Below are 44,662 nucleotides of genomic sequence, written 5' to 3'. Positions count from 1 at the left end.
TTTTGTATAGTCATAGTAATACAATTTTTGATCTAAAATCTCCAATTTTACAGCTTCTTTTTTTTGGGCAAAACAACCAATAGAGGTTAAAACTAAAAAAGCAAACACAATTTTTTTCATAATTATTTAAATATATTCATTACACGCTGCCAATGATCCTTATTCCCGTTTCCGTAAGAATTTGCATTCATATAGTCATTATAATCTAAAAAATCCCCACCAATATAACTTTCATATAGTTCATACATCATTCTATTAGCATTATATTCATTTATGACCTTTGCTACATCACGCCCATAATCACTTTTCCACTGTGCAGAGAGTCCTATCAAATTAAAATAGGCGTGGGCACCTTCATGAAACATTGTATAAGCTAACATCAAATTGTTTTCAAAAGAAGCCCCATAAAAAGTTATTGTATTGTCAGTATAAGTAGTTGCGAGTTGTCCTCTGCTGCCATATTCCTGAGGATCTACTGTAATAGTATTGACTTTGCTTACTGTATATAATTTCAAAAGCTGCTTAATACTATTTTTCAGGTAATCTATTGAATTTATACTTTTTTCAGGTTTAGAGTAAGGATCTATTTGAGCCTCTTTGAGATACTGTAGTAATGTTAACCTTTCCTCTATTTTATGTACATAATGATTCAATCCAGAAACCACAAGCCCCGTAACGGCTCCCTGCCAAAAATTACCACCTGTTAAAGCGGCACCGGCACCCCCGGAAACCGTACCAAAAGCAATCGTACCAACCTCGTTTGCCATTCCTGTAGCTCCACTTAAACCCTGATGCACTGTTCTTGTTGTAACACCTTCAATTGTTTTCGCTAGTGACTCCTCCGCACCAGGCACTCGCAGCAATACTGCTTAAAGCCCCGGCTGCAAAACCGCACCAGAATTTCCCTCCGGAAATATTAAAAAATTATTAATAGTTTTAGTTATGAAATAGCTTCTCGAAAGGTTATCCTATTCTTTTATAACATATTTATTTAGTTTAAGAATTTTATCTGATTTTATGATTTCAGTAATCATCTCTCGAAAAACTTTGTCTTCAGTAATTAGTATACAATTTTTTAATATCATATTATTTCCAGATATATTTTTTTTTACATATATGTTAATACTATCTTCAAGATTTTCTACATTATTAGAAGAGATCGGCATATTTTGATTCCAAAAAAACATACTTTTATCTTCAATTTTAATGTTTTTTAGCCAATACGCTTGTGTTATACATTTACAAATTCCATAATTATTGAACCATTTTTCGATATTCTCTTTTTGTTTCAAAGTTTGTGAATTTGTAACATTTACAAATAAGACAAAGCAGAGTAATAATTTTTTTTTCATTTTACATTTTATTTAAATAAAGTTGCTTGATAAAATTGACTGTGATTTGCATATGAATGTCCTCCGAGAACAGTCATTCCATTCCAAATTGAAATATGCCCTGTTGCTCCAAAGACTGAAGGCAATTTTGGTTGCATAAAATAAATGCCCTTTTGTCCATTAAAACTACTTAAAGAACTATTTTTAGTTGTAGTTGCTGTTAATTTAAATTGTTTCGGCAAATTTTTTGCCATTTGTTCTGAACTTAAATAATAATTTTTCCCATTTGCACCTTTGTATGTCTGATCTTTTACATAATTCAATTCATGCCCCGAATCATTAAATGCTATTGACTCTCGTACTGCACAAGCATTTGGAACCGTTCCTGGATATTTTGCAACAAACTTATCATAAAAATCCTTCACTTCTCCTCCAACCTGTATAAACGCATCAGTTGATGATATTTGGGAATTTTCATCACCAGGATAAGATGCAATTAATTTATCCATATCTATATCTTGTTTTCCTAGTAGATTCATCTGATGTGCCAGATGATTCAACCCAGAAACCACTAACCCCGTGACGGCTCCCTGCCAAAAATTACCTCCTGTTAAAGCGGCACCGGCACCACCTGAAACTGTACCAAAAGCAATCGTACCAACCTCGTTTGCCATACCTGCAGCTCCACTTAAACCCTGATGCACTGTTCTTGTTGTAACACCTTCAACTGTTTCACTAGTGACTCCTCCGCCCCAGGCACTCGCAGCAATACTGCTTAAAGCCCCGGCTGCAAAACCCCTCCAGAATTTTCCCCCAGAAATAACAGATTACTTATAGACTTCTGGAATATTCTGTTTTGAGTGTATAGGAACCGCATTTGATTTTAACTCGCCATTATAAATTTTGACACCATTCTTTAACAATTCTTCGTAATTTTCATTTGGCATGTAACTAGATATGTAATCAACATTATTTTTAAATACTAATTGAAAAAAATACTGATTTTCAAAACTTACATTTGGATAAAAATAGTCCCAATACTCAAAATTATCTATATCCCTTGATGAAAATGGCAAATACACAACAGTTTTAAATGTTTTAGACTCTTTTGGATATAATACAAATCCATATTTTTTAATATTTTTATAATATCTATTGTAATTTTTATTTTCATAATTGGCATTTTCCAGACTATCTTTAAAATGCAGACAATAACCATGATCCGGATTTCTTAAATAAATATATTCTCCTTTTAAGGATGGACTAATATTTTTTTTGCTTGAATTTATTATTGCCATCTGCACTTTAGTTTGATAATCCCTATTATACATAGATATATAGTCTACATTGTTGATGTCAGAAAAGTTATCATCATTCATTACAAAAAAATATTTATTATTTGAATTATTAGTGATCTTATAAGTTATGACGTTTTTGCAAAAACTAAATATACTGTCTTTTAATTTCCAATTCCCTAGCTCTGATCTTTTTGGATTTGAATCTATTTTTGTATAGTCATAGTAATACAATTTTTGATCTAAAATCTCCAATTTTACAGCTCCTTTTTTTTGGGCAAAACAACCAATAGAGGTTAAAACTAAAAAAGCAAACACAATTTTTTTCATAATTATTTAAATATATTCATTACACTTTGCCAATGATCCTTATTCCCGTTTCCATAAGAATTTGCATTCATACTATCATTATAATTTAAAAAATCCTCAGTAATATAATTTTCATATAATTCATACATCATTCTATGAGCATTATATTCATTTATGACCTTTGCTACATCACGTACATAATCACTTTTCCATTGTGCAGAGAGTCCTATCAAATTAAAATAGGCATGAGCACCTTCATGAAACATTGTATAAGCTAACATCAAATTGTTTTCAAAAGAAGCCCCATAAAAAGTCATCGTGTTGTCACTATAAGTAGTTGCGATTTGTCCTCTGTCACCACGTTCCTGAGGATCTACTGTAATAGTATTCACCTGGCTTTCTGTATATAATTTTAAAAGCTGCTTAATGTTATTTTTCAGATAATTTATTGAATTAATACTTTTTTCAGGCATAGCTTTAGGATCTATTTGAGCCTCTTTGAAATACTGTAGTAATGTTAATCTTTCCTCTATTTTATGTACATAATGATTCAATCCAGAGACTAATTATCACCATACATATCATTCAACAAACTTAATGGGAACTTTATTTTTAGATTTAATTACACCATGATAAACTTCATATCCATTTTTTTTTATAGTTTTTAATATTGTTCTAGATAAAGACTTTTTGTAATTAACAGAGTCACTAAACATAATTATCTCCGCATAATATTTTTTTCTTTTATCCAATTCTAAATGTGCATTTTGAATCTCATTCCCGTAGGGAAGATTAACAAACCACTCAAAAAATAAAGTTTCATTGGGATGAATTGTAAAGTTTAATTGTTCTTATATGTATGGAGAATTAAAATCCTTAGAATACCCTAGAAAATTTGAAATTTTTAATTTTTTGTTATAACAATCATTTTCATTAAAATTAGGATCCATTCTATGAGTGTTTATTTTTACCACTTTATTATTATCATTTTCGTAGACACATAAATTTCCACTTTTCAATTCAATCCCTTCAAGTTTATATTGAAACTTAGAATTAGGATTCAAATTAAAATAATAAGATGAGTTACTATGGTTGGTAAGCTTATACGTTACAATAGTTTTTGACTTATTTACAATATTTGAATCTTTCATATTTTCATAGATATCATGCACATTATCCTTATTTTTAAAAGAAACGATACTCTCATTTAGAATTTCAAGTTCTAATTGGTTATCATTTTTGTGATTACATGATACAATAAAGACTAAAAAAATAATTACGAAATTTTTCATTATTTGTGTTTATATAAATTTAACCCATCTCTAACATAGGAAGACGTATTTCCTAAAAAACTATATTCAAAATTGTAAGCATTCCATTCTAAAACCCTTTCACCAATATAAGGTATTTCTATACCTGACACATACATGTAACCTGTTTTATATCCATTATTACCAAGTACATTATACATCATACCATTCATATAATTATATTGAAAAGCATGATAAAATTCATGAAACATTGTTGAAGCTAACCTATAATAACTACTGTATGCATTATCATAAAAAATATGTGTTTTTGTTTCATCAACAGTATATCCTCTATATTTATCACTTCTTCCTCCATATTTTAACTCGTACTTTCCACTTGCTTCATGAAATGCACCTAAACCATCTACATCATCAAGTAAAGCTTTTAAAGAGTTTACATTTTTAGGCGCCTCTTCATGCGGATTGATTTTATTGAATCTCGAAAGCAAGTCTTTTTTCTCATCTATCATGTGCACTACATGATTCAACCCAGAAACAACAAGCCCCGTAACGGCTCCCTGCCAAATATTTTCTCTGTAAAAAAAATCTCTTAGTTTACGGTGTAATTTGACTGATCTCTTTTAATAAGAACCACTCATTGTTTTTTTTGAAATACACTTCAACATAACCATAATCTAAAGAGTAATAAAGTAACGCTTTATTTTTTTCTTCATTGAAAACTAAAAAATTAACTGTAATCAGCTCTCTTTTATTAAAGTTCCTGGAAAAATATTCATTAAAGTTCACATTAGGATTTTTTCTTTTATACTTATAGAAGTCTTCAAAATCAAATACTTTATACCTATCGAACACAATAGGTCTTTCAAAAACAATATGATTTTTCTGATAAACGCTTGTCAGTTTAAAATATTTCTTTAAATAAATTGTATCAACTCGACTTTCTTCAATCCAATATTTAAGAGCGAGAGAATCGCCATAACTTATATATTTAATTTTTTCAAAGTCTAAATAATCCTTTTTAATTCTAATAAAATTTTCAAAAAACAAGTCTATTTCTTCCTGCTCTGTTTTTTTTAAATTATGACTGTTTGTACAAGCGCAAATTATAAAAACAGTTAAATAAAAAGTATACTTAATCATAGGCTAGACATTAGTAAATTACATAATAATCCGATAAGCCCCATTTATTATTTATCTTTTTTGCTTGTATAAAATATGAATATGGTTTCTTAAGATTTGTTTTTATAATATAAATAAAATATGCTTCATCTTTACTTTTAAAATAAATTGGGCTTAAATAAATTTGATTATATCGGTCACTCTCGATAAGTTTATATGTTTTATTAATACTATATTTTAAAGCCACAGCAAACATTTTTCTTTGGTTAAAAGATTTTAAATGTGTCTTTTCTATCTCTCTATAAATAGAATCATTAACTTCAAATTTCAAATTAATCGGTATTCCAAAATTTATAGGATAAAATTGGTACCCCTGCTCTCCAATTAATGTACCGTAAATTTCATATTCATCATCATTAACCAAATCTTGGGAGTGACTTAACCAAGAAAAAGAAATCGATAAAACTAAAAAAAGTAGATTTCTCATAATTACCATTTTAAGAATGAATCCGGGTCATAACCTCTATTTGATATTCTCATATAAAATTCATTTCTATAATTTAACCCTGACCTATTGTACTCAGGAAGAACATATTGCAATTCACGCTCATACATTCTATACTCCATAACATCCGTTCTAAAATCTTTATCTAACAAAGAATTAAATTTAGCATAATTACCTGTGAAAAGGTCCAAAGCGTGACCTGTCTCGTGTATAATAGATCTGCCTAAATTCAACATACTCTTAAATGCATCTGTTCCAAAAGTCATAGTACCAAATCTTGTTTTAGTACTTCCACTTGTTAAATCATAATCAACATTCTTATTTACTGCAATATTAAAGCTTCCACTTTCACTATAAAATTGCGCTAATTCAGGTACTTTATTTATAAGTTCACGTACTTGTTGAGGAGTCATTTTTGGAATGTCTTTATAATTGACACCTGCAGATTTAAGCCATTGTTTCAAATGTCCTGTTTCCTGCATCTTATGTGCAAAATGATTCAACCCGGAAACCACAAGTCCGGTAACCGCTCCCTGCCAGAAATTACCTCCCGTTAAAGCGGCACCAGCACAACCGGAAACCGTACCAAAAGCAATCATACCTTCGTTACTGCTGCGAGAAACTTAACTATCAACTATCATTCTTATTCCAGAACCTTAACAAGCACCTTATTTTTACTCTCTATGACACCGTGATAAACTTTTGCATTATTTGCATTTATTGTTTCTAAAACATCTCTTGGTAAGTCATTTTTATAATTCGAGCTATCACTGACTATTTTTAATTTAGCATAATAATCGACTTTTGAATCTAAATTGGCGTAAAATAGCCGATTCCCATTATGTTTTATCGGTTTGTTTATATTTATTGAGCATTCAAAAAATAAAATTTCTTTAGGGTGAATAAAAAAAAGCTCCTCCCTTTGTGTATTTTTAAAATATTCAACTGAATGCTCATAACCAAGTCTTTTCTCTTCAGTTTTAATGCCTTCTAAATAAACTAGTTTATTGTCAATTGATCTACTATCAAATTCACTTTTAATAGGCTGAAAATATTCTACCTCAATATTATTTTTATCATAGATTGATATATTAATTCCGTTTTTCTTTAACATAATCATTCTTAGTTCGGGTAATTTTATAATGTTATTAATAAAATATAGTTGATTAGAATTATTTTTTAATGAGTATCTAATAATATTAATCGTATCCCCAGTACTGCTTTTAGAATAAGAAAGAATCTTTTTGTTATAACAAATAAGTTCCAAATCGTTTGTTGAAGAATCCTTTGATTTTGCACAACTTTGTACAACTAAACAAATCAATATTGTGAGTAATTGTTTCATATGAAAAGTTCTATTATTTAATATCATTTATATGGATTGATTTGACCTGACTTATAATTCATCATTTTAACAACATATGGAGCATTATCCCCCATTCTATACTGAAAAGCATACGCATCATATTCCATTGCTGCTAAGTAACCTCCAAAAGTCTCTCCAATTGCAGCTATATATGTTCCTGTTCCATAAATACTTAGATACGCCATTTCCATAGTTTTAAACCCCATATAAGGAGTTATAAATTGATAAGCGTGTCTGTATTCATGAAATAAAACACCCGCATACTCTAAATTGGTTTTGTATTGCATGTTTATTTTATTGATAGACACATGCCCTTTACTGGTAATTGCATCGGTTGACATATCTTCATTATCATATGTAACTGTTGGACTACCTCCTGTTTCGTATGCATCTTGCAACCCTACAACTCCTTCATTCATCCTTGCTAGACCAGCATCTGAAAAATCAGGATTCTTTTTAGCAAAATTCTTGTCTTTAAACCTAGATAAAAGTGAATGTCTCTCTTCTATTTTATGCACATAATGATTCAGCCAAGAAACCACCAGTCCTGTAATGGCTCCCTGCCAGAAATTAGCTCCTGTTAAAGCGGCACCGGCACCTCCTGAAACCGTACTAAAAGCAATCGTACCAAACTCATTTGCCATACCTGCAGCTCCACTTAAACCCTGATGTACTGTTCTTGTTGTAACACCATCAGCTGTTTCACTAGTCACTCCTCCACTCCACGCACTGGCAGCAATGAGATGGTTTTATAACAAATAGAATTTAGCCAGAACAAAAAATGAATATAAAAGAAGAAAAGAAAAAAGAATTAAATTCACTTTTAAAGCTTTTGAAAATATTTTTGCCTTTATTTTTTTATAAAGAAATAACGACAAGCAAAAAAACAAAAACGTAGAAAAGAAAAATATGAATGGTATCTCAGCAATCCAAGGGAACATCTCTTTTTTCTTATTTTTTAATATATTATTTAAAAATTCTGCAATCCCTCCAAATATTTCTGAACTCAAAAAAACATAGAACAATACGAATAAAATTATTGATAACAGAGGTATTAGAAATATGATACTTATTTTAAGATATTTTTCGTTTATAAATCCCATGATAAAAAATTTCCGTTAACTATTATTTGTCCCTGATTTTGATTAATTATATACCCATTATATGATCTATTTTCAACAATCTGTAATGGAAGCCCTTTAGTTGTTACTTTTATTCCAGTAGCAAAACCATGTACAATTTTTCCTTGTTTATTTTTATAATTCCCCTCTATTGTTGTTTTTTTTAAACTGATTGATGCATCTTTATCTATTTTTGACATACCAAGGAATGTCCTATTTACTTTAAAATCTGTATTAGAAATTCTCTGAATATTATCAATCCCTAGAGCCGCTTTACTATCTAAAAAAGATAATTCGGCCCCATCCATAATATCTCCAATTTTCATACCTTTTAACATTTTTTCAATCATCGTTTCTTTATCATCTGTAACTTTAATTCCTAAAGATTCTCTAGTAACTTTTCTTCCTTTTTGATCATATTCGTCATCAAACATATTGTTATCCATTTGATGCGCAAAATGATTCAACCCAGAAACCACAAGCCCCGTAACGGCTCCCTGCCAAAAATTACCTCCTGTTAAAGCCGCCCCAGCACCTCCGGAAACTGTACCAAAAGCAATCATACCTTCATTACTGCTGCGAACACTGCCAGCCCAGCCCAGTCCTTCATTTTTTGATCCATTTAGATCTGCACCCCAGGCACTCGCAGCAATACTGCTTAAAGCCCCGGCTGCAAAACCGCTCCAGAATTTCCCTCCGGAAATAGCCGTCATACCGCCCTGGAAAGTACCATGGGCCACGGCACTGACACTGGCACTAACATAAAAGTTACTAATGGTGCCGGCAGCACTCCCTATCCCATAGGTAACAGCAGAACTGGCAGCCCCTATAAAAGCCGCTTTGAGCAGGCCTCCTACACTAAAAGGAACATCCGCCAGTAAAGCGGTCAGGGTATAAGTCATAGCCGCAATAGTAACTCCAATGAGCACAGTACCCGCAAATCCTATTACGACTTCTCCGCTCGGGTCGGTATATTTAAGCGGGTTGTTTAAGACATAACCGTAACGGTTGTAATTCTGCGTATTGGCCGGATCCTGTATGAAATTATCGGGCTGCAGGAAACGGTGCAGTTTAGGATCGTACAAACGGCCGTTCATATGCACAAGTCCCACACTCTGCAGATGTTCATGTCCTGTATACCCCCGGTCTAAAACCGTTAAACCGGTCAAGGCCGTACCGGCACCGTTCTGCACTTTTAAAAGAGCTCCCCAGGCATCAAAAAGCCTTTTTTCGACTATAGCGCCTGCAGGGTCCGTTACGGCCAGAATCGTACCCTGATAATCCCTGTGTAAATATAAGTAATTTTGTACAGTGCCATCGCTTTTTACCAGCAGCGGTGCGCTGTAACCGTCTCCGCTTATATAGGTTACAAACTCAATGGCTCCGGTGGTACGGTTTTCTTTAATTTCCATGCTGCCATCGGCAGCATAATGTTTACGAAGCGGCCGCAGCAATTTATCCTCCTGCGATCCTCCATAAAACAGGGTACTGCGATCATTACCATCATTGTAGGTAAAACTCAGGTAATCAATATAATTTCCATCCCGGCCTTTTTCTTTAATATATACGGGGTTTTTAAAGGTATTATATCCTATATCCAGATCCATTTTAGGTGCCTGAGCAGTACCTGTTCCTCTATTTTTATAATAATTTTGTGCATCAGTACTAAGCGTTATCGAATTGTTCTGATAGGTTTTTCCAGTTACGGTATAGTTATAGGTTCCCAGATTATTTTGGGTAATCTTCCCTTTTAAATCGTAACTCTGAGTTTCCTTTTGTCCCTGTTCGTTGTTATAGGTCAGCAGTCGGTCCAGTTCATCGTATGTAAAACTCTCGTTCCAGTTAAAAAGGCTGTTGGTCCTGCTTTTCAGATTTCCTCTTTTGGGTTCAAAATCAGTAGTAAGTGTCATAACATTTCCGGGGCTGGTTCCCGTCCTGTCCCACTTAAACTGCCTGGTATAACCGTAGGAATCATACATATTGTTCAGGGCAATTCCGTTTCCTAAAACGGCTTCGGTAAGCTGTCCCCTTTCGTTAAGGCCATTGGTCTGCCAGAGCACTTTTTGTGTGGCATCGTCTACTATCTGCCAGGCAAAACCATTCTGATAGGTATGTTTTATTTTCTTTGCACTCGACTTACCTGAGATAGATGCCGTCGAGGTTTCGGTCAGTGCACGTCCGTAGGCATCGTATGTAAGTTCTTTGGTAAATGCGGCATAAGGAGTCGTTTCGGTTGTTTTACTAATTCGTTTATAAGTATCGTATTCAAAAGTATTGGTAATACTGTTCCCTTCCAGATTGTTAACCAGCAGGCTTCCGGTTATTAAATTTGTCGTATTGTTATACGTATAAGTGGTTTTGGTATCTGTATTGGTTCCTTTTATCGTTTTTTCTGTAGTTCTTCCGGCATCATCGTAGTAAAAGGTTGTCGTTCCGTTTGGTGTTGTCTCGGTTTTTAACTGTCCAAAAGCGTTATGCGAATACGTATAGGTTCCCGCACTGGGGTCTTTCATTTCTGTTTTATTGCCCCAGCCGTCTATCACGATGCTAACTTTATTTCCATCGTAATTGGATTCTTTTAACTGTCCGCCGGCATAATAGGTAAAAGTCACTGTTCCGCCCGGATCTGTAGTTTGTACTTTATTGCCCAAAGCATCTACAGTAGCGGTAGTAATTTTACCATCGTCGTTACTGGTGGTTTTGAGTCCGGAATAGGAAATTGTTTGTATTCTACCTGTAGGAGATGTTATGGTTACCGGGCGCATGATATAGTCGTACTCGTATACGGTCCATAAACCCGGAGAAGTATAATAAGGTTCACTCTCTTTTATTTTACGTCCCAGCCCGTCGTAAACGGTTTGTCTGGACACCATAGAACCCGCAGTAAAACCTTTGACAGAGGTTTTTACCACCCTGCCCAGCACATCGTACTGTGTAATGGTTTTGGCATCGGTATTAGTGGTCGAAGTGGTCGTATACCCTCCGTCAGCCAGTTTAGCATAGGCAATAGAAGTCGTTAAAGGGGTTGAAGAAGCATTTTGGGTGCTGCTGCCTGTTAGTCTGCCCCAATTATCGTAGGTATAACTGCTTACCACGCCCAGATAATCTTTAGATTCTTTTACCTGTCCCAGTGTATTGTAAGTAAAGGTCGTCACAAAGCCCTGATGGTCTTTTTTCTTAATTACAAAACGTCTGGTGCTGTCATACTCATCGGTAATCGTTCTTGGAGCTGCAGGAACCGGGGCATCGGGCGCACTTACTTTTTTAGTAAGTATGTTGCCTGCCGTATCGTAAGTTAAGTCTTCGATAACGGCATACGTATTATGTCCTTTTTTCGCGGTTTTGGTTAAATTAAAGCCTGTATAAGTATAATCTTCTTCGGCTGTACGGGTATCTCCTGTATAAACAGAAACGGTTGTATGTATTTTTTTGGGTCTTCCTATATAATAAGCTGCCCCGGCACCATTAGGGTTATGATCATACTGACTTTCAACCGTGGTAGTTCCCTGTACAGCCGAGCCGCTATACTGTTTGGTAATACTTTTGGTTTCTATACCATAATAACTGGCACTCTGCACGGTGCCGTCATAGGTATACGCTGTTTCTGTTTTGGTATTCGTTACGTTATCAATAACAGTTTGAGAACGCAATAAAATGTTATATATCTTTGATGCTGGGTTTGTATAGTTATCAAAAATATTTGTTTTGGTACTTAGTAAATTACTTGGTGTTGCATTAAATACTGTACTTGCATTAGTACTGCTCCAAACAATAGTGTTTGCTCCGCGATAATTAACATCATTATATAGCGTGGTCCAAATTTTAGGATCTGAAGCCGATAAATACCAGCTGCTTCTTGTTGTACGTGCAAAACCAACTGTACCATAAAAAAAATTAGAAATAAACCCTCTATATCTAAAATCCTGATATTTAGAAATACCATTAATAGTTGCGGTAAGTTTTGAAACTAAATAACTGTTAGGATTTCTAATAATCTCGATATTAGGATAAACAGCACTATTTGCCGATGAATAAAAATCTGTTGTCGCATTTCCTAATCCTCCATCAGGAGATTCCATTGGTTTATACTCAATCTTTTGCTTGATATTATTATTAGATTCTATAACAGAAATTAATCTATTTTCAGTGTCAACATTTTTATTAAACTGGTAGTATTCAATTTTGTTGTAATGCCCTCTAACTACTATAAGATCTGTATTCGCTCCGTTGTATTTATAGTTTGAAGTGATTGGGATTGGAATATCAGGAGAGTCAGAATAATAATTACCCGGCTGACCTGTAATAGGGGAAATATTACTATTATCAGAATTATATACAAGAGGAAATGCTGCTGCACTTGCTGTGTTGCCAATATTATTAGCAAAAGCCGTAATTTGCCAGGCAGTATTATGATCATTAATGGTCCAAGCTGGTTTGTAATACTTGCGCCATACCCTGACAATATCTGTTTTGCCATCACCATTAATATCCATAGCAAAATAAGTACTGAAATGTACCTGTGTATTAAAAGGATTAGGGCTTTCTTTTGAGGTATTTGGTCTATATTCTACAATATTACAGGATTCTTTTGAAAAATATTCTCCGCCAGAAATATTACCATTACTGTAATAAATATGCCATAAAACTTTATCTTCTCCGCCCTCTGAGTCCGGAATCATAAGATCTGTTTTCCCATCTCCATTGTAATCTCCTAAAAGTATTTGTTTTGTACCTGAATATTTATCCAAAGTTCCTGTTCCTATAACTTCTATAGAAGCCCATGGAGCACTCAACAACTGCTTTACAGATAATATTCTATAAGCCTTGGAATTATTATTTACAATTAATATATCTGTTTTTCCATCTCCATTAAAATCTCCCGTGAATCTTCTTTCTGATTCGTCACAAAACATAAAATCTGACAAAAAAACAAAATCTTTTGTATTAAGTGTAGTTGATGCATTTGGGTTTAAGTCTAAAAAATAAACTCCATGAGCACAAGTATTAATACTTGTGCTTTTTAAGATACAATCACAAGCTAAAGCTTCTCCATGCGGCCCCACACAAGGCCCGCTCATTCCATAATGATCGATTTGTTGAAATTGCAATATTAAAACATCCGAAATTCCATCACCATTGAAATCACCTTCTATATACTGATTGTTTAAATTAACTGCTATAGGGAAGTCAGTTGAGGAAGATTGAGTTGACTGAGTTGCTATTCCCGATGTCATTGAAACTTCCTGAGGAGGCTTAACACTACTAGTTTCCTCTCCTCCGCCTCCGCCAGTACTGCATTGCACATTATTAATTACCATATTTTCTATGGCAACTGTCTTAGAATGTACTTTACTTACTGTGCCTCCTGATAGATTGTAGTAACTAAAAGTCAAGGAGTTCAGATCTGCCCTCGTATCTATTAATGTATTAAACTGATTCAGCTTATTATTAGTCAAAGTGGTAGCCGAAAAAGATCTTCCCGGCATTGTATAAACCGGCATTGTAATAGGTGCACTGCCTGCAGACCCATTAAACAAATTAGTAAACATTTTATTCTCTACAATAAAATCTAATCTGCCATCGCCATCAAAGTCTCCAGCAACATTAATTTTATCAAAAGCAAGATTATTTGTATAGGTCTTTTCTGTTCGCTCCTGATTACTAGGACTAGAGGCATACTCAAAAAAAACGGGATTTGATTCCTCATTTTGCGCATTAATCTCTTTTATATTTGCTACACGTTCATAACCTAAAGCAGTATCTTCAACATGGGTTAATTTATATGTTCTAAAAAGACTATTACTGGCATACACCTGTATATTGTCTAATATTTGAGTAGCATATACCGGAAGACCTTTTAAATAATCCCTTTCAATACGTTTTGCACTTCTATAGTTAAATGCTATTTTGTTCTGAGCGGCTATTCCTGCCACAGTATTTCCACTAAAAGTAATGGTATCAATATATAATTGATTTAAACCTTTATAAGTAACGGTTTTATAATTATATTCAATAAAATTGGTATGTACATCTTCAAATCTTACGATATACCAGGCATTTAACGAAACTGAATTTTGTAAACTTCCAGAACCTTTAGAGCCGTACCAGCTTCTGGAGCCATCCGGGGCCGTTACGATGAAGTGCGTAATTCCGTTTTCTATTTTTAGTTCAATCCGGGTATTGCTTTTATATTCTGTTTCATACGTTGATCCATTGGCCCAATAAATTCCTGTTTTTAGTAATAAACGCTGTCCGTCAAGAGCCAGTTTATCATTGTCATCAAAATCAACCCCGTCAACAAATCCGTCTATATCACGTCGCGCAGCTATACGACTAACAGCAGAGATACTGTTAATAGTCCATCCCTGTCCGGCAATCCCTCCTATTACACCACTGCTGTACACCAGATTGATTACAGGAGCCGTGTTTTTTATACTTGGAGGTGTGGCTATGGGCAATGTATAAACAGCTGTTCCGGAAGCCGTAATCTGCAGTTCTCCTTTGGTATCCGTAAACGTTTGGGAAAAATTAGTACAGGTTGTCAAAACCAGTATGATTAAATAAAACTTTCTCATGTTTCCTTACTGTTTAATTATTTTAATCGATTTGTCGTCTCCGTCTTTATAAGAAAGTACCACCAGATACACTCCGACAGCATACTGTCCAAAAGGAATATTGAGGTGATTACCGCCTGCATTGATCTGAAAAGTTCTCAGGAGCTGTCCGGTGACAGCATAAACCTGAACAGAATAAACCTGTTTTTCTGCAGACAGCTGCCATTGCAGATATAGTTCTTCTTTTACCGGATTGGGATAATACGAAATGACATCTTCTGGTGAAAACTGAAGTAGATCATCCTCTGTTAAAGCCTCTGTATCTTTAATTTCCTTGGCAGGTTTGGCAGACGAAGTACAACCGGACAAGCATAATTCTCTAAGAATCTGATTTCCGGCATTGTCATAATTAAAAGTAAGTTTGGTTTGGGCATTTAGAGCAAAACAAAACGGCAGATACATAAAAAGTAAATACTTCCTCATAAAATCATAATAAAAATTTCAGATCACAATTTCATGTTAACCCTCCGAAGCGAAGACCTCTAAAAATTTTATTTTGACCAAAAAAAGCCATAATCTCATGATTCCTGTCAGCAATGAACCCTCTTAGACATATTGCATAAAAAAAGCAGGAATAAAATCCTGCTTCTTAAATAATCTACAACAAAAATCCTTTGTTAGGCATTCTTGCTTTTTAGTTTATACTTCATCACATCCTTAACCATAGATTTATTTTTAGGGTTAAAAGCAATCAGTTCTGAAACAATCTGAGGGTTTTTACTCATTTTATCAGCTGCGATTTCGTAAGCGATATTTTTAGTTAATTCCTCCAGGCTTTCATGTTTTTTAAATTCATGTTTCATCACCTGCAGAAACACCTCTGAATTGTCCGGTGAAACCTCCGATTCGTAAACAGAGCTTATGCTGTCAGACAGTTTCTTTGTTGATTTGATATTAGCGAAATAGTTGTTCATACAGTTCGCTGCATCTTTATTTTTTTTCCAGCCTGTTAAAAGTACTTCCTGTGCTTTATCGGTATCCCCAATTTTATTACTGTAGATCAGCGATGCTTTTACATATTGATAGTTATTCTCATAATCGGCGATTACGATATGATAAAATTTATCGGCTTCGGGTTTGTTTTTCAAAATGGTATACAAGTCCCCCACTTTTTCGTGCTGGTTCATTTCGGTATACAGTTCAATTGCCTGTTTGTACACACGTCCTTTTTCATAACATTCGGCTGCTTTATGCTTGTTCTTTAAATATTTCAGATGAACCGCAGCAGCTTCTGAATACAACTCGCCTTTTTCAAGAACTTCAGCCGCTTTACTATAATTTTTAAGCAGTTTCATATAAATATGGGCTGCCCTGCTGTATTCTTTTTTATCGGTAAATTCCTCAGCCATTTTCTCGTACCGTCTTTGTATTTCGGCAAACTGCTGCGAGTTTATTAAAGCCGAACCGCCGCCGCCCGAATAAGTCCTCGGTTCCTGATAACGGACAGCCGGGGACGGAGAACTGCTGTCACTCAATGCCAGTGCTACCAGAAAGGCAACGACAGCGACAATAATAAATACAATCAAAACAGGGTTTACGGCTCCGCCTGCACCTGTAAAATTACAGCTTCTGAGATTGAGTATAAAAATTACGAATACCATAAGCTTAAGCCCTATAGCCAGATACCCTCCTCCAAAGGTGCCGGAATCCTTCAAAGTGCTGTTACTATTTCCTCCTGCAAAAGAACCGCTGTTTGTACCACTGTTTCTGTCAAAAGAAAAACTTGCATTGTTTCCTCCCCTGGCCGTTCCCAATGTATCAAGCGGAATAGCCATTTTGATAGCCATTTCCGGATTTTTATCGAAAAACTCTAAAAATTTTTCCATTTCTTTCTGATTACCGTTCATGAGTTCCTGCATATCAAAAGGCAGTTCTTCCTGTTTTTCTTCTTCTGAAAGCGGATCATCAATAGATTCCAAAATCTTTTCGGTATCAATTTCATAACGCATTGACGAGATAAACTGCGGTATATGAACCGTTTTCGACGGTTCCAGCAGCATGGTGTCTTTCTCTGCGGGAGCTTCAAGTAAATCAATCCAGGAAACCGTTTCTTTTAATTCTGTCAAACCAATTTCGGGATGCAGAAAGTGATAGTTTTCCGAAAACAACTGCTCCCATTCTGCTTTGGTTAACTGAGGCGTAACAATAGTATTCTCCGGAATAAAAAGTTTATTTTCAATGAGCTGGCAGAAATTGTTTTTTCCGATGGAATCACTTTTAAGCGAAACCTGTTCCGGTACCAGCAGACAGCCGAATACTTCATTTGCTGCAGCTCCCGGAACCGGAAAAACTTTAACTGACTGGAGTTTCAGCCCCATTGTCTGAATTTCCTGAAGCCATACCTGCGGTGAGGCACTTTTTATAAAAATTCCTCCTTTGGGAAATGTATTTTTAGTATGTATGCTAAGTTTAAGTTCCATGATGTTTTACATGCTGTATAAATGGTCCCAGATATTTATTTATAAATTCTCTTTCTTTAATGCTTTCCATAAGAGGATCCGAAATGAAATAATCATTACCGGAATATTCACTTTCTGAAGCCATTACGGTTCTTCCGTCAATAATAAAAGGAATATAAAATTTAGGAATCTCCTTTTGACTGCTTTCCAATTCCAGAATCCCGGCTTTATTGGTTACTTTACTGCCGTCCTTAGACTCAAAATGCAGCGTTTCGATATAACATACTGCTCCGCTGCTTTCCAGTGTTTTCTTTAATTTCTCAGCCTGATCTCTTTCAACATTGTCTACAACAACAGCAAACTCCCTGTCTACTACATTTTTGCTTTCTACAAGTGATTTTCCCGTATTCTGTTTTATTATTTGTACAATTTCAAGCGGTGATGCCCCTTTGTTTTTGAGAATAAGATTTACCTTTTCTTCAAATTGTATCAGTGAATCGTTTGTTCCTCTGTAATAAGAGTAGTGTTTTTTCTCAAATTCCAAATGGGCCAGACCAAATCCGTTAACTTCTATACCATCGTCGCTGATAGAAAAACTTCTTAATCGCTTTATAAGACTGTATTTAAATTTACTTTTTGAAAAATCACTAACAAACGCATTCTTCTTTCGGATATAATTTTCAAAAGCTTCACTCACTAAATAAGTCGGTGCATGTTCTTTAAAATCAATAACAACAGGTTTGCATGACTTGTAATTTCCGAGATAAAACTGCCTGTTATATTCAAAAACCGTAATTCTTTCTTCTTTCAGATCCTCAGAAGACATTATCCCTGTTTTTAATTCTTTTGTTACCAGATTTAATATCGCCGTATTCTGTTCTAAATCGTTATTGAAACACAAGAAAAGCTTTTGTCCCTGACTATTGGTTCTTATACCAAATTCTCCTTTTTCAAAAGGCAGGCCTGCAGCGATTTTTTTAAACCCTTTGTCGAATGTATTACTCACAAACAAAAACAGATTTCCGTTTATGTACATATAAAAGTCTTTACCTTCATGAAAAATGTTCTGGTAATTTCGTTCTACCGGATACAAAATAGGAATCGTATCCAGTACTGTGTCCCTCTTTCTTGCAGGCAGCTCCTTCTTTTCCTGCTGCCATAGTTCATCCAGCGGCATGATCATGTGCTGGAGCATTTTTCTGCCTTTGTTCTGGTTTTTATAGACTTTAATACTTTCTGTTTCCATTTCAAAAACATATCGGATGTCCGAAAAATAACTGCTTACTGCATTTTGCATTCGCTGCAGTTTCAGACTGTCTGCTGAAGAAAACAGAAATACTTCCTGACTTTTACCCTCAATTTTATGCTGTTGAAAAAACAAATCCAGTCCTGCAGCGCAATCCAGTTTACCGCTAAGTTCACCCAGCGCAGAAATCACCTCATGTACATTTTCCATAGGAACCTCTTTAAATTCCTGCCCTACAACAAAAAAACGGCATTTAATATCGGTTTTAGGATGTCTCGCAATCGCAATGGCTGCAGCAAAAGACAAAATCTTTGGATTTCCCCAATTCTTTAAGGAAGTGTCCAATAGTAAAATACGCTCAAACTTATCGGCTTCCGGTGGTACTTCTCTTTGTATATAAAGAGCTTCATTGTTGGCAATCCTCGACATAAAAACATCATCATCATATGCAAATTCCGAAATGACGAGTTTATCAAAATCCCCTTTATTTGTCAAATCGGAGATCCCGCCTAAGGGCTGTTCGCTTGGATGGCTGTGGTGCAGCGGAATATGAAGTCCGGACCACAAACGTTTAATAAGGCTTCCTACCTCAAAAGTACGTTCGTCCTGAATAAGCTCTTCTATGAAATCAGCAGTATCCGTTTCGTTTTTTTCCTCTAAAATTTCCTCCTGAAGTTTCTCTTTTACCTCTTCATGCGGAAGGTTTTCCATAGCATTCAGAATTGACTGTACGGTTGGAAATCTGACTTTAAGCATCGCCAGCGTCCTGAAATCTTTTATAAAATTAGCTTCATTAAAAGCATCCTTTACTGCGGCTCTCACCAAATGATGCCTGTGATCTTTATATTCGTCGAGAATTCTCCTTGCTTTTTCGGCCGAAATCCTGTTATGACAATCGGCAAAAATAGTCTGAAACAGTTTCATTCTTTTTTCTCCCGTTTTATATTCTTCCGGAAGTGATGAAAGCAGTCTCATAAAACCAATACTGGCTCCCAGTCTGAAAGAATGTTCTACCGGAAAAGATTTTGTTGTTTCCCTGCTTTTGGCCCAGTCGTGAATTGTCGTTATCACATTCTCACTGTCATGATTGGTTGCCGTAATGGCCAGCAGAAGACTTCCAAAGGGCGGGATACTGTCTTCTGAGATAAATTCCAAAATTTCAAAGACAAATTTCTCATAACCGATAGTCTGTCCATTTGGAATACTCAGGGTTTCAAATACACTGTCCGAAGAAAAGATCTGATTGTCCCACTCCCAAAAATAGTCTGCGAATGATTGAAAATATCTTTGAAATTCCATTTTTAATTCATAAAAAAGTTAAGCGAAACGAGCTGATTGACAATGGTTTAATTATTTGTTTCGAAATACACGAATAGCCGTTATCCTCATTCCATATTAATAGGTTTTCTCCCGACGGGTTTAATTTCTGCTGAAAGGTATCGGTAAGCACAGGCCATTCAAAATCGTAACCTGAAGGGATTAAAAAATCGTTCTTAAGCCAGTAAGTACTGCCTTTTATGGGTAATAAGGGTGTTCCCATAATCAGCGCTTTAGCATCAATTACTACCCAGCGCAGAGGTTCCAGTCGAAATTTAGGTGCCGATTCGATATAGACTTTCAGTTCTTCATAATCTGCCAGTAAAGCATAAGCCTCTCTAATCTCCTCAGAAGGTTTCAGCCCTATCTGAATCGTGTGATCAATACCAAAAAAGTTATGGTTAAATCCGGGCAATGTAACTGGTAAAGCACGTAGTACCGGAGTCCACAACAGACCCGAAGGCAGTTTTTTAGCCGGAAGCTGTTTTCCTTTTTCGAAAAGCAGATTTCCTTTCAATTCGTATATTCTGGCATACGGAATCTGCAGAATCACAGCAGAACCGATTTGTCCTTCTGTGAAATCTTTTACCCAGACGGTCTGGGCTTCAACGGCTATTTTGAGATTCTCCCAATGCCTTACCGCTCCCAGAAAGTCTTTATGTTCCTTATTAATTTCGAGCAAATACATTTTAAATAGTTTGCAGAATCTTCTGCCACAAAGATTCTATATGTTCCTGTATATATCTTTTCTGTTCGGCATCTTTAATCCAGTCACAACGTGTCTGAATATAGCGCAGTTTATCTTTAATTACATTCTGCTCTTCAAAAGAAAGGTTCTCATCCTGCCATTTTTCGGTCAGATAACTCACCTCTTTCATCACACTTTCGGCATCCGGTGTTTTATTGTACAGCGCCTGAGGGTGTGCATCTGCCGAAGTATCTTTTTCGATAATTTTATTAATAATGCCTTCGAGGATTTCGATCTGCTCCTCATTGTCCCAGATGTATTTCAAAACCCAGAAATCAGATAGTATGGCTTCGGTACGTCCGCACATCAAAGCACTGGCTGCAATAAGGTTCTGCAGTTTTACCGCACGACGGTCTGATACTTTAATCCCCGTATTTCGAAGACTGTGAATAATGTCGACATATTCGTTTCGGGTCGTAGTCAAATCTACCTGACGACAGCTTTTTTGCAGTTCACGAACCTCATCTGCCGAAATTGTCGGCACTTCATTTTCTGCAGTACCTTCCAGTTTCCATCCTGCCACCAGTACCTGGCTCAGTAAGTCCGGTTCTACATAATCACATTTAATACGAATCAGGAAACGGTCCAGAAGTGCATTAAGGGATTCATCTTCGGGCATCAGGTTACTTGCTCCTACGAACATCAGGGCCGGCAGTTTTTTAGTTTCCTTACCTCTTCGAAAGATTTTCTCGTTAAGCGCCATCAGCAAACTGTTCAAAATAGCCGAATTGGCATTAAATATCTCATCCAGAAATACCATCGAAGCTTCCGGCATCATACCGTCTGTATTGGTAACCAGTTCCCCTTCTTTCAGTTTACGAATATCAAAAGGGCCAAAAATCTCATTAGGCTCCGTAAAACGGGTCAACAGGTATTCAAAGTTTTTATCGCCTTCAATTCCTTTAGAAAGCGATCTGACAATGGCACTTTTGGCGGTTCCCGGAGGTCCCAGCAAAAAGGCATTTTCTCTTGCCAGCAAACCGATTCCCAACAAATCGATAATTTCATTTTTTCCAACAAAAGTCTCTTTGATATGTTTTAAAACGGCATTTAATTTAGTTGCAGCATTCATTGGTTTATTCTTGTTTATATTATTTTTTGTTTTAAAATTCTGCCCAGAACAGCTTTTGATAATCCCCAAACCCTATTTCCAATTGTTTTTTTATAAAATCAGACTGGGCCCATTTTGTGGCTTTTCGATGTACAATACGATCAAGATATAACTGCAGCAGACAGTCATCTGTCATCAGTACTTCCAAATTTATACCCTCTGGATCTGTATCCGATCCAATAGCAGAGTAATGGAATTTTTGCAGGTGTTTTTCTAAAATGACAATAATCACATCTTCGGGATCTATTCGCCTTAGTTCCTGCACAATCTGCGGCAGAAAACGAAGACAGAGATCTGCCGAAATCATGGCCGAAGCATCTGGTGTACCTTCATAATCGGCCAAAAGTATATTCAGGTCACTTATTTTATGTTGTCTGTGCAATAGTAACTGAACAGCTAAATATACGGTCCGGGCTGCCCATAAAGCGGCTTCTGAATGAAAGGCGGGAGCTGTTCCCGGATATTCTAAAATTTCTTTTTCATATTCGGTTTCCAGAAACAAAACTGCTTCTGATTCTTCTGTTTTAGAAATCGTCATCAGTTTATCATATAGTATCACCTGCTCAATTGTCCTGAGATGATAAAGTGTATCCAGAAAAGGAGTTTTTACTTTGTCCATATTCTTAATTGTTCCTTATTTGGATTCAACTTGTTTTTTTCAGCATATTTACTGTAAAATTGCCTGTTAACAAATATATTATTAAATCCTGACCATTGTTAAAATATTATTTACAATATAGTATTCTTTCAAATGTTATTTGTTTTTAACAGAAAAGAGAAACCACAGCTGCCAGACAACTGCAGTTTCCTTCTGCAGCTATCAACTATCCTTTTTGACAACTGCGGTTAACAAATTAAATTCTAATTTTTCAGGCACCAATGTAGAATCTTAGCGATATTTTTTGCATCGTCGATACCTCTGTGATGAGTTCCTTCCAGCGGAATATTAAGCATGCCCAAAGCACCGTTCATTCCCGTTGATCTCTTCAGACCAAATTTTTCGGCAAAATATTCTTTGACATTAATATGCTCTTCTGCCATTGGGTACACAACTCCAAATGACTGGCATTGTTTTTTGAGCATATTCAGATCATACTGGCCGTAACTGGCCCAGGTATACAAATCAGGGTTGTATTCATCAATGAGTTCGTTGACTGCCTCTTCAAAACTTACACCGTTTTTATCCAGTAAATCCTGGGTAATAGTAGTAAGTTCTGTACAAAACGGACTCACACTGGAGCGCTGCGGTTTAACCAATATTCCTTTATTCTTACTAATCGTACCTGTCTCTGTATCCAGAACAGCCAGTCCGATTTCGATGATTTCATTTTGCTGGCCTTTCGGGACCGTGCCCTGCCAACAGGTGGCTTCTAAATCGATTATGATAATTTTATCTGTAGTTTTCATTTGAATTTCTTTTAAATAATTTATAATTCTCTGTCTCCAAAAGGAGCTTTCCAGTCTTTCTTTAAAATGATGGCTTTTACCTCATCATAAGAAAGCGGTGCATAATTGTGGCAGTCGACGCCAACATCAAACGAACGTGAGGTTTCGTCATCGAACAAATGACCGTGCGAGTGGCCGTATAAGTTCCAGGTACCTCTAAAAGAACTTCTCCATACTTTCATGGCATAGTGAAAAAGAATAATCTTCTGCCTGCCGTTGGGCGCTTCTTCATCAGGAACACTTAACTCGTAGTAATCCTTAATCCACTCAAATCGTTTGGCATAACTCAATGCCGACTTATCGTGATTGCCTTTTACCAGAAATATGGAACCGTTTAACTGGTCTAAAATTTCTTTGGTTCTCTCCGGTCTTGCCAGCGAAATATCGCCTAAGTGATACACAATATCCCCTGGACTTACCTTTTCGTTCCATCGTTTAATGAGCTCTGCATCCATTTCTTCTACTGTGGCAAAAGGACGCTCACTAAACCTGATTATGTTCGTATGACCAAAGTGATGATCAGACGTAAAAAATATTTTTTGATTCATTTTTTCTATTCATTTTTAAATTGAAACCAGTCTTAATCTTCTGGTTCCTTCATTCATTTCTTGCCGGAAAATGATATCGCAAATATTTAGATTACACTGCGCAATTATTTTGCGCAGTGTAAAAACTTTTAGTTAATCCACTCTGTTACAGCAGATAAATAAGCCTGTCTAACCTCTTCAAATCGGGTAATATTAGGAATATGATTCACTTCCAGTAAATATTTGGAACCATCTTTGGCTACGATATAATCGTTTCCAATCATATCCATCTGTAAAACATTCTTAATGTACAGCGTGTCTTCCAGTAATTCCTGATCAACAGGCATAAATCCGGCATCATCAGGATGGATCGATTTCAGCCAGCTGTCACCTTCCAGTTTAATCTGCCAATAGGTATCCCCTATCATCATGATCCGAACGGCTTCGCCTTCAAAATAAGGTTCAATAGTGGCGGTAAATTCGCTTTCCCATTCTCCGGTAAAACGATGCTTGTTTTCTCCGCAATGCCAGTTCCCCCATTTGGCAATCGTATCTCCTGTAGTAGTAACAGAAGCTCCGGCACTTATAAACCCTCTTGGAGCGCTAAACCTTGAAAGGGACAGGGCTTTTACCAGGCACGGAATCTTAAAACGGCAGTCCAGCATTGCTGAAGCTTTTGGATAACAATCGCCGTTCCAGATTGCGAGACCGGCAATGAAATCAAAATCATTATCGTAAATTCCGTAGTACACGACTTTATCAACAGGTAACATTCCAATTCCATTCGATTTTTCCATATACAATACCTCGTCTTTTACCACAATTTTTGGTATAGACTGATGCCAGATAATATGTCCTGAATAATAAGATCTTATGACCTCATATTCTTCTTGTTCTATGCCAACAAGGGCAATTCGGTTGTATTTTTGTTTCATCTTTTTTAATTTTAAATGTTTTTTTGCAGCTAAGACTCAAAGACACAAATATTTAATTTGATTCTTTCACTTTGTGACTTTGTGTCTTTGGGTGAAAATTACTCATCGGCTTTCTTAAATTACTTTGTCAATATCCCGCAAAGACGCAAATTTTATTTACCTAGTGTCAGCCTTTTTAGCAAACTCCTTTAAACTACTTCCATTTTTAATCGTTTGATACCAAAATCTGATTTTCTTAATTTGCACATTCTATCGTCTGAAATATGGTGGAAAACAATTCCTTCAATATCATTTTCTAATAAGAACATTTTCAATTCATCAAAATCAAAACTTAGAGAATCAAATACTTCAGAACCGTGTTTAACTAAAGTGTGTTTTTCTAAGTTTTCAGGGTTACCCTGTACTTTTGGCCCGCATAATTCGTAGGTTCCATCTACTTTCAATTCTAAATGATCAAAACCTTCAAAAAAATGTTTATCCTCAGATTTTACCCGATCACATTTTATCCAGTGTGGATGGTGTCCCGTAATCAAATCTGCTTCCTGACACGGAATAGCATTTTCAGGAATTACACGTCCTTTTCTGGCGTCGAATCTCTTATACAATTCTCCATTGATAATGGCAGTAGATGTACCGTCAAATTTTCTGGTTGCGATTGCTTCGCCTTCTATTACCCATGCATTTTCCGCATTAATTTTATTTACTACTCGTGCTAAGTTCTTCGGATCTTTAGCAAATAAGGTGCTTATCTTTTTCATATTTATTTTTTTAGGTTCTGAGATTCTGAGATACTAAGTTTTTTAACCTATACATCTTTATAGCTCTGCATCTCTCTTAGTACCTTAGTTCCTAAGAACCTCAGCATCTTCAAAATTTGTACAGGAAGAGAGACTCGAACTCTCAAAAAACTGATTCTAAGTCAGCTGCGTCTGCCAATTTCGCCATTCCCGCTTGTATTCTGAGAAGCAGGACTCGAACCTGCAGCCTCCCGCATATAAGGCGGACGAACGACCATCGTTCTCTTCTCAGTTATTCCATTTAGGTTCTAAGATGCTAAGGCAAAAAAAAACTTAGTATCTCAGATTCTTAGAACCTTAGCATCTTTAAAAAAAGCGGCTCATACGGGAATCGAACCCGTTTCTCCCGAGAGACAGTCGGGAAGGTTAGCCAGTAACCCCAATGAGCCTATTCCTTCTAGAGAATATGTGATTTTGGAAGGATTCGAACCTTCGACCATCTGCTTAGAAGGCAGACGCTCTATCCAACTGAGCTACAAAATCAGGTATTTTTTGTTTTGCCACGAAGGCGCTAAGGAACTAAGGTTTCTTTTACGCTTATTAAATCTTTGCGACTTTGTGCCTTAGTGGCAAACTATAGGCATAAAAAAAGCACCTGTTCAAAGGTGCTTTACAAAATTCAACTTGATATAACTATCCTATTGCCTGTAGTGATGCACCTGCATTGATAAACGTCCAAGATCGAAGCTTGGGTTTAGCAGTTGTTCGTTATGTCTGTTATATTGTAAAGCCATTTTTATATTATATTCTAATTTTGAAATCTTTTTTTGTCTGAAATTCTGTGTTCTAAATTTCTTCGGCAAAGATAAAGTCGAAAAAATCATATTTCCAAATCATTTTTAAAATTATTTTACTGACTATCAATTGATTACGTTTTAATTTAGAGAATAAAAATTCTTGTCCGCTTATAAAGCAGATTCCTTTTTTGTATCAAATGACTGTCTCTCACCAGATTACTTTCCAAAGTTATATTTCACTATTTAGTCTGTGCATTAAACATTTTTCAGGTTATTTTTTTAATTATTTTTTGGGTTACGGGTTATTTTCACTCATTTTGAACTTCTTTTTACCAAAATTCGACAGGTTCAACACTCTTTTTCTTCTCTTAAAACAATCGAAAACAAAAAAAGCGCCCTTGTTGAAGGACGCTTTTGTATCTTTTATACTGATTTTGTAACTACAAATTACATTTCAATTCTATATCATACATACTGCATCCAGAGCCGCCAGACGGAAGAAATCCCTCTAAACGGTCATAATTTTGTTTTACTGTAAGCATAATAGGTATGTGTTTGTTTGTCATTTTGGGTGCAAATGTAGTCTTTTCTATCTTAATTTAACAAATCTTTATGAAAATTTAAAAAATTATAACATCAAAGCACCCACAGTTGAAACCATAGGTACTTTCTAAATAGTATAGTAAACAATACAGCTGCCACTTAAACGTAAGTCTTATCAATCTGGCTCAAAATAGTCGGATCCTGAATTTCATTGTCTTTGGCAAACAATAAAACTTTAGACATAACCTCAGTCGATTTTGGATCGTCATCTGCGAATGGCAGGAATAAACGTCCTCTGTGCTGTGAATGAATTGGCAGTACCGATAAATATTTACCCGGAAGCTGATGCACAACCGCACTTCCTAAATGCACGCTGTATTCTGCCATTTGTCCTTTTATAATCGCGTGGTTTCCGGTTATTTCTACATTCTTCACTTTGAACAAACGCAATGTCTCTCTCAATAAAACGGTTCTCATTTCGATAGAAGAATGACTCGCTTCTGGGTCAACTCCTCCAACGTGAGCTACACTTACCACCAAATCAATATCACGCATTACTTCTGAGAAGATTCTCGGATTGATATCTTTAAAAGCAATGTTTTTATAGTCTTTTAAGGAATGGAATTCGATAGTTTCCAAAGTCGGACTTTCGACATCAGCCGGCGAGAACCAGTCTGCCAAAGCGTACATTTTTACCTGATAGCCTTCTTTATGGAAAACTTTCTGCAAGCCTTCTTCGTAATCTACTTTCCAGCCTCTTCCTTTTAATAAGGCTAAAGTCTGGTTTGGCTGAACCTGATGTCCTGCATAACGTCTTGAGACTGATTTTTCTTTTAATTCATCTGGCGTTGGAACATATAATTCTCTGAAAATCTGTTTAAACGGCTGTTGCAATTTATTATCAAAACAATATTTCTGATAATCTGTCCAAACATTATTGTTATGTAAATCAAAACAATGCGCAATTCTAAAAGTCTGTCTTTCATTTAACGAAATCATTTCTCCTAAAGCCGTTACCAGATTTCCATTTATATAAAAACCTATTTGATCTTCGTTAGAAATAAAAACTAGTTTCTCCAAATGTTTAGAAATAATAGGATGTTCGAAAAGGTTTTGCATTTCTGCGAATAAAAACTCATCGCCACGAATCATACTTTCTTCCAGACCTTTTCTCGAACGTGTCCATTGCTCGCGCATCGTTTTGCGGTAATTCGTCAGTTCCAGAATTCCTTTGTCTTTTTTGTATTTCGGCGGAATCGATTTTAATTCTTTATCGCCTTTCAAAGTAACCAAATCGGCTTTTCCTTCTTTATTGATCACTAGACTTATCGTAACATCATCTAATTTAACTTCAGTTTCTTTAGATAAAATATTCTGAATCTGTTTGGTTTCCATTGCCCAGGTCAAACGAACAGGATCTGGATAACCAGCATTTCTCGCTAAGTTTTCCAGAGCGACACGAATCGCCAAAGCTTCACTCGCCTGTTTCATCGAACCAAACTCTTTACTTTCTTTTTTAAACTGCTGCAAATATTCGTAACGCGCCAGAATATCTTTCTCCGGACTTGCTTTGCTCAAAGGCACCAAACCGTAAACACGCAAATAATCCTGATCGCGTTTGTCTTTTACTTTGGCTGTAACTTCTCTAATTTTCAAATCGCCCGTAATCGTGTCTGCATACAAACGTGCGCGACGATGTCCGTTTCCGTCTGTTACATATTTAGCCGATTCGTACAGCATTTCCCATTTGGCTTTGCCTAACTTTTTATAGGCCGAAACAAACCAGTCTTTATCTACCGCACCATCTTTAAAATCCTGTAAATCGATAGAAGAGAATTTTGCCATTTCGCTTTCCAGTTCAGCATTTACGGCACTGTAGCTTGCTGTTTTAGTATGGGCGTGAAACCACCAAATTCCTTCATCCAGACCTTTCCAGTCTAAATAATTACTGATTAACTTCTGCCATTGCGGAGCATAAATAGCGGTTTGAATTAATCTTTCTTCTGAAATTTTAGCTTTTTTAACGGCTTCGTTAAACACTTTCTGAGTATCTGATTCTAATGGATAACATCTTTTCAGCAAATAGCTGAACAGCTTTTGTTTCGTCAATTCGGTGTAACTCCACGAATAAATATAGCCTTTGTACAAACTTGCTTTTCCGAGTGCCGTAAGCATTTCGACCAAACGATTGATACCGTAAATTTTCTGAAAACTCTGAACCAAAGGCGTAACCGCAGTATTCGAATCGCCTCTTTTAACCTCAACATCCAAAAATGCTTCACGGATTTTATCAATCATCGCAACCAGAAATGGAAATCTTACCAATAATTCTTCACTTCCAAAATGTCTGTAATGTTTGGTTTCGCTAGTTAAAACTGAAATTCTTTCCGGTTCCAAAATACCTTCGTACAATTCGCCCTCTGTAATTAAGTTCTGTTCAAAAGCGGTAGCGTATAAATGAATCGGCGGTTTGGTGTACGAAATATTTCTTTCCAATCCGTTTAATTGTCTCCATCTGTACAAGTTCCAAAGCTTGTTTTCCTGATCTTTGGTTAAATCTCCCAAATTGATTTTGTTCAGATAAATATCAAAAAAACCTTGATTCTGCCAGCCGTTTCCGTTATCAGAATTGTAATAATACTGGTCTTTTCCCGGTTTGTATTCAAATTCCAAAACAGACTGTGGAAGATCGGCATACAAAGTCGTACACGCATTAATCAGAAAATCTGTTTCTTCTTTAAAGATATACTTTAGTTTTAAAGCATTCAGAATATTCAGAATTGCATTATCCCAATCGTAACCTCTTTTGTTGGGGTGCGGTAATAATTCTTTATAATAAAAAACATGTTTTTCAAGGAAATCGCGCCAAACTTTTCGGTCGCAATTGCTTACCAACGTTATTAAAAACAAATCTCTTTCATTCAGTCCTGAATTTTCAAACCAGCCAGACCAAACTTCATACAGAGGATAATTTTTAGCTAAAACTTCCTTGTCTTTTTCGTCTTTCAGATTTTTTAATTGTCTGAAAGTATTTCCAAGCAATACCGTTTGTTTGCTGTTATCGTAATTTTCAATTTCGTATTCATAATTTCGGTTGTCCTCAAATAATTGATACAGCTTTGAAATTTCCTTTTTAATGTGCGACATCGATTTTGAAAAACCGTATTGCTCTGCCTTAACCGATTTGGCATACAAAGAATCGGTTTCTACTTTTGGCAAAGCATACGCTGAAATCTGATTTGGCGTAAAGAATCCGTATCCATTTTCGGCGCTTAACAGGTTTTTCTTTTGCGACGGTTCTAACTGCTCGATAAATTTGGTTTCTTTTTCGGTAATTTTTGGTCTTGCCGAATACGCTTTTACCCAGCCGTTTACTTTATCGGTCAGTTTGTTGTTTTTCTGCAATTGCAACATAATATCCAAAGCCGACATGCGCTGTTCCATATCGCCTTTTTCTACAATAGTCTCTACAAAAGAAGTTATATTTTGGTCTTCCTGTTTCAGTAAAATCGACGTTAGGTTTTTCTTTAAATTCGAATTTTTACGTTTGTACAATTCCTGAAAAATAGCCAATTCGTCAGCCGTAAGCGTAAGATTATTTAAAGTAGAAATTGCCGAAGCCACAAGAGATTCTCCTCTGTCTTTTAGGATTCTTAAAGCAAAACTTCTTTGGAACTCTGTTGGTGCTTTTTTCTCTTTTCCGACGTTGCTTTGGAAACTGTAAAACGAATAACAGTAATAATCGCCCAGAATCTGACGCGTCAGTTTTTCTCTTAAATTGATGGAAAAACTTTCAAACTGATTTAAAATAAGTTCCAATCTGTCGTTATAATCGCCAATTAAATTGATGGCCGACGAATACAAAGTATCTTTTTCGAACTTCGCATTCAACCATGAAAATACTTTTCCTTCAAAAACTTTTTCTTTTACCGTTATCGTTTCGGCAAGAGTATACACTTTGTTGAAGAAATCCGGATAATCGGCATTGTTGATATAGAATTTTGATTTGGTGTTGGCATCCAAAAGCATGTTCATTCTTGGAACGGCAAAGGCCAAAACCTGAAGATTTTCGTCGTCTAAAGCCTTAAAATAAAGAGGCATTTCGATATACGGATCGTTTGTTTCTCCTGCAAATTTCAATGCCAGACATTTCTTTTCCAGCGTTCCTTTTTCTAACAATTCATGCAGAAACGGAGTCGTTTTTTCAACATCAAAAACGCCCTGAACCCAAAGTGCCATATAGGCTTCGTTATTATTTTTACTGCGAATGCCAGCCGGAATCGTTTCCGGATTCGAGAAATAACCGTAAGCCAAATCGATAATATTGCGAACCGTAGTTTCTTTTTCAGAATCCCAGCCCAAACCTGTCCACGTATCGATGGCTCTTACCACAGATGAAAAACGGCTCAGTTTATTGTCGATAATCACTTTGATCATGTACTGCAAAGCGCCGATGCTCGTTTCGTCTAAAGCTTCTAAAACAACCTGACGAAGTCCTTCCTGACGCTGTGCCGACAAAAGCAGTTTTTCTACCAGTTCCCAGTTTTCTTTGTTCTCGCTGTTTAAAAGCGCTTTGATGATATTTCTGGAAACTTTTCCCTGTGGCTCTTTATTGAAAATAATATCTTCAAAAAGCTGATACAGGTTGTCTTTTTTCAAATCAAGTGCCGAAGACCAAAGCATAAACTGATTTCCTGAATTCGAAATCTCGGTATCAAACCGGATCTGATCTTCGATACTCAAATCATAATAAACCATTTTGCTGTCCTGATAATGGTATTTATTGGGCCCGCTGAGCAGAGAACGCAGAAAATTAACCTGATTGATCAACAGGTATTTTTTATTGTTTGGCGCTCTGAAAGAACGTCTCGTATAACCGCTCTGATACATTTTTTGAGGCAGTCTGTTCCAGGCTTCTTTTACATAAACCGCATTTTGTTCTCCAAAAAAGAAAACCAAAAGCTCGTAATAGTTTTTGTCTTCCCAAATATTCTCTTTTACAAGTGCTGTAAACTTGTCGGCCTGTTTAGAACCCAGCGAAATATAATTGCTATAATAATTATCTTCCAGTTTAAGCAGTTCCAAACCAAATTCAGCCACTTCTTTTTTGAGTTTTGCTCCGGAAAATAATTTCGTAACCAGATTACTGTTTACAATTTCCTCCAGCTCTTTCTTGAATCTCTTAATCGGATTCTCGATTACTTTACTTTTTAATAAATCTTCAATTGTCATGTTTTTATATTTTAGATTTTAGTCCCGAAACCTCGGGATAGATTTTAGATTACTTCACATTGTCCTCCTGAGCGAAGTCGAAGGATTTCACCCAAAGATTTGGAATTTGGATTTTATTTTTTGGAATTTAATTACCAGTAGCTTCCCGCCAAAAAGGTCAGTCTGATAAAAGTTAAGGCTTTGTTTTTGGATAAATCGATCTCTTCTGAAAGGCTTTCAAGCTGGTCTTCGCCGTAAAAAACAGCGTACATTCCGTCTTCGAAGGCTATTATGGCATTTTCCTGCGCTTTGGCTAAATCTACTTTATTGTGGTTATAAAGCGCGCCAAAACCTACTTTTCCGGTATCGGTTAAAATGGGAAGATAATTTTCTTTTGGAAGATGAATTTTGTCTTCGTCCTCAAACTCAAAAGAAGAAGCATGAAATAATTGTACCTGATACTCTACAATGGATTCGATTAGTTTTTGGGTCGTAATGACAGGATTTTCGATATGCAGAGCGATACTTTTATCCTGAAGTATTGGATGTTTTTTTCCTAATTGTTTAACTGAGATGCTTATATTCATCTTTATTCGGCTTTTATTTTGAGGTTGTAATGTAAGAATTTTAAATCAGTTTATTCTTAAAATAATGTCTTTTAAATGTTAAAAAAAATATTAGAAATAAACTCTTTAGCATAATTGTTTTTCAACACATAGAAACATAGTTTTTCTCTACGTTTAAAGGCGTTTCACTAATTTAAATGCACATGCTTTAGCTATTTTCAAAGTTTTTTCGTCGAGTTTGTCATTTCTTACGTAAGGAGACCCGAGCGATAGCGAACAGGCGAAGCAAATCTCCACAAGCAGCTCTACAAAGATTGGCGCTATACGCTGCGGAGTTACCCGCGAAGATTTCTTGTTCCTCGAAATGACAAGATTGTGGAAAATATTGTCTATAATCTCTTTTATAAAACTACAAACTTATCTCAAAAAAACACCCTGCCAATTGGTATTGGCAGGGTTTGGATTTTTATTGGGAAAACAACAGAGGATTTTCTTTAGAGATAAAATTGTTCTGTGACATAAAAAACGGTGTCAATAAAAAATAAACTATCCTGAAAAGTCAAAACATTTTCATCATGTAAATCTTCAAGAATAATTCCTAATTCAGGATTAAAATAATCATTATTTCTAGTGTTAACAAATCCGTTTGAAGTCAAAAAAAGTTTCACATTTTCTAGTTCTGTATCACAATCAGATTCAACAAATTTCTGCTCTACCATGGCATAAAGTCCATCTGCATTTTCATAAAACCCGATTAATTGATAGGCAGTATCAGGGAAAAAGTAATTATTGAGCAATAAATTATCAAAATAATCCTCCCAAGTTTCGTAATAAATACTATCGTTTAGTTTTACTACTTTGTGTTTGTTTTGAAGATAAACTTTCTGCTCGGCTCCAGAAGAAATAAAAGCGTTGATATTAATATTAGTAATCCAAAAACCATTCTTATCACAGAATTGTTTTATCAGCGCTGTTTCTTCACTTTTGACTTGCTTGCCTGACTCAAACGTTCCGCTTGCGCTCTTGCTTTTTCTAAGGTAACGGGAGATTGTTTGGATAGAATCTCCATTCCTAACCTGGCTCTTTCCTGAAATGATATTTTGCAGTTCATTTTTCATGAAATTTAAAGTACAAAGATAAAAATTTTTATTGATACTCATTTTTTGAGCTCATAACGAACTCAACGGTTTATTATTTTTTGTTTTTTGCCACGAAGGCACTAAGACACTAAGTTTTTTATTCTTTGATCTGGTTATTATTTTCTTTTGCCACTTAGGCGCCAGGACACAAAGATTTTTCTTTGGTTTTTCTTTAATCTCGCGAAGTCGCAGAGTCGCCAAGTTTTTTGTTTCACGCAGATTTAAAAAGATGTAAGCAGATGTTCGCAGATTATTTATAAAAAAATATTTAATCACAAAATTTGTCATTTCTGACGTAAGGGGACTCGATCGACAGCGAAAAAGTGAAGCAAATCTCCACAGGCAGCTTTACAAAGATTGGCGCTATACGCTGCGGAGTTACTCGCGAAGATTTCTCGTTCATCGATGACAAGATTACGGAAACTATTGTCTATAATCTCTTTTATAAAACTACAACCTTATCTCAAAAAAATACCCTGCTAATTGGTATTGGCAGGGTTTGGATTTTTATTGGGAAAAAAATCATTTTTTAATTCACCTGAGCGACACTGATTTTTTCAAGGGTCACTTTGGCATCTCCTGTTCCGGTCTTTTTAATAATAATTTCGAAGTCCGGATTGGATCTTGGTAAATCATCTGAAATATAGTAGGAGAAATTCAGTTTTACACCAGTTTCTGCCAGTTCATGATTGGCGCCTGTACCGTGTTCATGGCTTACACCAAAGAAAGTCATGGTTCCTACATACTCCTCTTTGCCTGCATAACGAAGATAAACAGTATAATAATCCTGCGGTTCTTTGTATACTACTACATCTAAATTAAGAACCATGATTGAGTTTTTTTGACTTCTGAACGCTTTATTAGTGTTTTGCGCCGGTTTAGCGGTTACTTTATGAGCAAAAGGAGTTTCATTAAGTGTTGCACCAACTGTTTTTTCCCAGATTATTTTTTCTTTATCCTGAAAAGGAACTGCTTTCTTTAATTTATTACTTTTTGCTTCATTGGAAGCCAGAACAGGCTCTGTAGAACCATAAAGCAGCGTATCGTATTTATAATCCGGATTAAAAACAATTTCGTAAACCTGATCCATCGTATAGGTAATTCTTTCACCATTTGGCTGAATAAACTCATACGGCCAGCGATTGTCTTCAAGCTCTTTTTTAGTTGGGCGCTCTCCGTAAATGGAAGCATCCCACGATGTCCAGATACGATCGACCATAGCATGGTGCAGCCAAAAAATAGGATCAAATCCTGCTGAATCTACATTGGCCATCAAACCGGACCTATTGTCCTGATAAATCTGGTTGTAATAGGTTTCTTTTGGGCTGGCATACAAACCACCTATAAGATTGTGCATAAAACCATGAGGAGAACCTTCCAGTTTTTTACTAAATCCGAATGAGCCTGCAAATTTGGGATTTGTTTGTAATTCACCAAGTGCATTTTGAATGGCCTCTACCTGATTTGGTAAAATAGGCTGTCCGGCATTTAGAATACTGTATCTTGCCGCTTCATACAACGAACTGGATTTGTCCCTTGTTTCTGCTGCCATGATATTGTCTGCAATTTCTGTGCTTCCGTAATTCCAGTATGGCAGGGCAAAATCTTTTTTTCCTGATAATTCACGAATAATTTTCTCCAAATGCCAGGTATACAATCTGTGCCATAATAAAAAGTTTAAAGAAGAACTTGCCGTTCCGTTATGCGTACAGTCTGCCCAGGCCCATAATTTGTCTTTACTCGTCTGGTATTTTGCACAAAGCTTATTAGGTCCGTTAATCGCATCCGGGATATTATGTATCGCTCCCTGATAATACCAGCTGCGCCCGTCTTCGCAGCCCAGTGTCCGCATTATTTTAAAAGCTGCGTTCATGGCATCAAGATCGGCTTTGGCTTCGGGTGTGCAGGCATTTCTTCGAATGTATTGTGCATGGCTCTGAAAAAAGGACAAACCTGTAGTCAGAATAATGAGCAGTAAGGTAATTTTTTTCATTTTGTTTTGGTGTTAGGTTAATATTTAGATTGATTTGTTACTGGTATTAAATCGCTTCGACTTCAAAAGTCAGAATCTGCGCATAATGAGGATTCGCTTTATCGTAGATTTTAAATTTGACGATTCCGGTTCCTTTTCTGTTGGCGGGAATAACATGAATGGCAATAAATCCCTGCTGGTCGGCATTGAGTTTACTAAAAGCGGAACCTTTTGGAATCCCGATCTGACAGGCACCATGCTGGCACATCGAACAGTCCCACTCTTTCGGGAAAGTATTCGAAACCGTTTCCCAAACCAGATAAATAGGTGCATTGGAAATGTTTTCGACTTTAATCTTGGAAATATCCAGTCGTTTGTTTTTGGCTACACTTTCTTTGTTAATGCCGCTTCCCAAAACCGTAAAAGTGGGTTTGGTCTGTGCAGAGGCAAAAGCAAAATGAATAATGATAATAAGGGTAAAGATTTTTTTCATGGGGCATAAGTTTAAATATTAATAAAAAAGAGGAACAGCCGCTTTGTAACGGGTCTTCTTTGAAACGGGATCAATAAAACGATAACTAATTTTTTCCTTTAAGGCTGCAGAACCCAAAAAAGCATACAATTCAAGGCATTCTCCGGGCTGAAGCTTTATTTTATTTCCTTTTGAAAAAGACTTCCCGAAACTTTCTTCATCAAGCGGCTGAAGTCTTACCGCCAGAGGAAAATCAATTTCATTTCGGTACAAACCGGCATTTACCAGCCGCAGCAGTACGGCTTCGTTTTTGTTCGCAAGGGACTGCAGGCCTTTATTTTTTGTAATTATTTGGCCATTAATCAGGAAATAATGCGGTTTGTATTTGGGAAGAATTACGGCTGTATTAGACGGGTCGTATTCGGTCCCCATAATCGTGTCGGTATGCCATAGAGGATCAATTTCGGTACTGCACCATAAAACTTCATGAGACGCTTTTACCAAAAGGGAATCTTTTGGACGAACGATAATAACGCCAAACATTCCGGCCTGAAGATTAAAGGGATAATTCTCCGGACTGTAATACAAATAAGTTCCTGCTTTTGGGGCCTGAAACGAATAAAAACCATGTTCCATATGATGAACCGGTTCTTTTACTTTCATAATTTCGTTTTCCTTATCCCGTTGTATAAATTCAATATCCTTACAGTATAAAGAAACCGGATTCCCCTGTGAGATATTCCAGAAATCGATTTTCAGGCTGTCTCCTGTTTTCATATCTACAGAAGAACCCGGAAGCGTAATCTGTCCCGAAAGCGAATCGGCAAAACCAAAAGTCCTGATAACCGTAGTGCTATCCAGTACCAGTTTTCCTGTTGTTCTGCCAATGATTAAACGCTCATTTTGAGAAAACAAAAAAGAAGTACCGAATAAAAACAAAAATACCAGTATCGCTTTAATAGAAGTTTTCATTTACAAACCTAAATTACTGACCATCAATTCGTTTGACAAGATCATTCAAATGTAGAAGTAATAAAAATCACACAACAGCGTATAAATACCCGATTTTGTAATAAAAAACTTAAACAAAATTTTTAAAACCCCTTCAAAAATTAAACAAAAACAGAAAAGAAGTCTTAAGCCCCGTTATTATTGATTTTATCATGTCCGAAATTATAGTTGTGAAAGGTTACGTTCTGAATCACAATTTTTAATATTTTTATCGCTCAAAAAAATAAACTATGAAAGAATATATTGACTCCATTGACTGGCATCAGGCCTGGGAATTTTCTAAACATATTATTTTACCCAATCTGGGCTGGTTTATATTCTGGACCGTTTTATTTATTCTTTTAGGCCTTATTGTCAGCATTGTTCTGAATGTGTATTTGTACAAAAAGAAGTTTTTTACCCGTGACAAAAAGTACTATAACTGGTTTGCCAAACTCTGGATTCCGTATATTATAGTTGTTTGTTTGTATTTCTTTGCCATGCTGGGATTATTTTATGGTGGTCATTCGGTTTTAACTAATGAAAACAAAACCATTACCACCAGTATTTATTCTAAAACCGTAGGAGATACTTTTGCCTCCGAGCAGGACAAAAAAGCTTTTCTGTCCCTGCTTCAGGAATTGTCCAATACTACCGAAGATGCCAGTAAATCGCTGACCAAAACACTGGATCTTTATATTAAAAAGAACAATACCGGAATGGAGACGATTGATAATTTTAAAAATTCATCGAGTACGTATCTGCTTCAGAAATACGAAAGCGAAGTGTACAGTGCCGTAATGTACGGTTTTATGAAAGTAGCCGACGATAAGGCCGATATCGCTTCTTTTAAGCATATGAAGTATAGTGATTTAAAATCGCTTTTAAAGAAACTCGACAAGATAGACCCCAAAAGAATCGAAGAATCGATCCAGCTCGAAATGGGCCATAAAATACAAGCAGTTTTAGATTATGTCTATAAAGAAATCATGAAACACGAACTGCTTTTCTTCGCCTTTTTCCTGCTGATTCCTTTTATCGAATATTTTATTTACATAAAACTGGTAAAAGACAAAACGGCTCCGGCTGACAAAATGGGTTCTGCGACTGCATAACTTTTTTGGGACGCGGATTTTACGGATTCGCTTTGCGAAAACGCGGATTTTTTATTTCAAACCAAATCTATTTTATCCGAGCTACAGAAAACAACAACCATGTGTTTAAAAATATTTCACGCAGATTTAAAAAAGATCTAAGCAGATAAACGCTGATTCAATCAAATAAAATCTGCTATAATCTGCGTGATCTGCGTGAAAAAAACCGCAACAGCTATGTTTATTTAAACAAGTGAAACGCCTGCTACACACAAACAAAATCTATGTTTCTATCTGTTTAAAAAATATTTTCACGCAGATTTAAAAAGATCTAAGCAGATAAACACAGATTCTATCAAATAAAATCTGCAATATCTGCGTAATCTGTGAGAGAAAACCGCAACAGCTATGTTTATTTAAACAAGTGAAACGCCTTTTACACACAAACAAAACCTATGTTTCTATGTGTTTAAAAAAGATTTTCACGCAGATTTAAAAAGATCCAAGCAGATAAACGCAGATTCTATCAAATAAAATCTGCATAATCTGCGAGAGAAAACCGCAGCAGCTATGTTTATTTAAACAAGTGAAACGCCTTATACACACAAACAAAATCTATTCCCGATAGCTATCGGGACTATGTGTTTAAAAAAACTCATGCATACAATTCTTCCCTAATAGCAACCAAAGTCTTAATAGCTTTTTCTTCGTCTGGTTTTTCGGGAAGGGCCGAAGTTTCATAATGACTTTCAATTGAAGCAATCAGTCTGTCGGCCAATTCGAGTAAAGCATCGTATTCTTTGTTTCCGGCTTTAATATCCAATAATTCTTCCCGATTGGGAACCCTTATATTTAATTTTCCGGTGGAGAGAATCTGCTCGGCCGTTTGCAGCAGCCGAATCGTGTGCATCATGTTTTTGCTGTCGTAGTTTTTTCCGTGTTTCTGGTTGGTGTTGTAACGGTCTTCGTTGCGTTTGTCGATCCAGTTCCAGTATTCGGTATATTCTTTACAGTATTTCGAATAGCCTTCCTGATTGCAGGATAAATAACCCACGGGATTTTCGCCTTTTGGGATCGACGAAACCGAAACTTCATTAGAACTTTCTTTCTGGATAATGCCTTTATACCCCAAAGTTTGGTTCTCGTCGTAAAACATCGCAAACATTCCTTTGGAATTGGGCAGGTTTACCAAACCTATTTGTTCCTGATTCCGGTTGTTTTCTTTTAGAAAAACAGATAGCGAAACGGTTTCATAACCTTTTAAAACATAACAGAAATCCAAAAGACTTTTCTTTTCCTTTGGCATTGGGTTTACGATTTTTTTGTTTAAACCCCTCGCCTTTTTGATCTGCGTTACGGCATAACCCGCAAAAGAATCTTTACAGAGTTTAGACAAAAAATCCTCTATTTTTAAATGCTCCATGAGCGGATGACGGTACAAAATACAATCCTCAGGCGAAGCCAGGATTTCGAGTATATTGGGATTGTTTTTTAGCAGTAATTCTACGAAACGCCCAATTTCGTAATACACCTCATCGTTGGTCGCATTACTTATCTGCGGAATATAATCGAGTCCGAAGAATTTTTCTTTTGGCAGATAATAAATCCCTTTAATATCGGTATCAGAAGTTGGGGTATCGAGCCCAAAAGACCTGCTTCCCGAAATAACTTCAAAAAGGATCAGGTTTTGGGTTTTTAAGTCCTGGATGGTCATTTTAAATTCTATTCTTTTTTTGTTTGGAAGTACTATTTTTCACTCAGCCGTTTTGCCTGTGCTCTCGCCTTTTCCAGCGTAACGGGTTTCTGTTTTGCCAGCTGTTCCATGCTTATTTCGGCTCTTTCTTTGAATGCTATTTTACAGTTCATTCCTTTATGATTTAGGTTACTAAGATATATAAATTTTAGAATTGCTTTTTAATTCGTTAGAAAACCCGTTGATTAAAAATTCTCTCCAAACCCATTTATTAAAGTAAGAAAAAGAATATATTTACATTTTTAAGAAAAAACTAAAACCGTATAATACCAATTGATCTTGTATTTTACGAATAGCTGTTTTTATCAAAAAAAATAAATACCTTTGAATTATGAGCACAGAAACCAGACCCAGAAATATTGGCCGAAACATCAGCCGAATTAGAGAACTTCGCGGAATGAAACAAGGAGCGCTTGCTGATGCTATTGGTACAAGCCAGCAGACGATTTCAAGCATTGAAACCAGCGAAACAGTTGAATTCGAAAAACTGGTACAAATTGCCAAAGCACTTGGCGTGACGGTAGAAGCGATTGAAAATTTTACAGAAGAATCTGTTTTTAATTTCTTTAATAACTTTTATGATAATAGTGCGAATAACGGTTATTTAAATAACACTAATAATCATTGCACTTTCAATCCTCTTGATAAAGTCGTTGAACTTTACGAACGTCTGGTTCAGGCCGAAAAAGATAAAACAGAATATTTAGAAAAATTGATGAAACTGAAATAAGGGATTTTTCTTTTTTATATAAAAATTGGAAAAGCGCAAATTCTTTTTTAAAAGGGTTTGCGCTTTCTATTTCATTAAAAAGCTAATGTTATTAATTTACAGATTTTATATTTTTTTAATTTAAATATATCTTATAATTGATTGCTTTAATTCTATTGGAACATCGTCAATTGACTTCTTGAACACAATTTCTTCTGAATCTATTGTTTCAATGTGCGGATTTAGTACTTCAATATCTTCAAATGTTAATCCATAACGTAACATCCAAATTTCCTTTTTATCATTAGTTCCAAATTTCACATAATTTGCAAGTTCTCTTGCTCTTAAGTCTTCTTCACTTTCAAAATATTTTATAAAAGAAGCATAAAATTTATCTTGTAATTTAAATCCTATTAGCTTGTCTATATAATCGTAAGTATCATAAACTATACGATCATAATCAACATCTTTAATTAAATCTGATGCTCCATACAAGGGATATCTAGATAATTTTTTATTAGGTAATTCATGAAATCCTGTTATATAGTTTGCTCCAATATTTTTATCTTTCGAATGAGAATTTATAGTGTGAGAATACCTAAACCAACAAATTTGTTTAAATGTTTTTCCATATATTCTCCACAACATTATTTTTATAGCTGTACTTAAAACATCTGCTTCGGCATCATTTAAATCTCTATCAAGAAATGTTTCATATAATCTTCTAAAGGAAAGATATAAGTTCAGTTTAAATTCTAAATCTTTATTAATTTGATCCAACGTAACTAATTTTCCATCTAAAAAAACTGAATTCAAAATATCTGAAATTATTCTTTTAGTATTAGGTTTTTCAATATTTTCTATTTCTTTAGGCGTTAGATTATATTCATCATTAAAAGTTCCATTAACAATCGACAATTTAAAATCATTGTAGTCATCATCTTTATCTTCAATTTTATCTAAACTTGAAACCGTATCCAATCTATTAGGTGTTAACATAACCTTTCTAAAACCACTCATGTTTGATCTAATAACAACTGTTCCATAATCAAATTTATTTGACAGTGTTGATCTCCCAGCCCTTCCAATTAAATTTTTTAAAGCTAATGAATCTTTTATTTCTAATCTGTCTACAAATACAATATCGAAAGGCATATTAATTCCTTGTTCAAGAGTTGAAGTAGCAAAACATATCTTACAAAGTCCCTCTTTCGTAAACTCTTCAATTAATATTCTTGTCTGTAAGGGCATAGAACCATGGTGAACTACAATTCCTTTTTTTAACAAGGAAATCATTTGGGAGTAATAATTTTCACCTTCTTTAATATTTCCTCCAGTAATCTTCATTAGTTCATTAATATAGTAATCTATTCTATCACTATTTATAACTTTACAAGATTCGATATACTCTTTAAAATCAATAAGTATTTTCTTGTTATAAATTTTACTTTTAGGAACATAAAATAATACACTCCCACCATCATCCAAAACTTTTACAATTGGATTAAATTCGCACTTAACTTTTCTGTTTCCCATTATCTCTTTATCGATTCCAAAGTGATAGTATGCATTACCTTCTTTTATAATAAAAATCTGACCAACATTTTTCTGATTATATGGTTTATTGTCCGACTTACTTTGATCGAATTTATTTTTTATAATTTGAGAATCTGGATTCTCAACAAAAGGATGCGCAAAAACAAATTTAGCATTTGGGTATTTTTTATAAGCTCTTCTTACAATACTATCATAATACAAACCTCTTTTATCTTCTTCATTACTTAATTGTGCTTCATCAAAAAGAAACAGATCAACTATAAATTCTTCTTTTCCAACATACTTAAATAAATCACGACATCGTTCAGGAGTCACTACAAAAACATTTTTCTTAGATCTTTTCGTATTTATTTTATCTACAAAAGTTAGAATATTAATAGTTTTATCCTTAATGCTATCACATAATTTTAGATAATATTCATTAATCAAAGCTCTAGATGGAACAACTACAACAACATCATTTTTACATTCTATAATTTTTTTCATAAATACAAATGATTTCCCTGTACTAGTTGGTGCAGAGAAACTAAAGCAGTTATTATTATCAATTCCTTTTAGTATATCAGCCTGAACTGGAGTAAAATATTCGTCGGGTTTAAGATATTTAATATGCTGTTTATGTAAATATCTTTTATATTGTCCAAAAACAGCTTCTTTTAAAGTTTCTCTAGGAACGTTTTTATAAAAGACGCTCATATAATTTAAAATTGAATTTTTATACAACTCAAATTTTTCAGATTGATATAATGACAAATATGATATGATTTCCATATCTGTAATTTCTACTGGTCCGTTTTTATAGATCCTATTAATTACATATGAAAATATTTTATCAATATTTTTATTTTCAATGATATTTTTAATTAAATCTTTCATATATCAACAGCTATACAAATTATTTCACTAAATTTTTTTAACTCAATAAATTCTTTATTTTTCTTAATATTATTAATTAAATTTTCTGTAGGATTATTTTTTGAAGAGAAAGCTGCTGCAAATGCTTTTTTTCCATTAGAAAAATTTTCTCTGGATTTATCGCAACAGAATTTATCAATATCAATCATGTCCGATAGATCTTGATTATCACTTATAAAATCAATAATTCCCTTTAGAGCTTTACCATAAGCATTCTTATCTGCCAGATATTTTGATTCACCGAAAATTAAAATCATATTTTTGTTTTTACTGTAAAAATCAAATCCATGATTACCAACATCTTTTATTTTTATCAACTCTGCTAAAGGGATATTTAAATATCCTAATTCATCTACGATAGATTTTCTAGCAAGTTCCGAAACTACATACTCTGCAGAACTACTTGTTATTTTTTCATCATCTTTTTTAATAATTTTCTTTGCAATATATTTTATTGTTGCATCAGCTCTCACTTTAAAGCCACCTTGTATGACATACTCTTTATCAAATTGACTTAACCAACTCAAATCAGATAAAGATTGAAAAACCTCTTTCAAAGTCAATTCTATATCTATTGGATTTATCCTAATAAAAGTAATATGCTCTTCTATTTTTTCTATGTGAGTAACTGTGTATCCTGCCATAATTATCTATTTCATAATTTCTACTCTAAAAAACAAATCCAATTCCTCATTCATCTTCTTCCCGCTTCCCAGTTTACCCGCATTTTCCTGATTAAATTGTACCGTTTCCTGTAAAAACTCCGCTATTAAAGTTTCTTTTGGGTGTAAATACTTTTCGTCCTGGCTGGCTTTTATTTGTTGTAATTCCAGTATTTTTTCCTGTACGTTTTGCGGTGCTATGGGTAATAAGTCGGCAAAGGCAACGGGCGGAAAGCTGTTGTTTTCTATAATCCATTTTCCGGCCAATGCGGTGCGTAAGGCGTAGAAATAACTTTTTAGTTTTACTTCGGGCATTTCGCAGACTTCCATAAAATTCTTTGTCGTTCCCAGATAATGGTGTAAAACCGCCACAGGCGAAAAACATTCTGCGGCTATCTCACGCATTTGGCTGGCAAAATTCCCGTTTTCATAATACACTACCGGCGAAAACAACCACTCGATCAAAGGTGCGTTAGATTTTGCTAATAATTTTATAGATTTCCGTAAATCCCAGCCGGAACCGTCAAGATCGTCTTCGGTCATGAATTCTATTACGTCCGGTTTTTCCCAAAGCGACAAATAATACTCGGGTTTATGTTTGTAGATAAACCGGATATCGTAATCACTGTCGGGAGAAGCAAATCCCCAGGCACGGCTTCCGGATTCTACGGCCAGAAGTATTTCTACGTTTTTTTGGGTTTCGGTTTCTTTTAATTTTTGGAGTATTCTTTCTTTCATGATCGTTTCAAATATAAGTAAATGGAGGGCTTTGAAAGCCCGTGAAAACACCTGATTATTTTTTAAGTTTTTTAGATGCTAAGGCGCTATTTTTTTTGCCACGAAGGCGCTAAGACGCTAAGGTTTTTTTTAAAAGACGCTTTCTTT

The 44,662-nt window shown here is 35.3% G+C and carries 35 protein-coding genes and 4 tRNA genes; 2 read left to right on the top strand and 37 right to left on the bottom strand.

Annotation, left to right across the window (positions count from 1 at the left end):
• Window positions 1–122: 122 nt before the first annotated feature.
• From ACODST_RS25725 to ACODST_RS25565, 33 genes are all read right to left on the bottom strand, one after another.
• Window positions 123–854: a hypothetical protein gene (locus ACODST_RS25725; RefSeq protein ID WP_488934961.1), complete on the bottom strand. Its 732-nt coding sequence runs from the start codon at window positions 852–854 to the stop codon at window positions 123–125.
• Between the two features lie 114 nt (window positions 855–968).
• Entirely contained in the window at window positions 969–1,352 is a 384-nt protein-coding gene (locus tag ACODST_RS25720) for a hypothetical protein (protein WP_488934960.1), read from the bottom strand.
• 8 nt (window positions 1,353–1,360) lie between these two features.
• Window positions 1,361–2,005, bottom strand: coding sequence for a T6SS effector amidase Tae4 family protein (locus tag ACODST_RS25715; protein WP_488934959.1), 645 nt, complete (start codon window positions 2,003–2,005; stop codon window positions 1,361–1,363).
• A 153-nt stretch (window positions 2,006–2,158) separates the two neighbouring features.
• A complete protein-coding gene (locus ACODST_RS25710) occupies window positions 2,159–2,956 on the bottom strand; it encodes a hypothetical protein (RefSeq protein ID WP_488934958.1) in 798 nt (265 codons plus the stop codon).
• Between the two features lie 2 nt (window positions 2,957–2,958).
• Window positions 2,959–3,489, bottom strand: a complete 531-nt coding sequence (locus tag ACODST_RS25705) for a hypothetical protein (RefSeq protein ID WP_488934957.1) — start codon at window positions 3,487–3,489, stop codon at window positions 2,959–2,961.
• Between the two features lie 297 nt (window positions 3,490–3,786).
• On the bottom strand, window positions 3,787–4,227 hold the full coding sequence (locus tag ACODST_RS25700) for a hypothetical protein (RefSeq protein WP_488934956.1): 441 nt from the start codon (window positions 4,225–4,227) through the stop codon (window positions 3,787–3,789).
• The gene (locus ACODST_RS25695) at window positions 4,227–4,715 is read right to left on the bottom strand and encodes a hypothetical protein (RefSeq protein WP_488934955.1); all 489 of its coding nucleotides are present in this window, start codon (window positions 4,713–4,715) and stop codon (window positions 4,227–4,229) included. Before ACODST_RS25695 ends, ACODST_RS25700 begins: the two co-directional genes overlap by 1 nt.
• An 85-nt stretch (window positions 4,716–4,800) precedes the next feature.
• Window positions 4,801–5,346 (bottom strand): hypothetical protein, encoded by a 546-nt coding sequence (locus ACODST_RS25690; protein ID WP_488934954.1) that lies wholly within the window; start codon window positions 5,344–5,346, stop codon window positions 4,801–4,803.
• 10 nt (window positions 5,347–5,356) lie between these two features.
• Window positions 5,357–5,812: a hypothetical protein gene (locus ACODST_RS25685; RefSeq protein ID WP_488934953.1), complete on the bottom strand. Its 456-nt coding sequence runs from the start codon at window positions 5,810–5,812 to the stop codon at window positions 5,357–5,359.
• 2 nt (window positions 5,813–5,814) lie between these two features.
• Window positions 5,815–6,429, bottom strand: a complete 615-nt coding sequence (locus ACODST_RS25680; RefSeq protein WP_488934952.1) for a hypothetical protein — start codon at window positions 6,427–6,429, stop codon at window positions 5,815–5,817.
• A gap of 44 nt (window positions 6,430–6,473) precedes the next feature.
• Complete coding sequence (locus tag ACODST_RS25675) at window positions 6,474–7,175, bottom strand: hypothetical protein (protein WP_488934951.1); 702 nt, start codon at window positions 7,173–7,175, stop codon at window positions 6,474–6,476.
• Between the two features lie 23 nt (window positions 7,176–7,198).
• Window positions 7,199–7,909 carry a hypothetical protein gene (locus ACODST_RS25670; RefSeq protein WP_488934950.1) on the bottom strand — a complete coding sequence of 237 codons (711 nt, stop codon included), beginning with the start codon at window positions 7,907–7,909 and terminating at the stop codon, window positions 7,199–7,201.
• Between the two features lie 377 nt (window positions 7,910–8,286).
• Window positions 8,287–14,892, bottom strand: a complete 6,606-nt coding sequence (locus tag ACODST_RS25665) for an RHS repeat-associated core domain-containing protein (protein ID WP_488934949.1) — start codon at window positions 14,890–14,892, stop codon at window positions 8,287–8,289.
• A 6-nt stretch (window positions 14,893–14,898) separates the two neighbouring features.
• Window positions 14,899–15,354: a T9SS type A sorting domain-containing protein gene (locus ACODST_RS25660; RefSeq protein ID WP_488934948.1), complete on the bottom strand. Its 456-nt coding sequence runs from the start codon at window positions 15,352–15,354 to the stop codon at window positions 14,899–14,901.
• Between the two features lie 194 nt (window positions 15,355–15,548).
• The gene (locus tag ACODST_RS25655) at window positions 15,549–17,351 is read right to left on the bottom strand and encodes a hypothetical protein (protein ID WP_488934947.1); all 1,803 of its coding nucleotides are present in this window, start codon (window positions 17,349–17,351) and stop codon (window positions 15,549–15,551) included.
• On the bottom strand, window positions 17,341–19,875 hold the full coding sequence (locus ACODST_RS25650) for a ribosomal protein L7/L12 (protein ID WP_488934946.1): 2,535 nt from the start codon (window positions 19,873–19,875) through the stop codon (window positions 17,341–17,343). The genes ACODST_RS25655 and ACODST_RS25650 overlap by 11 nt, the downstream gene beginning before the upstream one ends.
• Window positions 19,876–19,882: 7 nt before the next feature.
• Window positions 19,883–20,581, bottom strand: coding sequence for a hypothetical protein (locus ACODST_RS25645; protein ID WP_488934945.1), 699 nt, complete (start codon window positions 20,579–20,581; stop codon window positions 19,883–19,885).
• Between the two features lies 1 nt (window position 20,582).
• Window positions 20,583–21,713: an AAA family ATPase gene (locus ACODST_RS25640; protein ID WP_488934944.1), complete on the bottom strand. Its 1,131-nt coding sequence runs from the start codon at window positions 21,711–21,713 to the stop codon at window positions 20,583–20,585.
• 31 nt (window positions 21,714–21,744) lie between these two features.
• Window positions 21,745–22,371: a hypothetical protein gene (locus tag ACODST_RS25635; protein ID WP_488934943.1), complete on the bottom strand. Its 627-nt coding sequence runs from the start codon at window positions 22,369–22,371 to the stop codon at window positions 21,745–21,747.
• Between the two features lie 242 nt (window positions 22,372–22,613).
• Window positions 22,614–23,159: a 3'-5' exonuclease gene (locus ACODST_RS25630; RefSeq protein ID WP_488934942.1), complete on the bottom strand. Its 546-nt coding sequence runs from the start codon at window positions 23,157–23,159 to the stop codon at window positions 22,614–22,616.
• A gap of 20 nt (window positions 23,160–23,179) precedes the next feature.
• Window positions 23,180–23,746, bottom strand: a complete 567-nt coding sequence (locus tag ACODST_RS25625; RefSeq protein ID WP_488934941.1) for a metallophosphoesterase — start codon at window positions 23,744–23,746, stop codon at window positions 23,180–23,182.
• Between the two features lie 128 nt (window positions 23,747–23,874).
• Window positions 23,875–24,660 carry a hypothetical protein gene (locus ACODST_RS25620; RefSeq protein WP_488934940.1) on the bottom strand — a complete coding sequence of 262 codons (786 nt, stop codon included), beginning with the start codon at window positions 24,658–24,660 and terminating at the stop codon, window positions 23,875–23,877.
• Between the two features lie 188 nt (window positions 24,661–24,848).
• A complete protein-coding gene (locus ACODST_RS25615; protein WP_488934939.1) occupies window positions 24,849–25,418 on the bottom strand; it encodes a hypothetical protein in 570 nt (189 codons plus the stop codon).
• 119 nt (window positions 25,419–25,537) lie between these two features.
• A tRNA-Leu gene (locus ACODST_RS25610) sits at window positions 25,538–25,611 on the bottom strand.
• 6 nt (window positions 25,612–25,617) lie between these two features.
• Window positions 25,618–25,689 (bottom strand) — tRNA-Ile (locus tag ACODST_RS25605).
• An 84-nt stretch (window positions 25,690–25,773) separates the two neighbouring features.
• Window positions 25,774–25,846: transfer RNA gene (locus ACODST_RS25600), tRNA-Asp, on the bottom strand.
• Window positions 25,847–25,866: 20 nt separating this feature from the next.
• Window positions 25,867–25,940, bottom strand: a tRNA-Arg gene (locus ACODST_RS25595).
• Between the two features lie 956 nt (window positions 25,941–26,896).
• Window positions 26,897–31,969 (bottom strand): DUF4132 domain-containing protein, encoded by a 5,073-nt coding sequence (locus ACODST_RS25590; protein ID WP_488934938.1) that lies wholly within the window; start codon window positions 31,967–31,969, stop codon window positions 26,897–26,899.
• Window positions 31,970–32,100: 131 nt separating this feature from the next.
• Window positions 32,101–32,535, bottom strand: a complete 435-nt coding sequence (locus ACODST_RS25585) for a hypothetical protein (protein ID WP_488934937.1) — start codon at window positions 32,533–32,535, stop codon at window positions 32,101–32,103.
• A gap of 473 nt (window positions 32,536–33,008) precedes the next feature.
• The gene (locus ACODST_RS25580; RefSeq protein ID WP_488934936.1) at window positions 33,009–33,632 is read right to left on the bottom strand and encodes a putative polyvalent protein kinase domain-containing protein; all 624 of its coding nucleotides are present in this window, start codon (window positions 33,630–33,632) and stop codon (window positions 33,009–33,011) included.
• Between the two features lie 550 nt (window positions 33,633–34,182).
• Window positions 34,183–35,646 carry a tyrosinase family protein gene (locus tag ACODST_RS25575; RefSeq protein WP_488934935.1) on the bottom strand — a complete coding sequence of 488 codons (1,464 nt, stop codon included), beginning with the start codon at window positions 35,644–35,646 and terminating at the stop codon, window positions 34,183–34,185.
• Between the two features lie 46 nt (window positions 35,647–35,692).
• The gene (locus ACODST_RS25570; RefSeq protein ID WP_488934934.1) at window positions 35,693–36,118 is read right to left on the bottom strand and encodes a hypothetical protein; all 426 of its coding nucleotides are present in this window, start codon (window positions 36,116–36,118) and stop codon (window positions 35,693–35,695) included.
• A gap of 18 nt (window positions 36,119–36,136) precedes the next feature.
• Window positions 36,137–37,069 (bottom strand): multicopper oxidase domain-containing protein, encoded by a 933-nt coding sequence (locus ACODST_RS25565; RefSeq protein WP_488934933.1) that lies wholly within the window; start codon window positions 37,067–37,069, stop codon window positions 36,137–36,139.
• 269 nt (window positions 37,070–37,338) lie between these two features.
• Here ACODST_RS25565 and ACODST_RS25560 point away from each other — a divergent pair, with 269 nt between their 5' ends.
• Entirely contained in the window at window positions 37,339–38,202 is an 864-nt protein-coding gene (locus ACODST_RS25560; protein WP_488934932.1) for a hypothetical protein, read from the top strand.
• A 634-nt stretch (window positions 38,203–38,836) separates the two neighbouring features.
• On the opposite strand, the gene ACODST_RS25555 is transcribed toward ACODST_RS25560, so the two are convergent.
• Window positions 38,837–39,895 (bottom strand): nucleotidyltransferase domain-containing protein, encoded by a 1,059-nt coding sequence (locus ACODST_RS25555; protein WP_488934931.1) that lies wholly within the window; start codon window positions 39,893–39,895, stop codon window positions 38,837–38,839.
• Between the two features lie 370 nt (window positions 39,896–40,265).
• On the opposite strand from ACODST_RS25555, the gene ACODST_RS25550 reads away from it, so the two are divergent.
• Window positions 40,266–40,664 carry a helix-turn-helix transcriptional regulator gene (locus tag ACODST_RS25550; RefSeq protein ID WP_488934930.1) on the top strand — a complete coding sequence of 133 codons (399 nt, stop codon included), beginning with the start codon at window positions 40,266–40,268 and terminating at the stop codon, window positions 40,662–40,664.
• Window positions 40,665–40,784: 120 nt separating this feature from the next.
• Here the strand turns inward: ACODST_RS25550 and ACODST_RS25545 are convergent, their stop codons facing one another.
• The 3 genes from ACODST_RS25545 to ACODST_RS25535 are packed head-to-tail and all read right to left on the bottom strand — an operon-like array spanning window position 40,785 to window position 44,515.
• Window positions 40,785–43,076, bottom strand: a complete 2,292-nt coding sequence (locus ACODST_RS25545; RefSeq protein ID WP_488934929.1) for a DEAD/DEAH box helicase — start codon at window positions 43,074–43,076, stop codon at window positions 40,785–40,787.
• A complete protein-coding gene (locus tag ACODST_RS25540) occupies window positions 43,073–43,759 on the bottom strand; it encodes a hypothetical protein (protein ID WP_488934928.1) in 687 nt (228 codons plus the stop codon). Before ACODST_RS25540 ends, ACODST_RS25545 begins: the two co-directional genes overlap by 4 nt.
• Before the next feature lie 6 nt (window positions 43,760–43,765).
• A complete protein-coding gene (locus ACODST_RS25535; RefSeq protein WP_488934927.1) occupies window positions 43,766–44,515 on the bottom strand; it encodes a nucleotidyltransferase domain-containing protein in 750 nt (249 codons plus the stop codon).
• Window positions 44,516–44,662: the final 147 nt, after the last annotated feature.

The sequence above is a fragment of the Flavobacterium sp. FG19 genome (assembly GCF_057809475.1).
Note: the sequence above shows the minus strand (reverse complement) of the source record. Positions and strands in the feature narration are given on the sequence as shown.

Bases quoted from the DNA above. Each gene is read 5' to 3' on its own strand.
- ACODST_RS25640 (WP_488934944.1), bottom strand. From the start codon at position 21,713: ATGAATGCTGCAACTAAATTAAATGCCGTTTTAAAACATATCAAAGAG.
- ACODST_RS25570 (WP_488934934.1), bottom strand. From the start codon at position 36,118: ATGAAAAAAATCTTTACCCTTATTATCATTATTCATTTTGCTTTTGCC.
- ACODST_RS25550 (WP_488934930.1), top strand. From the start codon at position 40,266: ATGAGCACAGAAACCAGACCCAGAAATATTGGCCGAAACATCAGCCGA.
- ACODST_RS25660 (WP_488934948.1), bottom strand. From the start codon at position 15,354: ATGAGGAAGTATTTACTTTTTATGTATCTGCCGTTTTGTTTTGCTCTA.
- ACODST_RS25615 (WP_488934939.1), bottom strand. From the start codon at position 25,418: ATGAAAAAGATAAGCACCTTATTTGCTAAAGATCCGAAGAACTTAGCA.
- ACODST_RS25585 (WP_488934937.1), bottom strand. From the start codon at position 32,535: ATGAATATAAGCATCTCAGTTAAACAATTAGGAAAAAAACATCCAATA.
- ACODST_RS25590 (WP_488934938.1), bottom strand. From the start codon at position 31,969: ATGACAATTGAAGATTTATTAAAAAGTAAAGTAATCGAGAATCCGATT.
- ACODST_RS25555 (WP_488934931.1), bottom strand. From the start codon at position 39,895: ATGACCATCCAGGACTTAAAAACCCAAAACCTGATCCTTTTTGAAGTT.
- ACODST_RS25545 (WP_488934929.1), bottom strand. From the start codon at position 43,076: ATGAAAGATTTAATTAAAAATATCATTGAAAATAAAAATATTGATAAA.
- ACODST_RS25565 (WP_488934933.1), bottom strand. From the start codon at position 37,069: ATGAAAACTTCTATTAAAGCGATACTGGTATTTTTGTTTTTATTCGGT.
- ACODST_RS25720 (WP_488934960.1), bottom strand. From the start codon at position 1,352: ATGAAAAAAAAATTATTACTCTGCTTTGTCTTATTTGTAAATGTTACA.
- ACODST_RS25700 (WP_488934956.1), bottom strand. From the start codon at position 4,227: ATGAAAAATTTCGTAATTATTTTTTTAGTCTTTATTGTATCATGTAAT.
- ACODST_RS25655 (WP_488934947.1), bottom strand. From the start codon at position 17,351: ATGGAACTTAAACTTAGCATACATACTAAAAATACATTTCCCAAAGGA.
- ACODST_RS25630 (WP_488934942.1), bottom strand. From the start codon at position 23,159: ATGAAAACTACAGATAAAATTATCATAATCGATTTAGAAGCCACCTGT.
- ACODST_RS25675 (WP_488934951.1), bottom strand. From the start codon at position 7,175: ATGAAACAATTACTCACAATATTGATTTGTTTAGTTGTACAAAGTTGT.
- ACODST_RS25695 (WP_488934955.1), bottom strand. From the start codon at position 4,715: ATGATAGATGAGAAAAAAGACTTGCTTTCGAGATTCAATAAAATCAAT.
- ACODST_RS25650 (WP_488934946.1), bottom strand. From the start codon at position 19,875: ATGGAATTTCAAAGATATTTTCAATCATTCGCAGACTATTTTTGGGAG.
- ACODST_RS25680 (WP_488934952.1), bottom strand. From the start codon at position 6,429: ATGATTGCTTTTGGTACGGTTTCCGGTTGTGCTGGTGCCGCTTTAACG.
- ACODST_RS25560 (WP_488934932.1), top strand. From the start codon at position 37,339: ATGAAAGAATATATTGACTCCATTGACTGGCATCAGGCCTGGGAATTT.
- ACODST_RS25635 (WP_488934943.1), bottom strand. From the start codon at position 22,371: ATGGACAAAGTAAAAACTCCTTTTCTGGATACACTTTATCATCTCAGG.
- ACODST_RS25715 (WP_488934959.1), bottom strand. From the start codon at position 2,005: ATGGCAAACGAGGTTGGTACGATTGCTTTTGGTACAGTTTCAGGTGGT.
- ACODST_RS25665 (WP_488934949.1), bottom strand. From the start codon at position 14,892: ATGAGAAAGTTTTATTTAATCATACTGGTTTTGACAACCTGTACTAAT.
- ACODST_RS25535 (WP_488934927.1), bottom strand. From the start codon at position 44,515: ATGAAAGAAAGAATACTCCAAAAATTAAAAGAAACCGAAACCCAAAAA.
- ACODST_RS25620 (WP_488934940.1), bottom strand. From the start codon at position 24,660: ATGAAACAAAAATACAACCGAATTGCCCTTGTTGGCATAGAACAAGAA.
- ACODST_RS25685 (WP_488934953.1), bottom strand. From the start codon at position 5,812: ATGAGAAATCTACTTTTTTTAGTTTTATCGATTTCTTTTTCTTGGTTA.
- ACODST_RS25540 (WP_488934928.1), bottom strand. From the start codon at position 43,759: ATGGCAGGATACACAGTTACTCACATAGAAAAAATAGAAGAGCATATT.
- ACODST_RS25625 (WP_488934941.1), bottom strand. From the start codon at position 23,746: ATGAATCAAAAAATATTTTTTACGTCTGATCATCACTTTGGTCATACG.
- ACODST_RS25645 (WP_488934945.1), bottom strand. From the start codon at position 20,581: ATGTATTTGCTCGAAATTAATAAGGAACATAAAGACTTTCTGGGAGCG.
- ACODST_RS25575 (WP_488934935.1), bottom strand. From the start codon at position 35,646: ATGAAAAAAATTACCTTACTGCTCATTATTCTGACTACAGGTTTGTCC.
- ACODST_RS25690 (WP_488934954.1), bottom strand. From the start codon at position 5,346: ATGATTAAGTATACTTTTTATTTAACTGTTTTTATAATTTGCGCTTGT.
- ACODST_RS25580 (WP_488934936.1), bottom strand. From the start codon at position 33,632: ATGAAAAATGAACTGCAAAATATCATTTCAGGAAAGAGCCAGGTTAGG.
- ACODST_RS25710 (WP_488934958.1), bottom strand. From the start codon at position 2,956: ATGAAAAAAATTGTGTTTGCTTTTTTAGTTTTAACCTCTATTGGTTGT.